The sequence below is a fragment of the Halpernia sp. genome (genome assembly GCF_048269545.1).
In the GTDB taxonomy this organism is placed as follows: Bacteria; Bacteroidota; Bacteroidia; order Flavobacteriales; family Weeksellaceae; genus Halpernia.
In genome coordinates this window covers 1-57,671 of the sequence record NZ_JBLXIJ010000005.1, presented here as the reverse complement: position 1 = coordinate 57,671, position 57,671 = coordinate 1, and the positions used below count along the sequence as shown (strand labels likewise).

55 protein-coding genes and 1 tRNA gene (1 of these 56 running past the window's edge) are annotated in these 57,671 nt (G+C 30.9%); 39 read left to right on the top strand and 17 right to left on the bottom strand.

Annotated features, from left to right (window positions below; genetic code table 11):
• Positions 1-1,192 carry the 5' portion of a peptide MFS transporter gene (locus tag ACN0WB_RS07805; protein WP_417430531.1) on the bottom strand. 785 nt of this gene lie to the left of the window's left edge, so 1,192 of the gene's 1,977 nt are visible here — the first part of the coding sequence; it begins with the start codon at positions 1,190-1,192; its stop codon lies beyond the left edge, outside the window.
• An 81-nt stretch (positions 1,193-1,273) separates the two neighbouring features.
• Positions 1,274-2,560: a DUF819 domain-containing protein gene (locus tag ACN0WB_RS07800; RefSeq protein ID WP_417430529.1), complete on the bottom strand. Its 1,287-nt coding sequence runs from the start codon at positions 2,558-2,560 to the stop codon at positions 1,274-1,276.
• Between the two features lie 269 nt (positions 2,561-2,829).
• On the opposite strand from ACN0WB_RS07800, the gene ACN0WB_RS07795 reads away from it, so the two are divergent.
• Positions 2,830-3,297 carry a hypothetical protein gene (locus tag ACN0WB_RS07795; RefSeq protein WP_417430528.1) on the top strand — a complete coding sequence of 156 codons (468 nt, stop codon included), beginning with the start codon at positions 2,830-2,832 and terminating at the stop codon, positions 3,295-3,297.
• A 14-nt stretch (positions 3,298-3,311) separates the two neighbouring features.
• Positions 3,312-3,494, top strand: a complete 183-nt coding sequence (locus ACN0WB_RS07790) for a DUF6496 domain-containing protein (RefSeq protein ID WP_417430526.1) — start codon at positions 3,312-3,314, stop codon at positions 3,492-3,494.
• 47 nt (positions 3,495-3,541) lie between these two features.
• On the opposite strand, the gene lipA is transcribed toward ACN0WB_RS07790, so the two are convergent.
• Together lipA and ACN0WB_RS07780 are read right to left on the bottom strand one after the other, a co-directional pair.
• Positions 3,542-4,411 carry a lipoyl synthase gene (gene lipA, locus ACN0WB_RS07785; protein WP_417430524.1) on the bottom strand — a complete coding sequence of 290 codons (870 nt, stop codon included), beginning with the start codon at positions 4,409-4,411 and terminating at the stop codon, positions 3,542-3,544.
• Between the two features lie 212 nt (positions 4,412-4,623).
• The gene (locus ACN0WB_RS07780; protein ID WP_417430522.1) at positions 4,624-5,184 is read right to left on the bottom strand and encodes an RNA polymerase sigma factor; all 561 of its coding nucleotides are present in this window, start codon (positions 5,182-5,184) and stop codon (positions 4,624-4,626) included.
• Between the two features lie 105 nt (positions 5,185-5,289).
• Here ACN0WB_RS07780 and ACN0WB_RS07775 point away from each other — a divergent pair, with 105 nt between their 5' ends.
• Positions 5,290-6,174 (top strand): LysR substrate-binding domain-containing protein, encoded by an 885-nt coding sequence (locus ACN0WB_RS07775; protein WP_417430520.1) that lies wholly within the window; start codon positions 5,290-5,292, stop codon positions 6,172-6,174.
• Between the two features lie 160 nt (positions 6,175-6,334).
• The gene (locus ACN0WB_RS07770; RefSeq protein ID WP_417430518.1) at positions 6,335-7,258 is read left to right on the top strand and encodes a YeiH family protein; all 924 of its coding nucleotides are present in this window, start codon (positions 6,335-6,337) and stop codon (positions 7,256-7,258) included.
• Positions 7,259-7,307: 49 nt separating this feature from the next.
• On the opposite strand, the gene ACN0WB_RS07765 is transcribed toward ACN0WB_RS07770, so the two are convergent.
• The 3 genes from ACN0WB_RS07765 to ACN0WB_RS07755 all read right to left on the bottom strand — a co-directional run bounded on the left by ACN0WB_RS07765 (position 7,308) and on the right by ACN0WB_RS07755 (position 10,777).
• A complete protein-coding gene (locus ACN0WB_RS07765; protein WP_417430516.1) occupies positions 7,308-7,973 on the bottom strand; it encodes a DedA family protein in 666 nt (221 codons plus the stop codon).
• A gap of 131 nt (positions 7,974-8,104) precedes the next feature.
• The gene (prfB, locus tag ACN0WB_RS07760) at positions 8,105-9,217 is read right to left on the bottom strand and encodes a peptide chain release factor 2 (RefSeq protein ID WP_417430514.1); all 1,113 of its coding nucleotides are present in this window, start codon (positions 9,215-9,217) and stop codon (positions 8,105-8,107) included.
• Between the two features lie 216 nt (positions 9,218-9,433).
• Positions 9,434-10,777 (bottom strand): AAA family ATPase, encoded by a 1,344-nt coding sequence (locus ACN0WB_RS07755; RefSeq protein WP_417430513.1) that lies wholly within the window; start codon positions 10,775-10,777, stop codon positions 9,434-9,436.
• Positions 10,778-10,943: 166 nt separating this feature from the next.
• On the opposite strand from ACN0WB_RS07755, the gene alaS reads away from it, so the two are divergent.
• The 4 genes from alaS (at position 10,944) to ACN0WB_RS07735 (ending at position 17,088) form a co-directional block, all read left to right on the top strand.
• Positions 10,944-13,601 (top strand): alanine--tRNA ligase, encoded by a 2,658-nt coding sequence (gene alaS / locus ACN0WB_RS07750; RefSeq protein ID WP_417430511.1) that lies wholly within the window; start codon positions 10,944-10,946, stop codon positions 13,599-13,601.
• A gap of 108 nt (positions 13,602-13,709) precedes the next feature.
• Positions 13,710-16,145, top strand: a complete 2,436-nt coding sequence (locus tag ACN0WB_RS07745) for a DUF5686 family protein (protein WP_417430509.1) — start codon at positions 13,710-13,712, stop codon at positions 16,143-16,145.
• 40 nt (positions 16,146-16,185) lie between these two features.
• The gene (locus tag ACN0WB_RS07740; protein ID WP_417430508.1) at positions 16,186-16,830 is read left to right on the top strand and encodes an alpha/beta hydrolase; all 645 of its coding nucleotides are present in this window, start codon (positions 16,186-16,188) and stop codon (positions 16,828-16,830) included.
• A gap of 21 nt (positions 16,831-16,851) precedes the next feature.
• The gene (locus ACN0WB_RS07735; protein ID WP_417430506.1) at positions 16,852-17,088 is read left to right on the top strand and encodes a hypothetical protein; all 237 of its coding nucleotides are present in this window, start codon (positions 16,852-16,854) and stop codon (positions 17,086-17,088) included.
• A 165-nt stretch (positions 17,089-17,253) separates the two neighbouring features.
• Here ACN0WB_RS07735 and folP read toward each other — a convergent pair whose 3' ends face one another.
• Positions 17,254-18,099, bottom strand: coding sequence for a dihydropteroate synthase (gene folP, locus ACN0WB_RS07730; RefSeq protein ID WP_417430504.1), 846 nt, complete (start codon positions 18,097-18,099; stop codon positions 17,254-17,256).
• A gap of 110 nt (positions 18,100-18,209) precedes the next feature.
• On the opposite strand from folP, the gene ACN0WB_RS07725 reads away from it, so the two are divergent.
• The 19 genes from ACN0WB_RS07725 (at position 18,210) to ACN0WB_RS07635 (ending at position 34,385) form a co-directional block, all read left to right on the top strand.
• Positions 18,210-18,770: a DUF1599 domain-containing protein gene (locus ACN0WB_RS07725; RefSeq protein WP_417430502.1), complete on the top strand. Its 561-nt coding sequence runs from the start codon at positions 18,210-18,212 to the stop codon at positions 18,768-18,770.
• Positions 18,771-18,828: 58 nt separating this feature from the next.
• Positions 18,829-19,185, top strand: a complete 357-nt coding sequence (locus ACN0WB_RS07720) for a four helix bundle protein (protein WP_417430500.1) — start codon at positions 18,829-18,831, stop codon at positions 19,183-19,185.
• A gap of 58 nt (positions 19,186-19,243) precedes the next feature.
• Positions 19,244-20,326, top strand: a complete 1,083-nt coding sequence (locus ACN0WB_RS07715) for a BT_3928 family protein (RefSeq protein ID WP_417430686.1) — start codon at positions 19,244-19,246, stop codon at positions 20,324-20,326.
• A 5-nt stretch (positions 20,327-20,331) separates the two neighbouring features.
• Complete coding sequence (locus ACN0WB_RS07710) at positions 20,332-20,682, top strand: TerB family tellurite resistance protein (RefSeq protein WP_417430498.1); 351 nt, start codon at positions 20,332-20,334, stop codon at positions 20,680-20,682.
• Between the two features lie 4 nt (positions 20,683-20,686).
• A complete protein-coding gene (gene tpiA / locus ACN0WB_RS07705) occupies positions 20,687-21,445 on the top strand; it encodes a triose-phosphate isomerase (RefSeq protein WP_417430496.1) in 759 nt (252 codons plus the stop codon).
• A gap of 1 nt (position 21,446) precedes the next feature.
• Positions 21,447-22,463, top strand: coding sequence for a quinolinate synthase NadA (nadA, locus tag ACN0WB_RS07700; RefSeq protein WP_417430494.1), 1,017 nt, complete (start codon positions 21,447-21,449; stop codon positions 22,461-22,463).
• Positions 22,464-22,523: 60 nt separating this feature from the next.
• Positions 22,524-22,883, top strand: a complete 360-nt coding sequence (folB, locus tag ACN0WB_RS07695) for a dihydroneopterin aldolase (RefSeq protein WP_417430492.1) — start codon at positions 22,524-22,526, stop codon at positions 22,881-22,883.
• A gap of 152 nt (positions 22,884-23,035) precedes the next feature.
• Entirely contained in the window at positions 23,036-24,403 is a 1,368-nt protein-coding gene (locus ACN0WB_RS07690) for a DUF4403 family protein (RefSeq protein ID WP_417430490.1), read from the top strand.
• 74 nt (positions 24,404-24,477) lie between these two features.
• Positions 24,478-24,551: transfer RNA gene (locus tag ACN0WB_RS07685), tRNA-Cys, on the top strand.
• A gap of 131 nt (positions 24,552-24,682) precedes the next feature.
• On the top strand, positions 24,683-25,210 hold the full coding sequence (locus tag ACN0WB_RS07680; RefSeq protein WP_417430488.1) for a glycine zipper domain-containing protein: 528 nt from the start codon (positions 24,683-24,685) through the stop codon (positions 25,208-25,210).
• A gap of 50 nt (positions 25,211-25,260) precedes the next feature.
• Positions 25,261-26,883: an LIC_10190 family membrane protein gene (locus ACN0WB_RS07675; protein ID WP_417430486.1), complete on the top strand. Its 1,623-nt coding sequence runs from the start codon at positions 25,261-25,263 to the stop codon at positions 26,881-26,883.
• A gap of 62 nt (positions 26,884-26,945) precedes the next feature.
• Complete coding sequence (gene aroC, locus ACN0WB_RS07670) at positions 26,946-28,007, top strand: chorismate synthase (RefSeq protein WP_417430484.1); 1,062 nt, start codon at positions 26,946-26,948, stop codon at positions 28,005-28,007.
• Positions 28,007-28,570, top strand: a complete 564-nt coding sequence (locus tag ACN0WB_RS07665; protein ID WP_417430482.1) for a thioredoxin family protein — start codon at positions 28,007-28,009, stop codon at positions 28,568-28,570. Before aroC ends, ACN0WB_RS07665 begins: the two co-directional genes overlap by 1 nt.
• 1 nt (position 28,571) lies before the next feature.
• Positions 28,572-29,129: a TlpA family protein disulfide reductase gene (locus ACN0WB_RS07660; RefSeq protein WP_417430480.1), complete on the top strand. Its 558-nt coding sequence runs from the start codon at positions 28,572-28,574 to the stop codon at positions 29,127-29,129.
• 52 nt (positions 29,130-29,181) lie between these two features.
• Positions 29,182-29,511 (top strand): YkvA family protein, encoded by a 330-nt coding sequence (locus ACN0WB_RS07655; RefSeq protein ID WP_417430478.1) that lies wholly within the window; start codon positions 29,182-29,184, stop codon positions 29,509-29,511.
• A 123-nt stretch (positions 29,512-29,634) separates the two neighbouring features.
• Positions 29,635-30,531, top strand: coding sequence for a DMT family transporter (locus ACN0WB_RS07650; protein ID WP_417430476.1), 897 nt, complete (start codon positions 29,635-29,637; stop codon positions 30,529-30,531).
• A 9-nt stretch (positions 30,532-30,540) separates the two neighbouring features.
• Positions 30,541-31,623 (top strand): PorV/PorQ family protein, encoded by a 1,083-nt coding sequence (locus ACN0WB_RS07645; protein WP_417430474.1) that lies wholly within the window; start codon positions 30,541-30,543, stop codon positions 31,621-31,623.
• 174 nt (positions 31,624-31,797) lie between these two features.
• Positions 31,798-32,985: a homogentisate 1,2-dioxygenase gene (locus ACN0WB_RS07640; protein ID WP_417430472.1), complete on the top strand. Its 1,188-nt coding sequence runs from the start codon at positions 31,798-31,800 to the stop codon at positions 32,983-32,985.
• A gap of 122 nt (positions 32,986-33,107) precedes the next feature.
• A complete protein-coding gene (locus tag ACN0WB_RS07635) occupies positions 33,108-34,385 on the top strand; it encodes an acetyl-CoA hydrolase/transferase family protein (RefSeq protein WP_417430470.1) in 1,278 nt (425 codons plus the stop codon).
• A gap of 81 nt (positions 34,386-34,466) precedes the next feature.
• On the opposite strand, the gene ACN0WB_RS07630 is transcribed toward ACN0WB_RS07635, so the two are convergent.
• On the bottom strand, positions 34,467-35,300 hold the full coding sequence (locus ACN0WB_RS07630) for an arsenite methyltransferase (RefSeq protein WP_417430468.1): 834 nt from the start codon (positions 35,298-35,300) through the stop codon (positions 34,467-34,469).
• Between the two features lie 11 nt (positions 35,301-35,311).
• Positions 35,312-35,641 (bottom strand): ArsR/SmtB family transcription factor, encoded by a 330-nt coding sequence (locus ACN0WB_RS07625; protein WP_417430466.1) that lies wholly within the window; start codon positions 35,639-35,641, stop codon positions 35,312-35,314.
• Positions 35,642-35,827: 186 nt separating this feature from the next.
• Between ACN0WB_RS07625 and hppD the strand changes: the two genes are divergently transcribed.
• The 5 genes from hppD to ACN0WB_RS07600 all read left to right on the top strand — a co-directional run bounded on the left by hppD (position 35,828) and on the right by ACN0WB_RS07600 (position 40,225).
• Positions 35,828-36,958: a 4-hydroxyphenylpyruvate dioxygenase gene (gene hppD, locus ACN0WB_RS07620; RefSeq protein WP_417430464.1), complete on the top strand. Its 1,131-nt coding sequence runs from the start codon at positions 35,828-35,830 to the stop codon at positions 36,956-36,958.
• A gap of 46 nt (positions 36,959-37,004) precedes the next feature.
• Complete coding sequence (locus tag ACN0WB_RS07615; RefSeq protein WP_417430463.1) at positions 37,005-37,466, top strand: hypothetical protein; 462 nt, start codon at positions 37,005-37,007, stop codon at positions 37,464-37,466.
• Between the two features lie 81 nt (positions 37,467-37,547).
• Entirely contained in the window at positions 37,548-38,798 is a 1,251-nt protein-coding gene (fahA, locus tag ACN0WB_RS07610; RefSeq protein WP_417430461.1) for a fumarylacetoacetase, read from the top strand.
• Between the two features lie 87 nt (positions 38,799-38,885).
• Positions 38,886-39,302, top strand: coding sequence for a GxxExxY protein (locus tag ACN0WB_RS07605; RefSeq protein ID WP_417430460.1), 417 nt, complete (start codon positions 38,886-38,888; stop codon positions 39,300-39,302).
• A gap of 101 nt (positions 39,303-39,403) precedes the next feature.
• Positions 39,404-40,225: a flavin reductase family protein gene (locus ACN0WB_RS07600; protein ID WP_417430458.1), complete on the top strand. Its 822-nt coding sequence runs from the start codon at positions 39,404-39,406 to the stop codon at positions 40,223-40,225.
• Positions 40,226-40,227: 2 nt separating this feature from the next.
• Here ACN0WB_RS07600 and ACN0WB_RS07595 read toward each other — a convergent pair whose 3' ends face one another.
• The 4 genes from ACN0WB_RS07595 to ACN0WB_RS07580 form a co-directional block, all read right to left on the bottom strand.
• Complete coding sequence (locus ACN0WB_RS07595; RefSeq protein WP_417430456.1) at positions 40,228-41,073, bottom strand: alpha/beta hydrolase family protein; 846 nt, start codon at positions 41,071-41,073, stop codon at positions 40,228-40,230.
• Between the two features lie 122 nt (positions 41,074-41,195).
• Entirely contained in the window at positions 41,196-43,274 is a 2,079-nt protein-coding gene (locus ACN0WB_RS07590) for a M13 family metallopeptidase (RefSeq protein ID WP_417430454.1), read from the bottom strand.
• Positions 43,275-43,473: 199 nt separating this feature from the next.
• Positions 43,474-45,558, bottom strand: a complete 2,085-nt coding sequence (locus ACN0WB_RS07585) for a M13 family metallopeptidase (protein ID WP_417430452.1) — start codon at positions 45,556-45,558, stop codon at positions 43,474-43,476.
• Between the two features lie 82 nt (positions 45,559-45,640).
• Positions 45,641-46,468: a head GIN domain-containing protein gene (locus ACN0WB_RS07580; protein ID WP_417430450.1), complete on the bottom strand. Its 828-nt coding sequence runs from the start codon at positions 46,466-46,468 to the stop codon at positions 45,641-45,643.
• A 74-nt stretch (positions 46,469-46,542) separates the two neighbouring features.
• Between ACN0WB_RS07580 and ACN0WB_RS07575 the strand changes: the two genes are divergently transcribed.
• The 3 genes from ACN0WB_RS07575 (at position 46,543) to ACN0WB_RS07565 (ending at position 49,496) form a co-directional block, all read left to right on the top strand.
• Positions 46,543-48,693, top strand: coding sequence for a M3 family metallopeptidase (locus tag ACN0WB_RS07575; protein WP_417430448.1), 2,151 nt, complete (start codon positions 46,543-46,545; stop codon positions 48,691-48,693).
• A 69-nt stretch (positions 48,694-48,762) separates the two neighbouring features.
• The gene (locus tag ACN0WB_RS07570) at positions 48,763-48,984 is read left to right on the top strand and encodes a putative signal transducing protein (RefSeq protein WP_417430446.1); all 222 of its coding nucleotides are present in this window, start codon (positions 48,763-48,765) and stop codon (positions 48,982-48,984) included.
• Positions 48,985-49,046: 62 nt separating this feature from the next.
• Positions 49,047-49,496 carry a DUF4442 domain-containing protein gene (locus ACN0WB_RS07565; protein WP_417430444.1) on the top strand — a complete coding sequence of 150 codons (450 nt, stop codon included), beginning with the start codon at positions 49,047-49,049 and terminating at the stop codon, positions 49,494-49,496.
• A gap of 2 nt (positions 49,497-49,498) precedes the next feature.
• On the opposite strand, the gene ACN0WB_RS07560 is transcribed toward ACN0WB_RS07565, so the two are convergent.
• Positions 49,499-50,146 (bottom strand): DUF4919 domain-containing protein, encoded by a 648-nt coding sequence (locus tag ACN0WB_RS07560; protein WP_417430442.1) that lies wholly within the window; start codon positions 50,144-50,146, stop codon positions 49,499-49,501.
• Between the two features lie 109 nt (positions 50,147-50,255).
• Between ACN0WB_RS07560 and ACN0WB_RS07555 the strand changes: the two genes are divergently transcribed.
• On the top strand, positions 50,256-50,792 hold the full coding sequence (locus ACN0WB_RS07555) for a DUF4142 domain-containing protein (RefSeq protein ID WP_417430440.1): 537 nt from the start codon (positions 50,256-50,258) through the stop codon (positions 50,790-50,792).
• A 42-nt stretch (positions 50,793-50,834) separates the two neighbouring features.
• On the top strand, positions 50,835-51,182 hold the full coding sequence (locus ACN0WB_RS07550) for a cupredoxin domain-containing protein (protein WP_417430439.1): 348 nt from the start codon (positions 50,835-50,837) through the stop codon (positions 51,180-51,182).
• 103 nt (positions 51,183-51,285) lie between these two features.
• Here the strand turns inward: ACN0WB_RS07550 and ACN0WB_RS07545 are convergent, their stop codons facing one another.
• Positions 51,286-52,692, bottom strand: a complete 1,407-nt coding sequence (locus ACN0WB_RS07545) for an APC family permease (RefSeq protein ID WP_417430438.1) — start codon at positions 52,690-52,692, stop codon at positions 51,286-51,288.
• A 116-nt stretch (positions 52,693-52,808) separates the two neighbouring features.
• Between ACN0WB_RS07545 and ACN0WB_RS07540 the strand changes: the two genes are divergently transcribed.
• Complete coding sequence (locus ACN0WB_RS07540) at positions 52,809-53,315, top strand: DUF4920 domain-containing protein (protein ID WP_417430436.1); 507 nt, start codon at positions 52,809-52,811, stop codon at positions 53,313-53,315.
• A 79-nt stretch (positions 53,316-53,394) separates the two neighbouring features.
• Here the strand turns inward: ACN0WB_RS07540 and typA are convergent, their stop codons facing one another.
• Entirely contained in the window at positions 53,395-55,200 is a 1,806-nt protein-coding gene (typA, locus tag ACN0WB_RS07535) for a translational GTPase TypA (protein ID WP_417430434.1), read from the bottom strand.
• A gap of 155 nt (positions 55,201-55,355) precedes the next feature.
• Here typA and ACN0WB_RS07530 point away from each other — a divergent pair, with 155 nt between their 5' ends.
• A complete protein-coding gene (locus ACN0WB_RS07530) occupies positions 55,356-57,479 on the top strand; it encodes a Tex family protein (RefSeq protein ID WP_417430432.1) in 2,124 nt (707 codons plus the stop codon).
• The last annotated feature ends 192 nt before the right edge of the window (positions 57,480-57,671 follow it).

Sequence of the window (57,671 nt, the reverse complement as noted above, 5' to 3'; positions counted from 1 at the left end):
CTTTTGCTCTTAATTTATCCCAAAGCATACTAAAAGGAACGGCTAAAATCACAATAAATAAACCGTTAAAAATCTGAACCATTGAAGGTGGCATATTCCAGCCAAAAATATGTCTATCTGTTTGGTTATCCGCAATAAAGGTTAATGACGAACCAGCTTGCTCGAAAGCTGCCCAAAAGAAAATAATAAAAAAGGAAACAATATAAATTACCCAAATTCTATCTCTTTCTACTTTATTTTCCGTTGCAGACATAATTAAATAAGCCAATGCTATTCCCATTGAATAAATAAAAGGATAAATCACGGCTTTTACAAATTGTCCCATTCCAACAGATGTAAATCCAATTTTATCTATAAATAAATATTGAAATCCAAAGAATGTTATCACAAAAATTGCAATTGCAATACCGATAGATTTTCCAGAAAATTTAGCCGTTTGTGCTTCACCTTCTTCAAAATCTGCCGCTGTATGTTCACTTGGTAATCCACCGATTGGTCTTCCTTCAGGTGTTACAACATATCTATTTTTAAGTAAAATAAAAGTTAAAGTTCCTATCACCATTGCGATAGAAGCAGCTAGAAATCCCCATTTAAAAGCGTGAATATCTCTAATTCCTGCTGAATCTTTCACATCACCTAAAATTGGGCAAATCAATTGGCCTAAAAATGCACCCATATTTATTCCCATATAAAATATGGTAAAAGCAGAATCTAATTTCGATTTTTCTTGTTTCGGATAAAGACTTCCAACCATTGAGGAAATATTTGGTTTAAAAAAACCATTTCCAAAGATAATAACGCCTAAAGCTACCCACATTAACATTTGTGCAGAACCCAAATTTGAACCAAATGTAGAAGCACTTGTAAACATTAGGAACTGACCAATCGCCATCAAAGAACCTCCAATAATAATACAATATCTATTTCCTAAAAACCGATCTGCAACAAAACCACCTAACATTGGTGTTAAATAACAAAGAGCTAAGAAACCACCATAAATAATAGTGACATCTCCTTCTTTCATTAATAGCGCATTCACCATGAAAAGCGTAAGTAAAGCACGCATTCCATAAAAGTTGAATCTTTCCCACATTTCTGTGCCAAATAAAACCCATAATCCTTTCGGATGTTTTCCTGTTGATTTTCCTTCTAAAAATTCTTCTGGTGCATTTAATGCTTCAGTATTATCCATATTTTAGTGTTAATTTTTGTTAATCTTAGCAAATATACTTTTTTTTACTTTTTCTACAAGATTTTAATTTTTACTTTCTTCTTACAAAATGAAATTATTTGTGACCCATTCCATCATTAAAGCGGAAAATAAAGCACCTACAGTTCCTACAATATATCCGAGTATTGCTAATAAAGCTCCAACTGGCGCTAAACTTGGATTAAAAGCTCCAGCTACAACTGGCGCCGAAGCAGCTCCACCAATATTTGCTTGACTTCCTACAGCGATAAAAAATAATGGCGCTTTAATTAATTTTGCAACAATAAATAAAATGACTACATGAATAAATATCCAAACAATTCCTAAAAATATCAAAAATGGATTATCAAATATTTGCATTATATCCATCCGCATTCCAATTACAGCAACTAATATATAAATAAAGATACTTCCAATTTTACTCGCTCCGACGCCTTCTAAACTGCGCAATTTTGTTGTGGAAACTAAAACGCCAATCACAGTTGAAAATAAAATGAGCCATAAAAAACTGGACGTAAAAGAATTAAAAAAAGATTTTGGATCTGCAAAAGATGGAATTCCGGAAAGAAATTTTGAGATTAATTCTGCAAAATAAAATGAAATGGCTAAACCACCGAAAGTAATTCCAAACATCACCATATAATCTTTTAAAGCCGGTTGTTTTTGTACACTCAAAGAATAATTTTCTACTCTATCAATTAAATTTTGAACGGAAGAATTATCCGCTTTTAACCAATTATTTATTTTTTCATTTTTAGAAATCATAAATAATAAAATCGCCATCCAAATATTTGCGACTACAATATCTACTAAAATCATTGCGCCGTAGAATCGTTTATCATAACTGAAAATTTCTAGCATTGCGGTTTGATTTGCACCACCTCCTATCCAACTTCCAGCGATTGTAGAAAGTCCACGCCAAATTTCTTGATTTCCAGTTCCAGAAACGGTTGCTGGATGAATTTGACTAAATAAAAAAAGTGCAATTGGACCACCGATTATCACTCCAAAAGTTCCCGCAAAAAACATAGCAATTGGTTTCCAGCCAAGATTTATTAGACCTTTTAAATCGATTCCTAAACACAGTAAAAGCAATGATGCAGGTAAAAGATAGCGTGTTGCAACATAATACAAATCTTCATATTCCTGTGTTTCACTAGAAATTATGTTTGTTGTATTTAAAATTGCCGGAACTATATAACAAAGCAACAAAGCAGGGAAAATTGAGTAAAATTTCTTCCAACTTTTCAGTGATGACGTGTAAAAAATTGCCGCCAAAGAAATCGCTAAAATCCCAAAAACAATGATATTATTTTTAAATAAAGGATTTCCTATTAAAGCTTCTTGCATAAGTTTTTATTAAGGATTATAGTTGCCGAAAATAAGAAAATTTATTTAAAGAAATTTTTGAAAGATTTGAAGATTAAAAACACTGTTCAATTTAATTTTAAGATAAAATATTTTCAAAAAATAATTTATAAAATTAAAAAAGTATTAAATCTAAAAAATTAATTTTAAAAGTTCTTGATGTTAATTTGGCAATATAATTGAATGTTATGAATTACAATATTCCTTTATTGAGCAAGGAAAGTTTTAATCGATAATTTAAAATACATATTATGAATCCAAATTTGAAAGAAAAATTAAATAAATACGAACTTGAAAATCAAATTATTTACACTGGATTTTCAAATTTTGATGAAGCAGAAAACTTTTCTATTGCAGAAAATGGAAAACTTGCAGAGATAGCATTTAAAAATGGAAATGATAATCCAGCAATAAGCGATGAAGCGGGTTTAGTAGAGCATAAAAATCATTTCGCAGCTTATGCAGGACCAGAATATAAATTTATTCATTCCGGCGATCCGCAATTTCAAGAATTTGCATCGCATTTAATGGAAAAAGAATCCGATTTAAAAAGAGAAAGCCCGGAAGAAAAATACTTCGCGCCAGGAAATACACAAATGGAAGAAGATCCTGTAATTGTTTTAAAAAATGGCGAAATAGAGTCTGTAACTTCCAGAGAACGAGCAAAATATTTGAAACACGCCAAAGTTTACCAAATTGGTGTTATTTTAAATAATTAAAATTTTAAACAATCATGTCAGAAAAAAAATATTCCAAAAAAGCCGAAGATAAAATCGGTAAAGTGATGCACGAATTTAAAGAAGGAGATCTAAAATCTTCTTCTGGAAAAAAAGTTACTAATCGTAAACAAGCTATTGCTATTGGTATTTCTGAAGCAAAAGAAAAAGGTTTGAAAGTACCAAAACAAAAGAAATAATTTCTAGAATTCCTCAATCTCACTTGAAAAAGTGAGATTTTTAATATTTAATGAATATGTTTTTCGGCATGATAAGAACTTCTAACTAGCGGCGAACTTTCCACATGACGAAAGCCTAAATCTAAAGCGAACAATCTGTATTCCTCAAATTCTTCTAACGAAATGAAACGTTTTACAGGTAAATGATTTTTTGTTGGTTGTAAATATTGTCCAATTGTAATCACATCAACTTGTGCATTTCTAATGTCTTCAATAGTTTTAAAAACCTCATCTTTTTCTTCACCCAAACCAAGCATTAATCCAGTTTTTGTTCGTTTTTGACCAGAATTTTTCATATAATTTAGAACTTCCAAACTGCGCTCATATTTCGCTTGAATTCTAACTTCTCGCGTCAATCTTTTTACTGTTTCCAAATTATGAGAAATCACTTCCGGCGCAACTTCCAAAATTCTATCAATATGTTTTTCTACACCTTGAAAATCCGGAATTAAAGTTTCCATCGTCGTTCCAGGAGAAATTCTGCGAACTGCATTTACCGTTTCCGCCCACAAAATTGAACCCATATCTTTTAAATCATCTCGATCAACTGAAGTTAAAACGGCGTGCTTAATTTTCATTAATTTAATAGATCTTGCTACTTTTTCTGGTTCGTCCCAGTTTACGTCTAAAGGTTTTCCAGTTTTTACGCCACAAAATCCACAACTTCTGGTGCAAATATTTCCTAAAATCATAAAAGTTGCCGTTCCTTCTCCCCAACATTCGCCCATATTTGGACAAGATCCACTTTGGCAAATGGTATTTAATTTATATTTATCAACTAATGTTCGGAGTTCTCGGTAATTTTTTCCTGTTGGCAATTTTACGCGAATCCATTTTGGTTTCTGTAAAACTTCAGGTTGTATAGTAGATTCTGACATTTCTTATCTTTTTGAAGATTCAAATTTACGGCTAATTTTTTAGAATAAATTTGTTGAAGTATTGAATTTGTCGATGTAAAATATTTTTAAATAAAACTTTTTTTAAAATTAAGAATTAGAAAGGAATAAGGATAATTAAGATTTGCATTTCAAACTTTAAAAAGAAAAAATTTAAACTTTAAACGCTAAAAAACTTTTATCATTTTTGTGGTTTATAATTCACTAAAATCTTCATCTTTCAAAAGCTTTGCCAATAATTTTTTCGCACGCATAATTCTAACTTTCGTATTTGAAACAGAAATCTGCAACTCTTCTGAAATTTCTTTTATACTTCTTTCTTCAAAAAATCGCAACCGAATTATCGCTTGATAATTAGCGTCTAAAGTTTCAATAATTTTTGATATTTTTTTCTGCTCTTCCTCCGAAATCATTAATTCTTCTGGAGATTTTGCGAACTGATTTTTCACCATTTCCAAACCATCAGTTGGTTCTTCTGTTTCGCGGGATTTTTTTCGCCAATAATCAATTATTGTATTTTGTGTAACGGTTAAAAGCCAAGTTTTAAATTGAAAAGCAGGATCATATAAATTTAATTTTGACAACACTTTCGCAAAAACAGTTACCGTAATTTCGTCTGCCATTGTATAATCTCCAACTTTTAGCAACGTAAAAGAAAACACATCGTTCCAATAATAATTAATTAATTGGGTTTGTGCTTTTTGGTTTTTTTCTAAAGCTTTCTGTAAAAGTGGAAGAAGTTGATCTTTAGTCATTTTGAGCAATCTTTAGCAAAGATAAAATATTAGAACTTATAAATTTCAAAATTTTTTAAACTAAATTTATTGCTTAAAAATTCATCATTCTGAAAATTGAATTTAATGAAAAGAAAACTCCAAATATTTAAATCTGTTGCCTTGCAATTAAGTTTTACAAAAACGGCAGAACAATTTTTTATTTCTCAACCTGCAATTTCAAAATTAATCAGAAATCTTGAAGACGAATATAAAACCCAGTTTTTCACCCGTCAAAGAAACTCAATTTCGCTCACAGCCGATGGAGAAATTTTCTTAAAATACGTCAACAAAATTCTATCTATTTACGAAGAAATGGAAACTGAATTTGTAAGTGCTAAAAATTCTTTTCCACAAAAAATTCAGTTTGGAGCAAGTAGCACAGTTGCAGCTTATGTTGTTCCTAAGATTATTGCAAAATTTATGAAGAATTTTCCTCAAATTTCATTCGATATTAAAAGTGCAAACTCTGAACAAATTGAAGATTTAATTCTGGATCAAAAATTAGATTTTGGAATTATTGAAGGAAAAAACACCAATCGAAAACTTCAGTATAAAAAATTCATTCGTGATGAAATTGTTTTGGTAACGAATGTGAATAATAAAAATTTTAAACAAGGATTTATCACTCTTGAAAATTTAGCAGAACTTCCGATGATTGTGCGTGAAAACGGTTCTGGAACGAAAGATATTCTTTTTGAAGCTTTGCAAAAAAAAGGCATTTCAAAACTAAATTCTTTGTTAACTTTAAATAGCACAGAAGCAATTAAAAATTATTTGAAATATTCTAATCATTTCGCGTTCATCTCAATTTGTGCAGTTGCAGAAGAATTAAAACTCAATCAGCTGAAAATTATTGATATAAAGGATTTTACAATTGAGCGTTGGTTTTATTTTGTTTCCAGAACGGGATATCAATCGCAGTTTTTAGATTATTTTGAAAAATTAATTCAAGATAACTATAACTTTTAGTTATCCGAAATAGCATTTTACTTTGCTAAAATATTATTCACTTTGCCGACTTTTGTGGTCTAATTTAAAATATGAAATCGCCATCAACAATTTTGCAAATAATCACAAATGAAAATTAAGGCGATAACATATGGCGTTTAAAAATAATAAATATCTACATATGAAAAACAAAGTTTCGCAATTCGTCTTTTTCGCTATCGGAATTTTAGCACTTTTGGGCGTTTTAAATAGTCCAATTGCTTTACTTTTAGGATTTATTTTTGCCTTAATTTTTAGCCATCCTTACAAAAAGGAAAGTCAGAAAACCATTTCTTATTTATTAAAAATTGCAGTCGTAGGTTTGGGTTTTGGAATGTTCATCAAAGAAACTTTAGAAACGGGAAAAGAAGGTTTAACCTTGACTTTTTTCTCAATTTTAATTACCATTTCTTTAGGAATTTTATTGGCGAGATTATTAAAAATTGATTTAAAACTGGGGCATTTAATCACTTCTGGAACTGCAATTTGTGGCGGAAGTGCGATTGCTGCAGTTGCGCCCGTGATAAAAGCAGAACCAAAAACCATAAGTATTGCTTTAGGAATTGTTTTTCTACTCAATTCTATTGCTCTTTTTATTTTTCCACCACTCGGACATTTTTTTAATTTGAGCCAAAACGAATTTGGTTTGTGGTGCGCTGTTGCAATTCACGATACAAGTTCTGTGGTAGGCGCAGCTTTAGGTTATGGCGATGAAGCTTTGAGAATTGCAACAACTGTAAAATTATCTAGAACTTTATGGATTATTCCGCTTTCAATTTTGTCTATGTTTTTATTTAAAACAAAAGGCGAAAAAATAAAGATTCCTTATTTTATTGGGCTATTTATTTTGGCAATTTTAATTAATTCCGCGGATATTTTACCAACAATAATTACAGATAATATTGTTTTAATTTCAAAAAGACTTTTGGTTTTAACCTTATTTTTAGTGGGAACAACAATTAGTTTTGCAGATTTAAAAGTAACGGGTTACAAACCGATTTTAATGGCGGTTATTCTTTGGGTGACAATTTCAGTTTTTGCCTTGGTTTATATTACACATTTTTAATAGAAGAAATGATGCAATTTTAATTCAACATTAAAAAAAGTAAAGGATTTTACACCTCTTTCTTCCCACCAAAAAATTTAATAATTATAGGTAAAGTTGTAATTAAAACGATTATTAAAATAATAATTTCTAAATGTGTTTTAAGATCTATTCCAAATTGTTTTGTGAAAAGTTCATCTAAATAATGGCCTGCAAAAATTAAGATAAAAGACCACAAAACTGCACCAATAACATTATCAAAGAAAAATTTCTTTTTATCCATTTTTACAATTCCTGCAACTATAGGAGCAAATGTTCTTACAATTGGGAGAAAACGCGCCATAATTACAGCTAATCTTCCATGTTCTTCAAAAAAATCATGTGCTTTAAAAAGGTATTTTTTCTTGAATAAAAAAGTGTCTTTTTTCTCATACAAAATAGGCCCAGTTTTATAACCAAACCAATATCCAACTTCGTTTCCAACAATTGCCGCAATTGAAACGCAAGTTGCTAAAATTGTGGTATCTAAAAAATCACTTCCTGTATTTCCTACAGAATGGTTTACGATTTCTACCGCGTAAATTCCCGAAACAAAAAGAAGACTATCTCCTGGAAGAAAAAAGCCAATAAACAAACCAGTTTCCGCAAAAATAATAAATAAGACAAGCCAAAAACCGCCTATTTTAATATAAAATTCTGGATTTAGTAAATCTTTCCAGCTTTCAAAGTGATCCATTAATATATGTTATTTCACAAAAATAGTTTAATTAATGGGGTTTAAAAAATAATTTTGAATTTTTTAACAAATCCTTACTTTTTGAACTTCATTGATTATAATAAATACGAATTTTTTTTGGATGAGATAAACTAAAAAACATCTTCTTCGTCCGCAATTGAAGTTCCATCTGCCATTAAAAATGCTTTTAAAAATGGTGTAATATTACCATTTAAAACTCCTTCAACATCAGAAGTTTCGTGTCCAGAACGAACGTCTTTTACCAATTTATAAGGTTGCATTACATAATTTCTAATTTGACTTCCCCACTCTATTTTCATCTTATTGGCTTCAATTTCATTACGTGCTTTAAGTTTTTCCGCGAGTTCCATTTCGTATAATCTGGACTTCAAAAGCTGCATCGCTTTTTCCTTATTTTGAAGTTGAGAACGACTTTCTGAGTTTTCAATAATTATTCCTGTTGGTGCGTGGCGCAATCGAACCGCAGTTTCTACTTTATTTACATTTTGTCCACCTGCTCCAGAACTTCGCATCGTTTCAAAAGAAATATCTGCGGGATTAATATTAATTTCGATAGAATCATCTACCAACGGATAAACATAAACTGAAACGAAACTAGTATGTCGTTTTGCATTACTATCAAATGGAGAAATTCTCACCAATCGATGAACACCATTTTCACCTTTAAGATAACCAAAAGCAAATTCTCCCTCTATTTCGATAGTCACAGTTTTCACACCTGCAACATCACCTGCTTGAAAATTTAATTCTCTTAATTTATAACCTTGCTTTTCCGCCCACATTGTGTACATTCTCATTAACATTTGCGCCCAATCACAAGATTCTGTTCCACCTGCTCCGGCTGTAATTTGCAAAACCGCGGACAATTCATCGCCTTCATTTGAAAGCATATTTTTAAATTCCAAATTTTCAATTTTTTCCACTAATATTGGAATATTTTTATCCAATTCTTTTTCAGATTCTGCGTCTTCTTTGGCAAATTCCACTAAAACTTGTAAATCTTCAAAATCTGTGAAAATGGTTTCATAATCTTCTACCCACTTTTTTTTAGAGCGCAATGCACGTAGAAAAACTTCTGCATCTTTCGGATTATCCCAAAAATCAGGCGCAAGTGTTTTCTCGTCATCATTAAAAATTTCGAGTTTCTTTTTTTCTATCTGCAGGTATTTATGAAGATCTTCAATTCTAGTTTGAAGGTCTTTTAGTTGGTCATTATTAATCATAGCAATTGCAAAAATAGTTTTTTAACAGCAAAATTAAACCAAGTTATGTGGATTTAAAGTTTAAAATATTGCATTTAAAACCAAAAATTGTTTGAAACTCATATTAAAAATGATTTTTATTGAAACCTGTTAAACACTTTAAAACTTTCAACATTAAAATATTTTCTATAAAAAAATCTCAAATTTTTAAATGCTGTTCAATTTAATTATTTCAAATTAAAAATTTTCTGCATTGTGTTGAAAACCAATCGGATTATCTATAATCGGTTGAATTTTATAAGTTTCTAATTCTTGAGAAAGAGTAGATATTCTCACCGGAAAATCATCATAATTATTCTTTTTCATATCCTGTAAAAACTGGTCTACTTTTTCTAAATAATCTGGCGTTAGTTTTGCTGATGCTTCTCGCAATGCGTTGTTTAACAAATCTTCACTCATTTTTTTGTCAGATTTATTTTTATTGAATTGTTTGCGGATTTTCTTTTTTAAACTCTGTGTAAAATCGATAAGCATTGTATTTGAAAATGCTTTCATTTTCCCAGAAATTTCTAACCAAAAAGGAACAAAGTCAGCTTTATTTTCTTTTAAAATTTCTAAAAGTATAGAGTCATCTTTCAAACCTTTCGTCATGTGATACAATAATAATTCTGCGCGTTCTTCAGCATTTGGCGGAAATACAGGAATCAAAATATCAAACCTTCCAGGCGCTAAAATTTCAGAGTCTATCCCTTCTAGAAAATTAGCAGAACCAACCATCAAAACTCCTTCTTGTTCAAATTTATTTATATAATGCAGAACAATTTCTTTGGTTTCTTCATCTTCACAATTCATTGCATCTGCAGAAGTTCTAGTTTCCATTATTTCATTAAAATTTTCTAAAAATAGAAGCGTGTGATCTTGCTTCATTATAGAAATTAAAAATTGATTAAAACTTTCTCTACTTCCATCTACAAAAGTAGCTCCTAAATAATGTTGTTTTAATTCTTTAAAATGATAATCTGTAATCTCTGCAATTTTTTTTGCCCAAAAAATTTTACCACAACCGGGAGGTCCATATAAAATAATTCCGGCTGGTTTTTGAATACCCCAGTTTTCGGTTTCTACTTTATTAATAAAAGTTTCTAACGCATCAGAAATATAAAAAAACAAATCTCTGTAACCAATAAAATCTCTGTGACATAATTTGTTGGATTGGTCAAAATATTTATATACAAACTGATAATTTCCTCCTAACTGATTATCAATACTAAAACTTGAAACAGATGATTTATAAATTCCATTATCATAAATTTTTGCTTGGTTATTTTCTAATATTTCACTAATCTTTTCTGTCGGCTTATTTATTTTTTCAGAAATTTCTTGTGCCGATTTTTTTATATTTAAATCTTCCTCATATTTCTTTAGAAACTCTTTATTTTCTATAATAAATTTTTCAAATTCGGGTTGTAGTTGGAAATCATTAGTAAAACATTCATCAATATTAAGACGGAAATCTTCTATAAATTTTTTTATTGCTTGTACGGATATTGATAATTTTTGTGCTATTTCAGTGAGATTCATTCTATATATTTAGTTAATCAAATTTAAAGAATATAATCTATAAAGTATTAAACTTCTGCAGAAGTAAATTAAGTTTACCACTCAACTGAGTTTCATTCAATGTTCAATAAAATGAATTGAAATGATTATTTTTGCATTCTAAAGAAAAGCAAAACCGAAAAACCCAATGACTTCACAAGAAATTCGCCAACAATTTTTAAATTATTTTAAAAGCAAACAGCATCAGATTGTTCCTTCTGCACCCATTGTTTTAAAAGATGATCCAACTTTGATGTTTTCCAATTCTGGAATGACGCAGTTTAAAGATTACTTTTTAGGCTACAAAACACCCAGTTCGCCGCGAATTGCGGATACTCAAAAATGTTTGCGAGTTTCGGGAAAACACAATGATTTGGATGATGTTGGAAGAGATACTTATCATCACACGATGTTTGAAATGCTTGGAAATTGGTCTTTCGGAGATTATTTTAAAAAAGAAGCCATCGATTTTGCATGGGAATTATTGACAGAAGTTTATAAAATCCCAAAAGAAAATTTATATGTAACCATTTTTGAAGGCGACAAAAAAGAAAATTTAGAAAGAGACAATGAAGCTTTTGGTTTTTGGAAAACGCACATTTCTGAAGACCGAATTATCAACGGAAATAAAAAAGATAATTTCTGGGAAATGGGCGAATCTGGACCTTGCGGTCCGTGTTCAGAAATACATATTGATTTAAGAACTGCAGAAGAAAAATCTAAAATCTCCGGATTAGAATTAGTAAATAATGATCATCCGCAAGTGGTAGAAGTTTGGAATTTGGTTTTCATGGAATTTAATAGAAAAGCCGACGGAAGTTTAGAAAAATTACCCAATAAACATGTCGATACAGGAATGGGTTTTGAACGTTTGTGTATGGCTTTGCAAGGAAAATCTTCAAATTATGACACCGATGTTTTCACGCCTTTAATTTCAAAAGTTGAACAACTTTCCGGAGCAAAATACACTGGAATTTTAGAAAATGAAAAAGATATTGCAATTAGAGTTTTAGTTGATCACATTCGAGCAGTTTCTTTTGCGATTGCAGACGGACAATTGCCCTCAAATAATGGCGCAGGTTATGTAATTAGAAGAATTTTACGTCGTGCAATTTCTTATTCTTACCGTTTTCTAAATATGAAAGAAGCCTTTCTTTTTGAATTGGTTGCAGTTTTAAAAAATGAAATGGGCGACTTTTTCCCAGAGTTGGTAAAACAAGAAAAATTAATAACTGAAGTCATTAAAGAAGAAGAAAATTCTTTCTTAAAAACCATTGAACATGGTCTTGTTCGTTTGGAAATTATTATTAATGAAACGCTTAAAAATAATCAAACCATTTTACCCGGAAATCAAGTTTTTGAGTTGTACGATACGTTTGGTTTTCCAGCAGATTTATCCAGAATTATTGCCGAAGAAAAAGGATTAAGTATTGATGAAAAAGCATTTGACGAAGAAATGCTCAATCAAAAAACACGTTCAAAAAAATCTTCAACACAAAAAATTTATGATTGGGAAATTTTAGAAGAAAAAGAGCAGGAATTTGTAGGTTATGATAAATCTGAAAGTGAAACTTTCATTAATAGATTTAGAAAAATTGAAAATAAAGACGGTATTTTTTACCAAATCGTTTTAGCAAAAACGCCATTTTATCCAGAAGGTGGCGGACAAATTGGTGATAAAGGTTTTTTAATTCCATCTTATGCAGCGGATTTTGATATTTCAAATCCAGATTTATTTAATATTAAAAATAATTCTGAAGTCATAGAAATTTTAGAAACTAAGAAAGAAAATAATTTAAATATATCTTTAATAAAAGATTTACCAAAAGATCCGGGTGCACTTTTTTACGGAAAAATCAAAAATAAAGACAGACAGAATTCAGAAGCCAATCACACTGCAACGCATCTTTTACATGAAGCTTTGCGAGAAGTTTTGGGAACACATGTTGAACAAAAAGGAAGTTTTGTAGGGCCTGATTATTTGCGTTTTGATTTTTCACATTTCGGAAAAATTAGCGATGAAGATTTAGAATTGGTTGAAAATAAAGTGAATCAAAAAATTAAGGAAAATATTGCGCTTCAAGAATTTAGAAATATTCCGATTGCAGAAGCGATGGAAAAAGGAGCAATGGCACTTTTTGGAGAAAAATACGGCGAAAATGTTCGTCTAATTCAATTTGGTTCTTCCAAAGAACTTTGCGGTGGAACTCATGTGAAAAACACGGGTAAAATCGGTCATTTTAAAATTCAGCAGGAAACTTCTGCAGCTGCAGGAATAAGAAGAATTGAAGCTATTTCCGGAGAGAAAAGCAGTGATTATTTTAAAAATTTGGAATATGAGATTAAAGAGATTTCACATTTATTAAAATCAAAAGATTTAGCGAAATCTGTAGAAAAATTATTAGAAGAAAACACAACTTTAAAATCTGAAATCGAATCTTTGAAAAAGGAAAAAGCAAAAAGCGAAACCGCCAATTGGAAAAATGATTTTAGAGAAAAAGAAGGTAAAAAACTCTTAGTGAAAAAAGTAAATTTAGACGCAGGAAGTGTTAAAGACATTGTATTTCAACTGAAAAAAGAAATGAAAAATTCAGTGATAATTATTCTTTCTGACTATGATGAAAAACCCATGATTACCGTAGGAATTTCTGCAGATTTAGAAACAAAATATAATGCAGGAAATATTGTGAAAGAACTCGCCAAGGGAATTCAAGGTGGCGGCGGTGGAAATCCAGGTTTTGCTACTGCAGGTGGAAAAAATTTAGCAGGATTAGAAAATGCCTATCAAAAAGCATTAGAAATTTAATAAGATTTTTTTATATAGAAAAGGGAGCAATTATTGCTACCCTTTTTTTTTATTAATTTTAAAATCTAAATAAACTTAATTTTAATCTAAATTTGTTTAAAATCTTTTATGAAAAAGTTCTACTTTATAATATTTCTCACAATCTTTACTTTTGGAAATTCACAATCAAAAATAACTGTATTAAATGCTGAAAATCAACTTCCAATTTCTGGCGCAAAAGTAAGTTGTAACAACAAAATTTTAGGCTTCACAAACGATTCTGGGATTTTAAATTTCAAAACTAAATGTGAAAAAGTAACTGTTTTTGTAAAAGGTTTTTATGAAGATGATGCAATTACAGAAAAAATTATGAAAGTAGTTTTAAGCAAAGAAGATTCTTCAGTGAAAAATATTGAAGGTGTTATTTTAAGTGACAAAAGCGATCCACGTGCTTTAAAAATTTTGGATAATGTAAATGAAAAGTACAAAGAAAATTCACCCCAAAGTTTAGATTCTTACAGTTATAAATCTTACGACAAAATCTCTTTCGATATTAATGAAGACAGCCTTTCTACTTATCGCAATTATGTAAATAAAAGAAGTGATTCTTTAGAAAGTTTACCACAAAATAACCTTTCAAAAGAAAAAAAGAAAGATTCTTTGGAAAGCAAAAATGTGATAAAATTAATAAAAAGCAGCAAGTTTTTTCTATGGGAACGCGTGCAAGAACATCTTTTCTCGCAAAAATATGGTGAGAAAATTAATGTTTTGGATAACCGCGTTTCTGGTTTGAAAGAACCTATTTATGAAATGATGACTTTGCGCTCCAATCGTCTCAAAATACCGAAAGAAATTAGCAAACAAAACAGAGATTTGTACCGATTTTTTTTGACCGATACCATTGAAATTGATGGAAGAAAAAATTTTGTCATTCGTTTCCGACAAGTAGATTATAAGCAGATTCGAAAAAATCGTAAATTTAATGGCTATATTTATATTGATATGGATTCTTATGCTATTAAAAAAATTGAAAGTAATAGCAAAATAAAAAGTGATGGAAGTATTATTTCTATTTGGAAACCTATTAATAATAAGTGGTTTTTAGAAAAAGAAAATTTAAAAATAAGAGCTGGGAATATTACATTTGATGAAAATAATAAAAAAGATAAGAAAGATAAAATCCAGAAAAAATTTGGAAATTATGTGTATGTAAAATCCGATTATTTTGATTTTAAATCGCCAATAAATGTTACTTCAAAAGAGTTCAAAGGCTACACAATGGATGTTGAAAAAGCAGACGGAACTTCTTTATCAAAATACAGAACAGAACCACTTACTGAAAGAGAAAAAAACACTTATGTAAAAATTGATAGCGTTGGAAAAAAATATAAAATTGATCAGAAATTAGGGATTTTTACAAATTTATTAAAAGGAAGATTACGCTTAGGAAATGTAGATATTTTAGTTCCAAAATTATTTGATTATGATCAATATCAAGGAATTAGATTAGGTCTTGGTTTAAAATTAAATGAAAAATTTAATCCTTATATTTCTCCGGATGCTTATGTTGGTTATGGTTTCAAAGATCACGCTTGGAAATACGGCGTTGGTTTGGACGTAAAAACTACTTTAGAAAAAAATTCCTTTTTCCGCGCAGAATATTATAACGATGTCACAGCAGCTGGGAAATTTAACCAAAACCAATGGAATCTGCGAATGAGATTAATGAATTCCGGAGTCAACGTAAAAAACGATCATTTTTATCATTTTGAAGGTTTTAAATTATCTTATGAAAATGATTTAACCAACGGAATTACACTAAATGTTTCTGCGAAAAAAGACAAAGAAGAAGCGAAATTTGCTTATAATTTCAGAAATCAAGGCGCACAATTTGAAAATTTCAGCACTTTGATGACTTTAAAATTCTCTCCAAAATCTAAAAATATAATGACGCCTTCTGGGAAATATATGTACGAACATAATTATCCTGAACTTTATTTAAATTACGAACAAGGCATGAAAACTTTAGGCGGAGATTTTAATTTCAGCAGAATAGACGCACTTTATATCGATACTTTTAAATCCAGTCTAGGAGAAACTGGTGTGAGATTATTTGGTGGAATTTCTACAGGAAATGCTCCAATTTGGCATCAATTTCAGATGAATGGACTTGCTCCGCATGAAATTACTGGATTATTATCCAACTTTAATTTAACCACTTATCTCGGTTTTGCAACGATGGAAGCTGGAAAATATTATAATGATAAATTTTTTGGATATTATTTTACCCACAGAATTCCATGGTATTTTAAAAGTTTTGGGAAAAATATTTCAAGTTTTGATGTTGTTTATAAAGGCGCTATTGGAAATATGAAAAATCCAGAATACCATCAATTTGATTTTAAACCATTAAATCACCTTTACCAAGAAGTGGGTTTAGAATGGAATAATTTTTTGTCTTCACAATTTAATTTGGGCATTTTTTACCGCGTCGGTTATTATAAAACTTCAGTATTTAAAGAGAATTTTGCAATACAATTAAAGCTGAAAGCTTTGGGATTCTAAATTAATTTAATTAACTTTAATGTCTTAAAAGTTTCAAAAATTGCCAAAAACACTTTTCATAATCAGCGGTCTTGGTGCAGATGAACGGATGTTTCAAAGATTGGATTTTTCAGGATTTAATCCCATTTATTTAAAGTGGATTAAACCAAAAAAAAATGAAACTATAGCAAATTATGCCACAAGATTAAAAGAACAAATCACCGAAGAAAAACCCATTATTTTTGGACTTTCACTTGGTGGAATGATGGCTGTAGAAATTGCAAAACAAATCCCGACAGGAAAAATAATTTTACTTTCTTCCATTATTAATATGAAAGAACTTCCACTTTTATACAGACTTTCTGCTTTTTTGAGTTGGCATAAATTAATACCAAAGCAACTTTACAAACAAACAAATCCATTTATTCATTGGCTTTTTGGTGCAAAAACTTTGCAAGATAAAAAGTTATTAAAAGAAGTTTTGCGAGACACAGATTTGGATTTTGTAGTTTGGGCAATAGATGAAATTATAAATTGGAAAAACCAGTTTGTTCCCAAAAATCTACACAGAATCCACGGAACTAAAGATTTTCTTTTGCCAATTAAAGTTTCACCTCCCGATTTTAGAATAGAAAACGGAAGTCATTTGATGGTTTTAAACAGAGCTGAAGAAGTTTCTCTTGCATTAAAATCAATATTAAATTAATTTTGCGGAAACTCAATTTTGATGAAAATTATAGAAATAAAAGCGACACCATTTTTTGAATTGATAAAGTTAAAAGGCCAATCAATGTGGGATATTTTTGCGCAAATGATTGATGGCGAAGAAAAAGAATTGGTGTTTTTAGATGATGAAAATAAACCACTTTTTCATTTTATTTTACCAAAAAAATTAGAAGAATTAAAGGAAATTCAGAAAGAATTCGCAAAAGAATACTCAGATAAAATCGCTGGATTCAACTAATTTTTCAATTTCTATTCTCGCGCGAATTTGGCATATTTTATTTCCAACTTTGTCATTCCGAAGGAATCTAAGCAGCCTAGATTCCTACGGAATGATAAAAACTATTCTTAAAAATAGATTTAAATCTCGTCATCAGCAAAATCTGCGAGAGCAATTTTTAAGAATTTATTTACTGAAAATCTCAATCGTTTTTCTTGCTTCTGCAACATCATGAACTCTCAAAATTTTAGCCCCTTTTTCCAAACATTTTAAATGTAATTTCTGAGTTTCTTCATTAATTTCCAACGGCGATTTATTTAAAGATTTATAAATAAAAGATTTCCGTGAAATTCCAATTAATAAAGGATTTAAAGCAAAATTGAGATATTCTAATTCATCAATTAATTGAAATTGTTGTTCCGCTGTTTTTCCAAAACCAAAACCTGGATCTAATATATAATCTGTAATTCCATAAGATTGCAATTCTAAAATCTTTTCAGAAAAGAAATAATTTAAAGTCAAAACCAAATCTTGATGCTCGATTTTTTCGTGCATTTTAGAATATTCCGAATGATTGTGCATCAAAACATATGGCAATTTTAATTTCCCTACAGTTGCTAAAAGTTGTGAATCATAATTTCCAGCAGAAATATCATTAACCAAATCTATTCCTTCATTAAAACCAAATTCTACAACTTCAGAATAAAAAGTATCCAAAGAAAGTAAGATTTCCGGAAATTCTTTTTTAGTTTTTGAAATTAAATTCCCTATTCTTTCAATTTCTATTTTAGCAGAAATAAATTCAGCATTTGGACGTGTAGATTGCCCTCCAATGTCAATAAAATCTGCACCTTCAGAAATCATTTTTTCGACTTGTTTTAAAGCCGATTTTTCATCAAAAAATTCTCCTCCGTCAGAAAAAGAATCTGGTGTAAGATTTAAAATTCCCATTATTTTGGGTTGATTTAAATCGACTAATTTACCGTTGCAATTAACAGAATGAAACGGTTTTTGAACTACTGAAATCATCATTCAAATTTAGGAATTAAATTATAATTTTTTCATATTTAACTTTACAACTAAACGATTTTACAACTTTAAAATTTTAAATTTTCACTATATTTGAAGCACCAAGAAATTTTATGCAAAATACCCAGTTACAATTTTCGCAAATCATCAATAATTGCCGCGAACTTTTTGAAAAAAAATTGAAGGATTACGGAGCAGCGTGGCGCGTTTTGCGACCAAGTTCAATTACCGATCAAATCTATATAAAAGTCAATAGAATTAGAACTTTGCAGATGACAGATATTCAAATGATTGAAGAAACTGAAGAAAGTGAATTTATTGCGATTGTGAATTATTCCATTATTGGTTTAATCCAATTAGAGAAAGGTTTTAGTGAAAATTTGGATGAATCTCCCAAAGAAATTCTGAAGTTGTATGATTTCTACGCAAAAGAAGCAACCGAATTAATGCAGAAAAAAAACCACGATTACGGCGAAGCGTGGCGCGAAATGCGGATTTCTTCGATTACAGATTTGATATATCAAAAAGTTTTGCGAACAAAACAAATCGAAGACAACAACGGAAAAACTTTAGTTTCAGAAGGATTAGATGCTAATTATTTTGATATTTTAAACTACGCTGTTTTTTGTTTGATAAAAAAGATGGAGGTTGGAAGTGAGAAGATTGAAGAATGAGAATGGAAGTTTGCAGTTGGAGATTTAAAAAGAATAATTAATTTTAATGTAATATCGAATGAGTTTTAAATTCGAAAAACTAATAATTTGGCAAAAATCAATGGATTTTGGAGAAGAGATTTATGAAATTTCTAATATTTTTCCAAAAGATGAAATGTTTAATTTGGTTTCTCAAATCAGAAGAGCGGTAGATTCTATTGCATTAAATATTTCGGAAGGTTCTATTTTACAGTCAACATTAGAGTTTAAAAAATTTTTAGGTTATTCCATTCGGTCATTAGCCGAAGTTGTAACATGTTTGTATAAAGCAAAAAATAGAAATTATATTTCAGAAGAAAAATTTAATAAATTATATAACGAATCCTTTCATTTAATGAATCAAATAATCGGTTTTAGAAATCAATTAAAAGACTAAAATATGCGCAATTTTGTATACTTCCTACATCTATCTTCCAACTTCCATCTATAAAATTATGTTTAAAAATATTTTACGCATAATTGTCGGATTAATTTTCATTGCTTCTGGATTTGTAAAAGCAGTTGATGTGGTTGGTTTTTCTTTTAAATTAGAAGAATATTTTGCACCATCGGTTTTTAATATTCCTTTTTTAGAAAAATTTTCTTTGGCTCTTGCAATTTTTGTTGTGGTTTTAGAGTTAATTTTAGGCTTATTATTAGTCTTGAAAATTAGTTTGAAATGGACGCTTAATTTTCTAATTCTATTATGTATTTTCTTTGCATTTCTCACTTTTTATTCGGCTTATTTTAAAGTTGTAACAGACTGTGGTTGCTTTGGTGATGCGATTAAATTCACGCCTTGGCAAAGTTTCGGGAAAGACATTATTCTATTATGTGCGCTCTTAGTTTTGTATTTTCTCTATAGAAAAAATTTTAATGACACAACAATTAAAACTTTAAAATGGACAAGTTTTGGCTCTTTAAGTTTTCTCTTTGCAGTAATTATTTATTTCGGCGTAAAACACGAACCAATTATCGATTTTCGCGATTACAAAATAGGAACGGATTTAAAAGCTGAAAAAGCAAAAATCGTCGCAGATCCTGCAGAATTTAAAACCTTTTATTCTTTAAAAAATAAAAAAACTGGTGAAATTTTAAAAGTGAATCAAGACGATTATATTTCAAAGAATTATTGGCAAAATCCAGATTGGGAAATAGAAAAAGAAAAAACAAGTTCTGAAATTGTAAAGCAAGGTTACGATTCAGAAATTGCAAAATTTAAAATTGAAAATGAAACTGGAAATGACATTTCAGACGAAATTTTGAATGCTCCAAAAGCAATTTTAATTTTTTCTTACAATCCAGATGAAATGAAAACCTCAAATTTAGAAGCAGCAATTCAAAAAATATCGTTAAATAAAGACGCGCTAATTTATGGTATTTCTACAAAACCAAATACTTTTAAAAATATCAAAAACGGATTAATGGACGGAACCGCAATCAAAACAATTGCGAGAAGTAATCCATTTATATTAACTTTACAAAACGGAAAAATTATAGGAAAATCTTCTGTGGAAGATTACTTAAATAAAAATTAAAAAAAATGAATAAATCAAATAAATCCATCGCTGGATATCATCTCTTAATGATTTTGTCTTCTGTAGATTTTGAATTTGCACCTGAAGAAGGACTTTTAATTCAAGAATATTTAGCAGAAGAATTTCCCTTTAAAATGAATTTGGACAATGAATTAGACGTTATTGCAACGTTACAACCAGAAGAATGGAAAGATCATTTTGAATTTCACGCGCGGTGTTTTTACGATGATTCCACAGAAAAAGAAAGAAAAGATTTTTTAAAGTTTGCGAAAAATCTAATTAAAATTGATGATGAAGTGACGGAAAGAGAACATCAATTTTATATGTTGATGAAAACCATTTGGAAATTAAATTAAAATTATGAGAAAAAATATTGTCGCCGGAAACTGGAAAATGAATTTAAATTATTCAGATGCACAACGTTTGATGTATCAACTTTTAGAATACAAAAAAAATAATAAAACCAACTGTGAAGTTTTTATTGCGCCGCCAAGTTTGTATCTCACAATGGCAAAAGACCTTTTTGAAAATGGTGAAATTGCAATATTCGCACAAGACGTTTCTGAGCACAATTCTGGCGCTTTTACAGGAGAAATTTCTGTAGATATGATTCATTCAATTGGTATTAATGGAAGTTTAGTTTCCCACTCTGAACGCAGATTATACCACGGCGAAACCGATTCTAATGCAAATATTAAAATCAAAAATTTATTAAATAAAAATTTGACACCGATTTATTGCAATGGTGAAAATCTAGAACAAAGAAAAAACGGCGATTACTTAGAAGTCGTTGGAAATCAAACAAAAACAGCCTTATTCACACTTTCTGCGGAAGAGATTAAAAAAGTAATAATTGCTTATGAACCAGTTTGGGCAATCGGAACTGGCGAAACCGCGACTGCAGATCAAGCGCAAGAAGTTCACGCTTTTATTAGAGATTTAATTGCGAGCAAATACGGAAAAGAAACAGCCGATGAAATTTCAATTTTATACGGCGGTTCTGTGAAACCAGATAATGCCAAAGAAATTTTCTCAAAACCCGATGTTGATGGCGGATTAATTGGAGGCGCTGCTTTAAAAATAGACGATTTTTCTAAAATTATTGAAGGATTTAATTAAGATGAAAAACACATTAGAAGACGCAAAAGCAACACTTCCTGTTCATGGATTTTTGAAATTTAAAGATTTTGATATTCCAAAAGGAGAAGATTTGGTGAAAGCCATTTTGGATTTAAAAAAAGAAAAAAACGCCATTATTTTGGCGCATTATTACCAAACTGCGGATATTCAAGATATTGCAGATTTCCTTGGAGATTCTTTGCAATTGGCGCGAGAAGCAAAAAATACAAATGCAGATATGATTGCTTTTTGTGGCGTTCATTTTATGGCTGAAGCGGCGAAAATTTTAAATCCTACGAAAAAAGTAGTTTTACCAGATTTACAAGCCGGTTGTTCACTTGCAGATGGTTGTAGCGGCGAAGGTTTGCGGGAAATGCGCGCAAAACATCCGAATGCGTTAATCGCAACTTACATTAATTGTAATGCGGAAACTAAAGCGGAATCCGATATTATTGTGACGAGTTCAAACGCCGAACATATCATAGAATCTTTGCCAAAAGACCGTCCTTTAATTTTCGCGCCAGATAAGAATTTAGGGAAATATCTAATGAAAAAAACCGGCAGAGAAATGATTTTGTGGGACGGAAGTTGCATCGTTCACGAAGCATTTTCTATGGAAAGAATTGCAAAACAATTGGCGGAAAATCCCGGCGTAAAATTGATTGCGCATCCTGAATCTGAAACGCCAGTTTTAGAATTAGCTCATTTTATTGGTTCCACTTCTGCACTATTAAATTATGTTGAAAAAGATGATTGTCAAAAATTTATTGTCGCCACAGAAGAAGGAATTTTACACGAAATGAGAAAACGTGCACCGCACAAAGAACTCATTCCTGCGCTTATTTTTGACGAAAGTTGCAACTGTTCTGAATGTTTTTATATGAAGCGCAACACTTTAGAAAAACTCTATTTGTGTATGAAATATGAATTGCCAGAAATCACGATGGACGAAGAATTGCGTTTGAAAGCCTTGAAACCGATTGAAGCGATGTTGGAAATGAGTAAAAGTATTAAATAAATTTACATTTAACCTTGTTAAAATTTAAAATCTTGACGTGGAATTTAACAATTATGTTTAATGACTTCCAAAATCCTCTTTGAAAACCTAAAAATCTACGCTTATCACGGCGTTTTACCAGAAGAAAAAATTCTAGGGACTTACTATATTTTAAATGTAGAAATTCATGCAGATTTATCAAAAGCCAAAGAATCTGATGATTTAAAAGACACCATTAATTATGCCGAAGTTAATGATATTCTTCATTCTGAAATGGCAATTCCTTCCCAACTTCTAGAACACGTTTGCGGTAGAATTATTAAAAAAATAAAAAATAATTTTCCGCAGATTACGTTTATAAAAGTGAAATTAACCAAAACCAATCCACCAATGAAAGGCGAAATGGGCGGCGTAAGTGTGGAAATGGAAAATAGATTTTAGATTTTAGATTTTAGATTTTAGATTTTAGATTTTAGAAAAATAAAATTTTTACATTAAAATTTGGGTCATTTGTGTTTAAATCATAAAATATTCGTGTTATTTGTGTTAAAAATTTCAAGAACAGTAATTCCATTTGTGTTTAAATCCAACCAATGAAGAAATCATTTTCAATTATTTTCCTCGTTTTCAGTATTTTAAGTTTTGCGCAAACAGCAGAAATATTTCCAACTTACACTTTCCCGAAAATAAAATCCAGCATTACGATGCCGGTTAAAATTCCATTAAGTGAAATAAGTTCAATGGTAAATTCTTCGGTGAAAGATTTAATTTATGAAGATAATTCTTACGATGACAACAACAATGACCAATTTAAAGTAAAAGTCTGGAAAACAAAAGACATCAGAATTGTCGGTGGAACAAATAATAATTTATTAATTGCCGTTCCATTAAAAATTTGGGCAGAAAAAGGCATCGGAACTTTGGGCGTTTACACTTATCAAAACACCACTTTTGAAACCGTGATGTTTTTCAACACACAATTGACGGCAAATAACAACTGGACCATTTCCACAAAAACAACTGCAAATGGTTTTCAATGGGTTACGAAACCAGTTTTAGATTATGGCAGAATAAAAATCCCGATTACTTCTTTAGTGGAAAATAGTTTGAAAGAACAGCAAACGAAATTTTGCTCTACAATCGATGAACAAATGACAACTCAACTCAATTTTCAGCAACTCGCAATTACCGCGTGGAACTTGTTTTCAGAGCCATTTGAAATTTCTCAAGATTATAAAACTTGGTTGAAAATTACGCCTTTAAGTGTCAATTTAACACCATTAAAATTCTATGGAAATGAAATTCAAACGAACATTGGTTTGGATGTTTATTCAGAAACTTTCACTGGTTTAAAACCCGAAAACTCACCAAATGTAGGTGCAATTGCTAATTTTAATTTCGTTCCAAGATTGCAGAATCATTTTAATTTAAATACCACCGCAAATATTCCGTACGACGAAGCCACAAAAATTGCAGAGCAAACTTTTTTAAATAAAAAATACGATTTTAGAGAAGGAAAATCTTCAATTACAATTACTGGAATTAAAGTTTATGAAAGTGATGAAAGATTAATGATAGAAGCAGAAACCACAGGAACTGTGAACGGAACTTCCTTTATTTCTGGAATACCGATTTATAATGAAGTGAAACATAAAATAGTTTTAAGCGACACAAAATTTAAATTAAAAACCAGCAATATTTTCCAAAAAACTTTGACATTTTTATTTCAAAAAAAAATTACTAAAATGATTGAAGACGAATACGGAATCCCAACTTCAGACTTAGAATTAAGTTCAAAAAGCAGTATCGAAGAGGCTTTTAATAAAGAGTATTATAAAGGTTTGAAAATCAGCGGTAAAGTTTTTAAATTAAAACCAACCCAAATTCTTCTAACACCAAATGGAATTACAGCCGTTATTTTAACCGAAGCCACATTGCAATTAAAAGTGCAGGGAATGTAATTTTTTTTATAAAATTTTTATAAAATTTTCTTTCAGAAAAATATTATGTTATATTTGCACTCCTTTAAAAAAATGGTTTCGTGGCCGAGTGGTTAGGCAGTGGTCTGCAACACCATCTACAGCGGTTCGAATCCGCTCGAAACCTCCAAAACAAGTTATTGATTTTCAATAGCTTGTTTTTTATTAAAAATCAAAAATTTCAACTTTAACTTTTCTTTAACACTACTTTGGTTTCAGTATTGAAAGTAACTATATATTATTAATTGAAATCTCAAAATTATGAAAAAGATAATGTTAGTTGGTTTAGTTTCTTTATTAAGTTTTACAGCTTGTAAGAAAGAAAATACAGAAACCACAAAAAGTTTAGCTGATCAAAAAATAGAATTTCAAACGCGACAATTAGAAATTGAACGTCAAAAATTAGGAATCCAAAAAGAACAACTGGTTTACGAACAACAGAAAAAAGCAGATAGTATTAAAGCTTTAGAAACAAAAAAAGCTGCTGTTGCAAGATCTTATCCACAACCTGTGAGAACAAGAACAGTTTATGTTGATAATACGCCGCGAAATAATTCAAATTCAGGGAATTCTACTGCAAATGCGCCCGTTGCGCAGAAAAAAGGATGGAGTTCTGCTGCAAAAGGAACCGTAATTGGAACCGTTGGTGGAGCTGCAGCTGGAGCCATAATTGCTAAAAAAAATAGAGCTTTAGGAGCGGTAATTGGTGGCGTTGTTGGAGGAGCAACTGGTTATACAATTGGTAGAGCAAATGACAGAAAAACTGGAAGAGTTCAACCGAAAAAATAAATTTATAAAATATTTATAAAAAGATTGCTTATTTTTAAGCAATCTTTTTTATGCTTTATATTTTCTTTTCATTATTAATTTTATTACCTGCACTCTCTGGAATTGGGAAATTATTTAATTATAATTTTGGTGAATTATTGAGTGGTTTTTCGGGTTATTTATTTTCTGGGATTTTAGTTTCTACCTTTTATTTTTGCATTATTTCCTTCTTCTTTCCTCTAAATATTTTTTTAGAAATTTCAACAATTTTAATAGGTTTAACTTCTTTTTTCTACTTTAAATTATGGAAAGAATTATGGATTTTTCTTAAATTAAATTATCGTATTTTTTCAATAGTCACAGCAATAATCTTACTTTTCGGAAGTTTTTATCCTTTTATTTTAGACCATTTTGGGTATTATGTTCCAACAATAAAATGGCTTTCAGAAATTGGTTTATCAAAAGGAATTTCAAATTTAGATTTACTTCTGGGGCAAATGTCTTTTTGGCATTTTTTAGAAGCTGGATTTTCCCATTTTACAGATCTTTATTTGAGGTTAAATACTGTTTTAATGGTATTTTATTTAATTTTTATTTTAGAAAAAAAATCTTGGTTTCATTTTCTATTTTTTCCCGTTTTACTTTTATTTACACAATCTCCCAGTCCAGATTTGCCCGTAATTATTTTATCCTTAATTATTTTAAATGAAATATTAATCGGTAATAAAAACTCAAAATTATTATTCGCACTTTCCATTTTTGTTTTTGCTATAAAACCAACCATGATTTGGGTACCAATTTTCACTTTACTCTACTCTATTTTCTTTTTAAAATCAAAATTAAAATTTATCTTTTTAGGTTCAATTATTTTTCTACTTTTTATTATTAAAAACCTTTACACATTTGGTTTTCCAGTTTTTCCCATTTCTATTTTAGATTTTAATTTAAGTTGGAAACCGAACGCAGAATTATTAAAAATTTCTTCAGAAACTGCGATTCAAAAAACTTATGACATGCAATATTCTGTGGTGCAAATAAGTCAATTTTCAACTTCGGATTATGTGAAAAATTGGTTATTTTTAAATGGAATAAAGTCTGTAATTCATTGGAGCTTTCTTATTTTAATTTTAATTTTTACCCTATTTGCATTTAAGAAAAATAAAAAAATAATTTATTTTCTTTGGATTTCTATTTTACTTAAAAGCATTCTAGTTATTTTATTTTCAGCGCAATACCGTTTTTTTATTGATGTTTTTTTTGTAATATTTTTCATTTTATTTTATCAAATATTCACTAAAAATTTTATTTTAATAACATCCGCAATCTTAACTTCAATTTCATTCACGGTTTTAAGTTTTCCACAACTATTACAAAAATATATTCCAAGTTTTAAATTAGGTTATTTTATGTCGGGAATTTCTAAAGATCAATTTTTAAAACCTGCACAATTTAAATTAAATAATTTCTCAACTCATCAAATTGGAAATCTAAAATTTAATGTGGTAAAAGATTATCCTTTCTCTTTTGACACGCCAATTCCTGCGATTTCTCCCGAATTTTTAAAAGAAGATTTCGATGCCGGAATTTTCCCACAAATGATTTCTAATGATTTAAAAGATGGTTTTGTTTGGAAAAAATTAACTATTCAACAACATCAACAATTAAAATTAATTCTGAAAGATTTAGGCTATTAAAAATCAGGTTTTTATCTTTTTTAAAGAATTAATTATGCAAAAAATTATCTTAAATTTGTACTATGTTCAATTTAGGAAACTTTCTTACACTTTCTACTTTCGGTGAAAGTCACGGCGAAGCTTATGGCGGAATTTTAAACAATTTTCCAGCAGGTTTAGAAATCAATTTTGATGAGATTCAAAAACAATTAGACCGTAGAAAACCAGGTCAATCTTCGATTGTTACCCAAAGAAAAGAAAGTGATACCGTAAAATTTTTATCGGGAATTTTTGAAGGAAAATCAACTGGAACACCGATTGGTTTTTTAGTGCCTAATGAAAATCAAAAATCAAAAGATTACGATCATATTTCACAATATTACAGACCGTCACACGCAGATTTTACTTATGATAAAAAATTTGGAATTAGAGATTTCCGCGGAGGCGGAAAATCTTCTGCGCGAGAAACTTTAAATTGGGTAATTGCCGGAAGTTTAGCCAAACAACTTTTGCCAAAAGAGATTAAAATAAACGCTTACGTTTCATCAGTTGGCGATATTTTTTGTGAAAAATCATATCAAGAATTAGATTTTTCTAAAATTGATTCTAATGATGTTCGTTGTCCAGATGCGGAAACTGCAGAAAAAATGATTTCCAAAATTAAAGAAATAAAAAAAGAAGGAAATACAATTGGTGGAACAATTACCTGTGTTTTACAAAATGTTCCAGTTGGAATTGGCGAACCCGTTTTTGGAAAATTACAAGCTGAATTAGCAAAGGGAATGATGAACATTAATGCTGCAAAAGGTTTTGAATACGGAAGCGGATTTTGTGGCGCAAGAATGACCGGCGCAGAACACAACGACCAATTCAGCGAAGACGGAACTACAAAAACAAATCTTTCCGGTGGAATTCAAGGTGGAATTTCTAATGGAATGGACATTTATTTCCGTGTGGCTTTTAAACCCGTTGCGACAATTTTACGACCACAAGAAAGTATCGATAAAGAAGGAAATAAAGTAACTGTGGAAGGAAAAGGAAGACATGATCCTTGTGTTTTACCAAGAGCAGTTCCAATTGTAGAAAATTTAGCCGCTTTTATTATAGCAGATTTATATTTAATAAATAAAATAAGAAAATTTTAATGAAAAATTATTGGCAAAACGCCCTAAGTTTTGAAGAATATCTCAAAGTTGCGGAAGAAAGATTCCTTAGTAATCCGGATAAAAATGATGAACATCAAGCATATTATGAATTGGGACTTCAACGGATTAACCGAACTTTAAAAACTTTTAAAGTTGATGAAGAACAACTTTCTGAACTAAAAAATAAAAGTTTTAAAGGAAAAGTTTTAATCATTTCCGAACCGTGGTGTGGCGATGCAAGTGCGACAGTTCCTGCAGTTTCTGAATTTTTTGAAGCAGCCGGAAATGAAGTTAGAATATTTTTAAGAGATTCTGACACATCATTAATCGACCAATTTTTAACCAATGGTGGAAGAGCAATTCCAATTGTGCTTTTATTAAATGAAGATTTATCAGTGAAAAATGTTTGGGGACCAAGACCAAAATACGGCACAGAATTATTAAAAAAATATAAGCAAAATCCAGAAACTTATACTGTAGAGGAATTTCACAATGACTTGCAAGTTTACTATGCAAAAAACCGTGGAAAAGATACAATCGACGAGATTTTAAATCTATTATAAAATGAAATTTTTGAAGAAAAATATTTTTTATTTATTGTTAACTGCTTTTATGATTGCGGTTTTCACTATTCCTAAATTTGGTGATTTTGTTCGTGGACAAATTTTAATGAGTCCATCTATCAGCAAAGTTGAAAGTGAAATTACTTTTTCTGACGCCGATTATAATCTTGCGTTAAAAGGAATAAATGTTCCAGATGCGAATTTAAAAGACTTCAAAAACGAAACAGTTTTTCTAAATTTTTGGGGAACTTGGTGTCCTCCGTGTCGCGCGGAATGGCCGTCAATTCAGAAATTGCATGATGCAAAAAATGGAAAAATGAAATTCGTGCTTATTGCGATGCAAGATAAAGAAGAGGATATTCGGAAATTTTTAAAAGAAAATAATTACAACGTTCCGGTTTATGTGGCGCAAAGTCCTTTAACTGAAAAATTATTACCAAGCGTTTTTCCGACAACTTATATTTTAGGAAAAGGAGGAAGAATTTTACAAAAGGAGGATGGCTCAAAAGATTGGAATTCCAAAAACGTTTCAGAGTTTATTGATAATGTAACAAAATAAATTTTAGATTTATTGGAATAGATTTTGCAAATAAGTTAAAAATTTATATAAAATGTCATCAAAAATAAACTTAGCAATCGAAGCTTTTAAGCATAAAGGTTTCATTAGTAAATTACCAACTATTGCGAGAATGTTAAATTCAATTCGCAAAAGACAATACAAACCGGAAATCAAGAATCTAATTATTCCAGGCGCTGTTTTGTTATACATTCTTTCGCCCATCGATATTATTCCAGATTGGATTCCTGTAATTGGTGTGATGGACGATTTGGCTTTGGTTGCACTTGCAATTCCTTTGCTGATAAAAGAAACTGAACGTTTTTTAGCGTGGGAAAATGAGAAATCAAATAATAAAGTGATAGATGCGAAAATAGTATCGTAAATAATTTATAACTTTTTAACTTTAAACATTCTGATAAAATTGGAATGTTTTTTTTGTTTAATTTTTCACTTAATTAAATTTAAAGTTGCTAATTAAAAGAGAAATTTTGAATAGTTTTGCAAAGTGAAAAATCAACTTTATAAATCCTCGATTTTTAGGCTCCATTTAATTGTATTTTTATGGGGTTTTACGGCTATTTTAGGTAAACTAATTCACACGGAAGCAATGGCTTTGGTTTTTTTTAGAATGCTTTTCGCTGCCATTTTTCTTTATGTATATATCAGATTTATTAAAAAAAGAAGTTTGCATGTTTCAAAGAAAATTTTATTTCAACTCTTCGGAATTGGCGGTTTGATGGCTTTTCATTGGTTATGCTTTTTTTATTCCATCAAAGTTTCTAATGTTTCCATCGCACTTTCTTGTCTCGCACTTTCTACTTTATTTGCATCTATTTTAGAACCAATTATATTTCGTCGGAAAATTGACATCGCCGAAGTCATCATTGGTATAATCATCGTAGTTTGTATTTCAGTTATTTTTCAAGCAGAACTCCATTATAAACTGGGAATTATTGCAGGAATTTTGTGCGCTTTCTTTGGAACTTTATTTTCAGTTTTAAACGGAAGAATGTTTGGCAAAACCAATTCTGGAAATATTATTTTTTACGAAATTTTTGGCGGTTGGTTATTAATTTCTTTAGTCTTTTTAGCAACTGGAACAATTTTCACTTTTCACGAAATAAGTTATAGAGATTTAGCGTTATTAACTTTATTGGCAAGCGTTTTTACAGCTTTTCCGATGTTTGAATCAGTAAATTTAATGAAGTACATTTCTCCATTTACCTTAATTTTAACGGTAAATATGGAGCCAGTTTATGGGATTATTTTTGCTTATTTTATTTTTGGAGAATCAGAACATATGAGTCCGATTTTTTATATTGCTTCTTTAATTATGATCTTATCAATTGTTGCAAATGGAATTATCAAAGCCAGAAAGAAAAAATTAGAAACTGCGGTTTAATAACAGTTAATGAAGAAAAATTTACTTTTAACTCTTTTCTTTTGTGGATGTATTTTGCAGGCACAAATTATCCGTAAATATTCCAATGAATTTCTAAATATCGGAGCAGGCGCAAGAGGTTTAGGAATGGGCGGTGCGGTAATTTCTAATCAAAATGATGTTTATTCTCCAATGTGGAATCCTGCAGGTTTAATGACGATCGACAGAGATTACCAAGTTGCAGCGATGCATGCAGAATATTTTGAAAGTATTGCAAAATATGATTACATCGCTTATGCAAAACCTTTAGATAGTAAAAATGGTGTTTTTGCCGTTTCAATTATTCGTTTGGGAGTTGATAACATTTTAAATACCACACAATTAATTGACAGCGAAGGAAATATTGATTACGATAAAATCACTAGTTTTTCCGCGTCAGATTACGCCGCGCTAGTTTCTTTCGCATTTCATCCAGGAGGAAATCAGAGGTTAGATTTGGGAGTCAATGCAAAATTAGTTTATCGGAATATTGGAAAATTTGCTTCTGGTTATGGTTTTGGTTTTGACATTGGTGCAATTTATCACGCAGAAAATGGAATTAATTTTGGCGGAATGTTGCGAGATGCAACAACTACAGTTAATTTTTGGACAGTTAATCAAAATGAATTATCCACCGTTGTAAATGGGCAAGAATTTAATCCTGCGCCAAAGGATAAATTGGAAATTACAATGCCAAAATTAAATATCGGTGCAAGTAAAAACTTCGATCTCAACCGTGATTTATCTTTATTGCCTGAAGTTGGAATTAATGTAGATTTTGCAAAAACTGCTGCTTTAATTTCCACAGATTTCGCAAGTATTACGCCTTACGCAGGTGCAGAATTAAAATTTCAGGATTTAATTTTTGTGAGAGTTGGTGTAAATCGTTTTCAAAGTATTACAGATATCGAAAGTTTAAAACGAAAAGTTTCCTTTCAACCGAGCGCAGGAATTGGCATCAAATACCGCGGTTTAACTTTAGATTACGCCATCACAAATTCTGGAATTGGCGGTAGTAATTTTTATTCTAATTTCTTTTCTTTGAAATTGGATATGGGAGATTTCCGGAATTAAAAGTTTTTAAATAATCTATTTACAATTTTTTATCATTCCGAAGGAATCTATATTGTTTAGATTCCTTCGGAATGACAAAGACTCTTTTTAAAACTTATTACTCTTTAATATTATTGAATATTTTCTTTAAATTTTTAATTTTTCGTAACTTTACCTAAATCAAAAAGTAAAGTTATGAGTTACGTTCATCAAGGTAAAATTCCACCAAAAAGACATACCATTTTCAAATCTGAAGAAGGCAATTTCTATTACGAACAACTTTTTGGAACAGAAGGTTTTCACGGGATTTCCTCTTTGCTTTACCATTTAGAAAGACCAACGCAAATAAAATCCATCGGCGAACCAAAAGATGTTTCACCAAAAATTGCCGTGGCAAAAAACGTAACTCCGCGAATGTTTAAAGGAATGAATGTTTCACCAGAATCCGATTTTCTCGACAGCCGAAAAGTACTTTTGGTAAATAATGATTTAAAAATGGGTTTGGCAAAACCACAAAATTCCACAGAATATTTCTATAAAAATGCAGAATGTGATGAGTTACTTTTCGTGCATGAAGGAACTGGTATTTTAAAAACTTTTATCGGAAATCTTACTTTTTCAAAAGGTGATTATTTAATAATTCCAAGAGGAACGATTTACAAAATACATTTTGATACCAAAGAAAATGTCTTTTTTTTCTTAGAAAGTCACTCTCCAATTGTTACTCCCAAACGCTATAGAAATGAGTCTGGACAATTATTAGAACATTCTCCATTTTGCGAAAGAGATATTGAAACCCCAATTTTACAAGAACCAATAAAAGAAAAAGGCGATTTTTTAATTAAAGTAAAAAAACAAAATCAGATTACTGATTTTATTTACACAACGCATCCTTTTGACGTTGTCGGTTGGGACGGTTATTTTTACCCCTATAAATTTAATATTAAAAATTTCGAACCAATTACGGGAAGAATTCATCAACCGCCGCCTGTTCATCAGAATTTTGAAGGACATAATTTTGTCGTTTGTTCTTTTGTGGCAAGAATGTATGATTATCATCCGCAGTCAATTCCGGCGCCGTATAATCACTCAAACATAGATTCTGACGAAGTTTTGTTTTACACGGAAGGCGATTTTATGAGCAGAAATCACATTGATTTAATGGATTTCACTTTGCATCCAGGAGGAATTGTTCACGGACCGCATCCAGGAGCGATGGAACGAAGTATTGGTAAAAAATTTACTGACGAATTTGCAGTGATGGTTGATCCTTTTAGACCGTTTCAAATTACTGAAGAAGCGATGAAAGTGGAAGATCCAACTTATAAAATCTCTTGGTTAGACGAACCGGAAAATGATATCAAAGATAGATTGATGGAGTAATTCCCTATTTTAAATTAAAAAAACATACTTTTTTTTAATGGAGATTGACATAAATCACACCTCGTAATTTCTTTTCGATTTTTTTAAATTGTACTTTTACTTTACAATAAAAATTGATACAGATGTTAAATTATGTAAGTGCAGAAGAAGCCGTTTCAGTTATAAAAAGTGGCGACAGAATATTTTCTCATGGAAGTGCGTGTACACCTAATTTATTAATCGACGAATTGGCAAAACAATCATCTCGATTAAAGAAAGTGGAGTTCGTTTCCATTACGCAACAAGGAAATGTAGAAATCGCTAAACCGCAATACAAAGATTCTTTTTTCATCAATTCACTTTTTGTTTCAACACCGGTTCGTGAAGCTGTAAATTCTGAACGAGGCGATTTTGTTCCCGTTTTTTTGAGTGAAATTCCAACATTATTTAAAAATGGAATTTTACCTTTAGATGTCGCAATGATTACAGTTTCACCGCCAGATAAACACGGTTATTGCACTTTGGGAACTTCTGTAGATGTTGCGCGAGGTGCGATTGATACAGCGAAATTAATTATTGCACAAGTCAATCCAAAAATGCCAAGAACTCACGGTGAAGGAATGATTCACATTTCTAGAATCCACAAAATGGTATGGCATGAAGAAGAACTTTTAACTATAGATTATGGCGCAAAAGTAACTGAAACAGAAATGGTAATCGGTAAAAATATTGCAGAATTAATTGATGATAAAAGCACTTTGCAAATGGGAATCGGAACGATTCCAGATGCGGTTTTACGTTGTTTAAATAATCATAAAGATTTAGGTGTTCATACCGAAATGATTAGTGACGGAATTGTAGATTTAGTTGCAAACGATGTAATAAATAATAAATTTAAAGGCACTCATCTAAACCGAACAATTACAAGTTTTGCGTTTGGAACAAAAAAATTATACGATTATATTAATGACAATCCCTCATTTGAATTTATGGATGTAGAACACGTGAATTATCCCATTAATATTATGAAAAATAAGAAAATGGTCGCTATAAATTCTGCTATTGAAATAGATTTAACAGGACAAGTTTGCGCAGATTCTATCGGTACTTTTCAGTTTAGCGGCATTGGCGGACAAATGGATTTCATGCGTGGTGCGGCTTTAAGTCCAGGTGGAAAACCAATTATTGCAATTTCTTCTCGCACTAAAAAAGGTATTCCGAGAATTGTTCCATTTTTGAAACAAGGAGCAGGAGTTGTTACAACGCGCGGTCACATGCATTATGTGGTGACAGAATTTGGAGTTGCTTATTTATACGGGAAAAATTTATTGCAAAGAGCAAAAGCTTTAATTGAAATTTCTCATCCAGACGACAGAGAAATGTTGGAAAAAGCAACTTTTGAACGTTTTAAATTGTCATAATTAAATTAAATTTAAAAGTAAAAGAACCTCTCCTCATTTAGAAGAGAGATTCTTTTTTAATAAAAATATTGAAACATATTTTTAACAACAATTTGTTCCGCAACAATCTCCAACTTTTTCTGCAAAAACGGTGATGCTGAAAATAATATTTTTATTAGAATTGTAAATCTCTATATCTTCCGCAGAAAGATAATTTTTTAAAATATCATCCGGAATTACAATTGGTTTTTCTTTCTGAATAATCATATTTTTAAAACCTGCTTCTCTAATTATTTTTAAATAATCATCTTTTTGGATCGCACTCGCAACGCAACCTGCATACATTTCTGCAGCGTTTTTTATACTTTCTGGTAAATCTCCTGTCAAAACAATATCCGAAATACTGAAATGTCCCCCATTTTTTAAAATTCTAAAAACTTCTGCAAAAGCTTTTGGCTTATCTGGAACCAAATTCATTACACAATTACTCACAACTACATCTGCAATATTGGATGTCATTGGGATTTTCTCAATATCACCTAAACGAAATTCAACATTATTAAATCCTAATTTTTCCGCATTATTTCTGGCTTTTTCTACCATTGCTTCCGTAAAATCTATTCCAATCACTTTTCCATTTTCGCCCGTTTCATGTCTGGCTACGAAACAATCATTTCCAGCGCCACTTCCCAAATCTACAACAGTATTTCCTTTTTTTATTTTGGCAAATTCTGTCGGCAAACCGCAACCTAATTTTAAATCTGCGTCTGCATTATAACCTTCAAGATTATCATAATCATCGGTCATAATGTTATAAACTTCTGTGCTACAACCGCCGCTTCCACAGCAAGAACTTGCATTTGTATCTTGGTTTTGCAAAGCAATTTCACTGTATTTTTGCTTTACCATTTCTTTTATTTCTTCGTTATTTGTCATAATTATTTATTTTAACAGCAATTGCTGGTTTTTAAGATTTGAGCGGAAATTCCATTAATAAAATTTTTAATTTTCTCTAATGTATTTTCATTAATGCAGTAACAAATGGAGTTTCCTTCAATATTTCCTTTAATTAATTTTGCATTTTTTAGTTCCTTTAAATGTTGAGAAACTGTAGGTTGTGATAATGGCAATTCATTTACAATATCGCCACAGATACAAGTATTAACTGTTGCAAGATAATCTAAAATCGCAATTCTCGCCGGATGTCCTAAAGCTTTTGCAAGTATCGATATTTCGTTCTGTCTTTCTGTGTAATGTTCTGTTTTAGTTGCTCCCATTTTAATTAATAATTTAATATTGCAATATTACGATAATAAATTTAATTAATTTAAAAAAAATTCTAAAATTTTAGAAAAAAGAACAATTTCAGAAACTTATTAAATCTTAAATATTGAAATCAAGTTCTAAGCGAAAGATTCTGTTTTAATTGAATTTTTGTAAATTGCATTTCAAAATATAGAAAAATGTCCACACTTACTTTTGCCGAAAAAATAGCGCAAGCCGAAAATTTTTTACCAATTAATGGTACAGATTATTTAGAATTTTATGTCGGAAATGCGAAACAAGCCGCACATTATTACAAAACAGCATTTGGTTTTCAATCTTTGGCTTATTCCGGTCCAGAAACTGGAGTTCGTGATAGAGTTTCATATGTTTTACAACAAGGAAAAATAAAATTAGTTTTAACTTCAGGTTTAAATTCTGATTCACCAATTGTAGAACATCAAAGAAAACACGGAGATGGTGTGAAAATTTTAGCGCTTTGGGTAGATGACGCGTACAAAGCTTTTGAAGAAACTACCAAACGTGGTGGCAAAGTTTATATGGAACCGAAAACGATTTCAGATGAAAATGGCGAAGTGAAAATGGCGGGAATTTACACTTATGGCGAAACAGTTCACATGTTTATTGAAAGAAAAAATTATTCTGGTGAATTTATGCCCGGTTTTGTAAAATGGGAAAGTGATTATAATCCTTCTGAAACAGGACTTTTATATGTGGATCACTGCGTTGGAAATGTGGGTTGGAACAGAATGCTTCCTGTTGTAAAATGGTATGAAGATGTAATGGGATTTGTGAATATTTTATCATTTGACGATAAACAAATCAACACAGAATATTCTGCTTTAATGTCTAAAGTAATGAGCAATGGAAATGGATTTTCTAAATTTCCCATCAACGAACCTGCAGAAGGAAAAAGAAAATCACAAGTTGAAGAATATTTAGATTTTTACGAAGGAGAAGGCGTTCAACATATTGCAGTTGCAACAAAAGATATTATAAAAACGGTAACAGAATTAAAATCCCGCGGTGTAGAATTTCTTGGCGCTCCTCCCGAAGCTTATTATGACATGGTTCCAGAACGAGTGGGAAATATTGATGAAGACATCAAAAAATTACAAGATCTGGGAATTTTAATTGATCACGATGAAGAAGGTTATTTACTTCAAATTTTCACAAAACCAGTAGAAGATCGCCCTACTCTTTTTTATGAAATTATAGAAAGGCACGGTGCACAAAGCTTTGGAGCGGGAAATTTCAAGGCTTTATTTGAGGCTTTAGAAAAAGAACAAGAAAAAAGAGGTAATTTATAAACCAATTTCTAGCTGCATTTTTACTTCAATATTTAAAAGACTATTTATGAGAAAAATATTAGTAAGTGCATTTATATTATTTTCTTTTTGTCTGTTTTCTGCGCAGAATTTTAAATTGATAAATAAAATTCTAGATAAATTAGAAACGAATAATAAAAGTCAAAAAGAGTATGACAATTATAATTTAGAAGGAAAAAAGTTTTTCGTTTTAGTAGATGCTCCAGATCACTCAGAACGTCACATCATAGAGTTTTTAGCAGATAATAAAGTTCAAATTATTGAACTTATAGACGATAAAAAAATGGGAGATAATTTCTCTAATATTTTTAATGGTGATATTTTAAGAAAGCATAACAGTATTTCTGTTCGCGGAGATATTTTAGAAGGCAAAAAAATCCCAATTCCAAAAGTTTATAATTTACTTTTAAATTATTACAAAGGTTATTGGTATTTATTAGATATTAATACCGGCGAAAAATGGCTGGAAACGCATTATTTGGAAAAATAAATTATTAAAACTTTGCTTCAAATATGGAGCAAAGTTTTTTATTTTCGTAACTTTTAAAATTTAAATTTAACAAACATTTTTATGAAATCTTTTATACAATATTCTTCAGATTCAGATTTTTCAATTCATAATATTCCTTTTGGAGTAGCGGTTTTTAACAAAGAATATATCGCATGTTGCACAAGAATTGGTGATATGGTTGTAGATCTTGCAACTCTTTATGATTACGGTTTTTTAGATGAAATTGAAGGTTTAACAGAAAATTATTTTGAAGCTTATACTTTAAATGCCTTTATTGAATTGGGAAAACCAATTACAAACGCAGTTCGGATAAAATTACAAGAATTGTTTTCGGAAGGTTCTTCTTTGTCAAAAGATGAAAAAAGCATTTCCGATTGTTTTTTTGATTTAGATCAAGTACAAATGATGATGCCGGTTCACGTTCCAAATTACACTGATTTTTATTCAAGTATTGAACACGCGACAAATGTGGGCGCCATGTTTCGAGATCCAGAAAATGCACTTTTACCAAATTGGCGACATCTTCCAGTTGGATATCACGGAAGAGCTTCTTCCATCGTAATTTCTGGTGTAGAAATTTACCGTCCAAAAGGACAAACAAAACCGAAAGATGCGGTTTCACCAATTTTCGGTCCTTCTCAACAATTAGATTTTGAATTGGAAATGGGATTTATTGTCAATGAAAACACAGAAATGGGTGATTCAATTTCTGTAGAAAAAGCAGAAAATTCCATTTTCGGTTTGGTTTTATTTAATGATTGGAGCGCGCGAGATATTCAATCTTGGGAGTATGTGCCGCTCGGACCATTTTTAGGGAAAAATTTCGGTTCTTCTGTTTCACCTTGGATTGTAACTTTAGAAGCACTTGAACCTTTCAGAACATCTTCTCCAAAACAAGAACCAGAAGTTTTAGATTATTTAAAATTTAATGGTGACAAAAATTTTGATATTAATTTAGAAGTTTATTTAAAACCAGAAAACGGCGAAGAAAATCTAATTTCAGAAAGTAATTTCAAATATATGTATTGGAATATGGCGCAACAATTGGCGCATCACACCGTAAATGGTTGTAATGTGGAAGTTGGAGATTTATACGCTTCGGGAACAATTTCCGGGAAAGATAAAAATTCTTACGGTTCAATGTTGGAACTCACTTGGCGCGGAACAAATCCAATTAAATTAAAAGACGGAACAGAACGAAAATTCATCAATGATAATGATACGATTATTATGAAAGGTTGGGCGGAAAAAGATGGAATTCGTGTTGGTTTTGGTGAAGTTTTTGGACAGATTTTGGCGGCTAAAATTTAATTTTTTCAACACATTAGTTTTTCTCTTTTTTATTCTTTATTTTAGTAAACATAAGTACACATTAGTTTTAATTAAAATATTCTATAAATGGAAATTACACAGAAATATATTAATGAACTAACTTATAAGATTACAGGAGCTTGTATTGAAGTTCACAAAATTCTGGGACCTGGACTTTTTGAAAATGTTTATCATCAATGTTTGAAAAAGGAATTCGATTTATTAAATTTAAAAGCCAAATCAGAATTGGAAATTCCATTTAATTATAAAGGTGAAATTATTGATTGTAAAGTGAAATGTGATTTTTTAGTAGAAGATTTAATTGTTATTGAATTAAAATCTATTGTTGAATTTCATAATATTCATCGTGCTCAAACAATGAATTATATGAATCTATTAAAAGTTCCAAAAGCAATTCTTGTTAATTTCAATGTTAAAAATTTATATCATGATGGTCACGAAACTTTTGTAAACCAATACTTTAGTAAACTCCCGAAAAATTAAAAAATAAGAAATAAAAAATTAAAGATTTTTAAAAACTTATGTGCACTTATGTTGACTAAAATTATGCGCAAATAAAAAGAACTTATGTGATAAAAAATAATATGAAATCAATCAACCTAAAAGATCTCAATAATTTCGAACTTCAAACTTTGCTACAAACTGCAATCGCGCCGCGACCGATTGCTTTGGCTTCTACTATTGGAAAAAATGGAAATATCAATCTTTCTCCTTTTAGTTTTTTTAATATCTTTTCTTCAAATCCACCGGTTGTGATTTTTTCTCCCGCTAGAAGAGTTCGCGACAATACAACAAAACATACATTAGAAAATCTCCTGGAAGTTCCGGAAGTAGTGATTGGAAATGTAAATTTTGATATGGTACAACAAGTTTCTCTAGCTTCTACAGAATATGAAGAAAATGTTAACGAATTCATCAAAGCTGGTTTAACAATGAAAAAAGCAGATTTGGTAAAACCACCATTAATTGTTGAAAGTCCTGTAAATATGGAATGTAAAGTTTTAGAAATAAAACATTTAGGAAAAAAAGGTGGCGCAGGCAATTTAATTATTTGTGAGGTTTTGAAAGTTCATGTTCGTGAAGAATTTTTAGATGAAAATGAAAAATTAGACCAAACAAAACTTAATTTAGTTTCCAGATTGGGCGGAAATTGGTACGGAAAAACTTCACCAGAAACTTTGTTTCAAGTTCCTAAACCTTTGGTAACAAAAGGAATTGGTTATGATCAATTACCAAATGAAATTAAAAATTCTACAATTTTCACAGGAAATGATTTAGGAATGCTTGCAAATATTGAAGAACTTCCAAAAGGAAATTTTAGTTCAGATTTAGAAATTCATAAAAACGCGAGAACTTTACTTTTAGAAAGTAAAATTAATGAGGCTTGGGAAATTTTAAAAAAGTAATTTTAAAGAACGTAATGTAATTTATTTAAAAATTCTATCGCCGATTTAACCGCCAAATTCATTGGAACAGGAAGTTTAAAATCCGTCCACGGTTCTTTGGAATTAAAAGTGTGACCTGTGTTTTCAATTAATATTAAATCTGAATGTGTAATCCATTTTCTTAAATTTTCAGCGTTTGAAACCTCAACACTTTCATCATTTTTTCCATGGATAATTAATGTCGGAATCTTCAAAGATTTCGCCGCTTTTTGAACATTTAACCGTTCTTTAAATTCTAAATAATTATCTAAAAATTGAATTTTATGCGGCATTTGTTGTTTCGTTCTGCTATTATAAGTTTCGTAGATACCAGAATTTCTCCAATCTTCTAATTTTTTTCCCGTTACAAAACGATTCATAGAATCAACACTTGCGAATGTAATTAATGAAGTAATTCTATCATCTTCTGCTGCTTTCAAAATACAAATTCCACCGCCGCGACTGTGTCCAAGTAAAGTAATTTTAGAAGAATCCGCAGTTTGTAATTTAGAAACATAATCAATCACAATTTCTAAATCATCCAATTCTTGAATATAATTATTCTCTGAAAAAGCTTCAATATCAGTAAATTCTGAAGTATTTTCTAAACCAATACCGTTCATAGAAAAATTAAAACTCACAAATAAATAACCCGCTTTTGCAAATTTTTCTGCCATTAAATTCCACGCGCCCCAATCTTTAAAACCTTTATAGCCATGAGCAAAAATAACAATTGGTATCGCTTTGGAAGATTTTTTATAGAACTGTGTCGCTAAAAATTTTCTTCCTTTTTTATTGCTTAATTGATGTGTTTCTTTCAGAATTTCCATTGTATAAATTTACGATTTTGAAACGGATTTTAGTTTTAAAATTGATTTTTACTTTTCTTTTAATAAATCAAAACCCTTTCAAAGAATTATTGAAAGGGTTTTAAAAATATTAAAATTTAATTTTACCAAATTTTAATTCTATCTTCTGGTGCTTTATAAAGTTTATCACCTGGTTTCAAATTAAACGCTTTTTGGAATGCATCCAAATTAATAATGGGTCCAAATGAACGATAATATCCTGGAGAATGTGGATCCGTTTTTACTTGATTACTAAGCGCTTTATCAGTTGCTTTAGTTCTCCAAACAGTTGCCCAACTCATAAAAAATCTTTGATCTTGTGTTAAACCACTAATTTTTCCTGGATTTCCATGATCTTTAAGATACATTTGAAGCGCATCATACGCAACTGAAGAACCGCCTAAATCCCCAATATTTTCTCCCATTGTGAATTTTCCGTTCACAAAACTTCCTTTTACGGGTTCGTAAGCGCTGTATTGCTCTCCAAGTTTTGTAGTAGCTTTTTCAAAATTTGCTCTATCTGCGTCGGTCCACCAATTATTTAGATTTCCATCACCATCAAATTTAGAACCACTGTCATCAAAACCGTGAGAAATTTCGTGACCAATTACGGCTCCAATTCCACCAAAATTTACTGCAGGATCTGCTTTAAAATTAAAAAAGGGCGGTTGTAAAATGGCGGCTGGGAAAACAATCTCATTATTAGATGAGCTGTAATAAGCATTTACAGTTTGTGGCGTCATTCCCCATTCTGATTTATCAACAGGTTTTCCTACTTTGTCTAATTTTTTATGATAAGACCAATCTGAAACATTTTGGAGATTTGAATATAAAGTTCCTCCTTCAGCTGGAGATTTCAAAGTTAATTTAGAGTAATCTTTCCATTTGTCCGGATAAGCAACTTTCACTGTAAATTTTGATAATTTTTCTTGCGCTTTTGCTTTTGTTGTAGGTGACATCCATTCTAGATTTGCAATATGCTCTTTGAAACCTTTTTTGATATAATCTATCATTGTTAACATTTGCGCTTTTGCTTCTGGCGGGAAATATTTTTCTACATACAATTTACCAAAAGCTTCACCCAGAACTCCATTTACTAAATTTAAACCACGTTTATTCATAGGTTGTTGTTCTTGTTGACCGCGTAAATATTTAGAATAAAAATCAAATTTCATTTGGTCTAAATTCTGAGACAAACTTCCGGCATTTCCAGAAATCATATGAAATTTCATATACTCTTTGAGCAACGGTAAATTTTCTTCAGTAAGAATATTATCTAAATTTTTATAATAATTAAGTTCGCCAATAATTACTTTATCTGTATTTACACCCACAGAAGTAAGATAATTTGGTAAGTCTATGTTTGTAACCAAAGTTTTTAATTGTGCCGTAGTTTCTGGATTGTATCTTAAATCTGCATCTCTTCCTTGTTCTAAAGTTAATAGATAAGATGCTAATTTATCTTCAAAATTTACAATTTTGGAGGCTTCTTGTTCAGAATTATTTTCACCAATAATATTCAACATTGAAGCAACATATTTTTGATATTCTGTTAAAATCTTTGAGTTGGCTTCATTTTTTTTCTGATAATAATCTTTTCCTAAACCTAAAGTTGGACCGCCTAAATAAACTGCATTCATTTTAGAATTTTTCATATCTGCAGAAGCGTACCAATTGTAAAAAGGATTGTCTCCGGTTTTTGTGGCATCTATTAAATATTTTTGCAAATCTGAAATAGAATTTATGGCGTCAATTTTTGCTAAATCTCCTTTAATAGGATTTATCCCGTCTGCATTTCTTTTTGCTACATCTGTAAAAGTAGCATACAAATCTTGAATTTTTTTTCCTTCTGAATTTGCTGCATATTTTTCATCTAAAATTTTGTTTAATATTTGTAATGAAGAATTATCCGTTTCTTCTCGAAGTTCATCAAAAGAACCCCATCGGGAACGGTCTGAAGGGATTTTTGCAGTTTTCATCCAACCGCCATTTACATAATTATAAAAATCATCTTGTGGACGTACAGAAGAATCTCCGTAAGATAAATTTAAACCGACGTCTTTCTTTTCTACAGATTTTGTGGTTTTTGGTTTCATATTTTTGTCAGATTTTTTCTGTGCATTTGAAACATTAAAAAAAACAAGTGTGGAAAGCGTTAAAACACTTATTGTAAGTTTTTTCATTATAAAAAATAAATTAAAAAATTAATGATTGAGTATCTATCAAAGATAATTAAAATAAATAATATTCTGCAAAAAATGTAAGCGCCCCAACTTGAATCGAGCTGCGGCGGAAACGTGAGTGGAAAGCGGTAAAAGAAGTCCAAATAAAAACCATTCTCAAACAGATGAGAATGGTTTTGGAAAAATATAATTTAAAATATTACCAGATTTTGATTCTTTGGTCTGGTGTTTTGTAAAGTTTATCGCCGGGTTTTAAATTAAATGCTTTGTAGAAAGCTTCGGTGTTTACCAAAGGTCCGAAAGATCTAAAATAACCGGGAGAATGCGGATCTGTTTTCACTGCATTTTCTTTACTTTTGTCTGTCGCCATGGTTCTCCAAACCGTTGCCCAAGAAAGAAAAAATCTTTGATTTTGTGTATAACCGCTAATTTTACCAGGAGTTCCGTGGTCTTTAAGGTACATTTGAAGTGCGTCAAAAGCGATATTTACACCACCTAAATCTGCAATATTTTCACCGTTGGTAAAAGTTCCATTTACGAAACTTCCTTTTACAGGTTCGTATTTGTCATACTGTGAAGCTAAAGCTTTGGTAACTTTCGTGAAATTTGCTTTATCGGCAGGAGTCCACCAATCTTTAAGATTTCCATCACCGTCAAATTGTGCACCTTGATCATCAAAACCATGTGTCATTTCGTGACCTATTACTGCGCCAATTCCACCAAAATTAATTGCAGGATCTGCTTTGAAATTAAAAAATGGCGGTTGTAAAATTGCAGCTGGAAAAACGATTTCGTTATTAATAGGATTGTAATATGCGTTTACCGTTTGTGGCGTCATTCCCCATTCTGATTTATCAACTGGTTTACCAATTTTATCTAAATTTCTTTGGTTTTCCCACATTGCAACGCTTTCTAAATTACTGTAAAGTGAACCACCTTGCGCTTCTGATTTAATATCTAATTTAGAATAATCTTTCCATTTATCTGGATAAGCGACTTTTACTGTAAATTTATTTAATTTGTCTAAAGCTTTTGCTTTGGTTGTAGAAGACATCCATTTTAAATCATTGATGTGCATTGCAAAACTTTTTTTCAAGTAACCAATTAATTCTACCATTTCAGTTTTGGCTTCTGCAGGAAAATATTTATCTACATATAATTTACCAAAAGCCTCCCCTAAAACGCCATTAATTAATTGATAACCTCTCTTGTTTAAAGCTCGTTGTTCTTTTTGTCCTCTCAAATATTTGCTATAGAAATCAAATTTTGCATTATCCAAATCTTCAGATAAATATTGTGCACTTCCAGATAATAAATGAAATTTCATATAATCTTTAATGAGCGGTAAATCTTCTGCATTAAGAAATTTATCTAAATTTTGATAATATTTTAATTCACCAATAATAACTCTATCCGTATTTACACCAATACTTTTTAAATAAGCAGGAAGATCTACATTCTTAACCAAAGTTTTTAGTTCAGGTAAATTTTTTGGATTGTACATTAAATTTGTATCGCGCATTTGCTCATTTGTAAGAAGTGTCATTGCCATTTCTTTTTCAAAAGCTACAATTTTTGCTGCTGTTTCGGAAGGATTTGCATAACCCAATTTACCCAACATTGTTGCTACATATTTTGTGTATTCTGCAATTACTTCAGTATTTTTTGGACTGCTTTTTTGGTAATAATCTCTCCCAAGTCCTAAAGATGCATCACCTAAATAAACCGCATTCATTTTAGAATTTTTCAAATCACCATCTATTCCCCATCCGTAAAAAGGATTATTTCCTTCTGCTGTAGCTTGAGCGATATATTTTTGTAAATCTTCAAGATTTTGAATGGCATCTATTTTCGCCAAATCTCCTTTGATAGGATTCATTCCATCTGCATTTCTTTTTGCAGTATCCATATAAGTTTGGTACAAATCCTGAATTTTTTGACCTTCACTATTTGGAGCAAATTTCTCGGTAAGTAAGGAATTCAAAATCGTCATTGAATGATTATCTGTGTCTTCCGCCAATTTATTGAAACTTCCCCAACTGGTTTTATCTGAAGGAATTTTCGCAGTTTTCATCCAAGTTCCATTTACATAATTATAAAAATCATCTTGCGGACGTACAGATTTGTCCATATCAACAAGCGTTAATCCGTTTTCTGTGGTTTTTACCATAGTTTTTACGGGTTTTGTTAAAGTTTTATTCTTTGTCGCATTCTGTTGCGCCATAGATAAATTAAAAGAAAGTACTCCCATAAATGCAAGAACACCGATATTAAGATTTTTCATAAGAAAGAATTTATTTCTAAAATAGTCGGAAATGTTTTTAATATGTTACGAATTAATTTAAATAATTATGCAAAAGTTATATTTATCTAATAGAAATATCTCCACCACTACTTTTTTGAATATTTTGAGTTTTCAAAGAACCAGTTTTTTCAATATTAATATCACCACTTGAACTTGCAGAACCACTCAAATTTTCTGAAACCTGCATAGAAATATCTCCAGAACTAGAAGCTTGCAAATCTGCATTTTTTGTATTAAATCTTGTCGCATCTAATTTCCCTGAAGATGAAGCGTGAAAAGTAGTATTTGTGGCGGAACCAGAAATTTCGGCATCACCGGAAGAGGAAACAGAACCAGAAAAATCTATCGCCCAAATTTTTCCTGTAAATGAACCACTGCTTGAAACTTGAAGACTGAATTTATTAGCTTCTAAATTTCCTGTAATATCTGCCGAACTAGAAGCTTTTACATCTATTTTATCTTGGGTAAATTTATCTTTGACTACAATTTTAGCACTCGAACTTGCAGTTAATCCACTAAAATCTTTTGCAAAAATGGTTGCTTTTACTGATGAAGAATTTCTAATATTTAAATTTGGTTTAAAATGTATTTTTAATTCTCCACCGCTTTTTTCTACCAAAACTTCATTTAATAAATCTGAGGGTGCAGAAATCACAATTTTTTCTACATCAGATTTTATAACTTCGGCGTGAATTCCGCTGGAAACTCTTATGGCATCAAAATCCATATTATATGTTTTATGTTGAAACTCTCCAGTTCCATTAATGGTTTTTGAACTAGAAAAAAGATTACTAAAACTGTCACCGTCAGAATCTTTATCATTAACTTTTATACTACAAGAAGTGATTAAAGCTAAAGGAATTAAGAAAAAAAATGAGGATGTTTTCATAGTTGATTATTTTAAGTTAATAAATTTAGATAAAAATAGTATATTTAGACCTATAAAAATATAACAATTTAACAATGAAAAATATTACATCGGTAGTTTTACTTTCATCATTAGGACTTGGAATTTCTTGTTCTACTATGAAACCAACTGCTTCTACACCTATGAAAGATTCTACAACAATGGCAGATGCTTCCATTAAAAGCAATCCATTTTACAAAAAAAGTTCACTTCAATATCAAGCGCCAGAATTTGATAAAATTAAAGATTCAGATTTTAAACCCGCTTTCGATTATGGTTTAAAAGTAAACGAAGCAGAAATAGAAGCAATAGCAAATAACAAAGCTGCACCAACTTTTGAAAACACAATTCTTGCGTTAGAAAATAGCGGTAAAGTTTTAGGACGAGCAACGATGGTTTTTTATAATCTTACAAGTTCAAACACCAATCCAACTTTACAAAAAATTGAAGCAGATTATGCGCCGATTTTTGCTGCACATAACGACAAAATTTATTTAAATTCTTCCATTTTTAACAGAATTAAAGCCATAAAAACTGAAGGTTTAGATGCAGAAGATTTGCGTTTAATAGAAGTTTATAAAGAGCGTTTTGAACTTGCAGGTGCAGATCTTACTGATGCACAGAAAGTGAAAATGAAAAAGATAAATGCAGAATTGGCAACACTTTCTACAGTTTTTGCCAGTAAATTATTAGAAGCACGTAAAAATGGTGCAGTTCTAATTTCTGATGTTAAAGAATTAGATGGTCTTTCTCCAGATGAATTAGCCGCGGCAAAAAAAGACGCGACAGATTCTGGTCACGACGGAATGTACCAATTGACTTTATTAAATACGACGCAACAACCTTTACTTCAAAATTTAAAAAACAGAGCTACGCGTGAAAAATTATTTAAAGCTTCGTGGTACAGAGCTGAAAAAGGTGACGCAAATGACACAAGAGCAACTTTAGAAAAAATTGCTTTACTCAGAATGGAAAAAGCACATTTGATGGGTAAAAAATCTTATGCAGAACTCAATCTTTTAGATCAAATGGCGAAAACGCCAGAAAATGCTTTACATCTTTTATCACAATTGGCAACTCCAGCTGTGGCGCAAGCAAAAGTAGAAGAAGCAGATATTCAAGCTTTAATTGATTCTCAAAATGGTGGTTTCAAAGTTGAACCATGGGATTGGAATTTCTATGCAGAACAAGTGAGAAAAGCAAAATATGATTTAGATGAAAATGAAATTAAACCTTATTTTGAAGTGAATACGGTTTTAGAAAAAGGTGTTTTTTACGCTGCAAAAGAATTTTACGGAATTACTTTTAAAGAAAGACCAGATTTACCAGTTTATCAACCGGACGTAAAAGCGTATGAAGTTTTCGACAGAGATGGAAAATCTATCGCGATTTATTATTTGGATTTTTTCACCAGAAGTAACAAAAGCGGTGGAGCTTGGATGAATAATTTTGTAAACCAATCTTATTTAGACGGAACAAAACCGGTGATTGTGAATGTTTTTAATTTCCAAAAACCAGCACCAGGAAAACCTTCATTAATTTCTTTCGATGATGTTACAACTATGTTTCATGAGTTTGGTCACAGTTTACACGGAATGTTTGCAAGCCAAAAATATGCAACAATTTCCGGAACTTCGGTTCCAAGAGATTTTGTAGAATTCCCTTCTCAAATTAATGAATTTTTCGCTCTTGAACCTTCTGTTTTAAAAAATTATGCTTTACAATATCAAACCAAAGAACCAATTCCACAAACTTTAGTAGATAAAATTAAAAAAGCTTCTAAATTTAATGAAGGTTATTCTACCACAGAATTGGTTTCTGCTGCAACTTTAGATATGATGTGGCATTCTGTAACGGATAAATCTCAATTTAAACCCACTTTAGAATTTGAAAAAGATGTTTTAAAAAAATACGGTTTCACTTTAGAAGCAGTTCCACCAAGATATCACACTCCTTATTTTGCACACATTTGGGGAGGAGGTTATGCAGCGGGATATTACGCTTATATGTGGAGCGATTTATTAAAATCTGACGCATGGGATTATATCACAAAACACGGCGGAATGACACGTGAAAACGGCGATAGATTTAGAAAATATATTTTATCTGTTGGTAATTCTAAAGATTTAAATGTCGCATATAAAGAATTTGCGGAAAGAAATCCGAGTATTGCACCTTTATTAAAAGACAAAGGATTTACAAAATAATTCTAAAGTTTAATTAATTAAAACCGTTTCAATTAAATTTGGGACGGTTTTTACTTGAAAGAATAAATTATGAAAACAATTATGCAATCTTCTTTTCTCTACGAAATTGAAGTTATGAAATCTAAACTCGCGTCTAGAAATATCGATTCTTATATTAAGAACGAATATGTAAATAACGTCGCAGTTTTTCCTATTTCGCAAAATTATGAATTGCTCATAAATGAAGATGATTTTGAAAAAGCAGTTGAAATCTTAAATGAAGAAGTTGATTTAGATGAGTCTGAAGAATAAAATTATTATTCATTAAATAGAGAATTTTTGTGAAAACCTTCAATAATTAAGTATTTTTGAAAATGAGTAAATTTCAATTTCACCTTTATCTATTCGCAAAAATCCCAATTTCCTTTTTGGCAGGAGTTAGATTAAAATCTTTAACTGAAACAGAATGCGTCACAAAAGTTAGATTGGCTTGGTTTAATCAAAATCCTTTTAATTCTATGTTTTGGGCAGTTCAAGGGATGGCGGCGGAATTTTCTACAGGAATTATGTGTGCAGAAAAAATTAGAAAATCTGGACTCAAAATTTCAATGTTAGTGACGGAACAATCTGCAGAATTTACAAAAAAAGCGACAGGGAAAATTACATTTACTTGCAACCAAGGTTCAGAAATAGATGCCGTTTTGAAAAAAGCAATTGAAACAAATGAAGGTGTAGAAATAAATTTATTTTCTGAAGGAATTAATGAACTCGGTGAAATCGTTTCAAAATTTCAATTTAAATGGAGTTTTAAAGTGAAGAAATAAAATTAGTCTTTTGCTAAACTTTCATCTTTCATTATTCTAAAAATCAACATTTTTTTTCCATCTTTCCATCGGTCAAAAGTGGCGTCTTTTGTCATTTTAGAAGCACGTTTAAAGGTGTGTAAATTTATTTTTAAAAATCCTGCCAAAACAAATTCATCAGAAACTGACATTACCGTGAAAGCAGAATTTTCATCTTCGCCAGATCCAGATTTCAAAATCGTTTCCAGCAAGCGCCGAAGTTGCATCGCACGTAAACCAAATTCTCTATTATCACTATTTTCTTTAGAAAAAACTTGTAATACAATTGCTAAAACTTCTAAATCTGTAGGATCTTTATATAAAAGTTGATCTGCTTTTTTTATATTTTCCTCAGAATCTCTGCTTCTAAAATTTTTTACAAAATCGAATTTGTCAAAATTAAAACCATCTCTCTTATATTTAGAATAAAATTTTCCATAATACAAATGTTTCATTTCCAAAGAATCAAGCAAAGTTGGATCATATTGAAATCTGAAAACTATTCTTTCATAAAAATATTTAGAAGTAGAATCTTGCACATTGGTTTTGATTTCTTCAAAATTTATTTTGTCTTTTTGAGCTTTGAAAGCAAGTGAAAAGAAACAGAATAATAATAAGTAAAAATTCTTCATTGGAGCCATTTATTTATTTGTCTAAAATATGAAATTTTTTGTATCCTAAATTTAGTTTCTGTATCTAATTACTGTACAAATAATTCTTAACCTATAAAATTTCATAATTATGAAACCAATCAAAAATTTAATTTTAGCAGCCGGCGCATTTGCAGGTGCTATTTTATTAAGCTCAAATGCAAATGCACAATCTACAAAACTTAATGATGCGCAAATTGCACATGTTGCAGTAACCGCGAATCAAATAGACATTAATTATGCGAAGATTGCAGAATCTAAAACCAAAAACCCTCAAGTTTTAAAATTTGCAAAAACGATGGCAACAGATCACTCTGCAATAATTGGTATGGCTACAAAATTAGTAACAAAACTAAAAGTTACGCCAGAAGATAATGCAGTAAGTAAATCATTAAATGCACAAGCTGAAAAAACAAAAAAAGATTTAAAATCTAAAAAAGGCAAAGCTTTTGATAAGGCTTATGTAGATAATGAAGTTGCATATCATACTGCAGTAATTTCTGCCGTAGAAACCGTTTTAATTCCACAAGCACAAAATGCAGAATTAAAAGCCTTATTGCAAAGTGCAGTTCCACTTTTCAAAGAACATTTAGAACATGCAAAAATGTTACAAAAAAGTCTTAAATAAAAGAAAATGAACCAGTTATTTAAATTTAGAAACTTCTGGTTTGTGTGTATTGCGCTCACTTTTGCGAGCTGTAATAAAACAGAACCAGCCAATATAGAACCGGAAGCTACAACAACACAAACTGAGGAAACACTTAAACCATCAGAAACACAAAAGATTTCGATTGTGGGGATGAAATTTACACCAAATGTTATTGAAGCAAAATCGGGCGACACACTAATTTTTACGAATAATGATATTGTTGCTCATAATGTGACGCAGTTACCCGGTAAAAAATGGGCATCACCTCTTCTTCAACCAGGCGAATCTTGGACATTTGTTCCAACACAAAGTGATTCTCTATTTTGCAGTATCCATCCAACAATGAAAGGTTATATAAACTTGCAATAAGTTATATTTTCATGGTTTAGAAGAAAGCTTATCAGATTATTTTGATAAGCTTTTTTCTTTTGATTTATTTTGAAAAATTGATTTTTAATAGAACTTTATAAAATTAAATTTCTTCAATTTCATTAATATTCTTTTTATTTCTATTTATGAAAAGATAAACTGGAACTCCAAGAAGAATTAAAATAAATCCGGGCCATGTATATTGTGGTTTGTAGAAAATTAAAAGAACACAAAACGTAGTTCCAATTAATAAATAAATTAATGGTGTAATTGGATAAAGCCACGTTTTATAAGGACGTTCCAATTCCGGACTTTTAAATCTTAAATAAATAACGCCAAAAACGGTAATCATATAAAAGAGTACAATTACAAATGAAATCATATCTAGTAAATCACCATATTGTCCACTCAATGCTAAAACGCACGCCCAAAAACATTGCATCCAAAGTGATTTTCCCGGAACTCCATTTTTATTATTTTCTATTGCTGCTTTAAAAAACAAACCATCTTTTGCCATAGTTTGAAACACACGAGAACCAGCGAAAACCATCCCATTAATACAACCAAAAGTAGAAATCATAACTAAAACTGCAATGATAATTGTTCCCACCTCACCGAAAATTTGTTGTGACGCAGCAACTGCAGTTCTATCTTTTAAGGCAAAAGCAATTCCGTCACGATCTAAAACATTCAAATAAACTAAATTGATTAATAAATACAAAACCATTACAACGGAAGTTCCCAAAACCATTGATTTTACAACATTCTTTTTAGGATTTTCTATTTCCCCCGACATAAAAGTTACATTTTCCCAAGCCACAGAACTAAAAACGGAACCAACCATCGCAGCTGCAATTCCGCCCATTAAAGCCAAACCAGAAATGGGTTGCCATGACGTATTTTTTAAATTTTGAAAAACTTGAGTTCCAAAACTCATGTTTTCTGACCAATGTGAATTTTTAACTAAAATAAAACCGAGAAAAATAATTCCCAAAAGAGCGATTATCTTTGCTGCTGTAAAAATATCTTGAACAATTTTTCCATTTTTAATTCCTCGGGTATTAATGTATGTAAGAAAAATAATAACAAAAATTGAGAGAATTTGAATCCAAGTGATTTGAAATTCTCCTTGTTGAAAAATGGGTGCCGCTTCGTTTAAACTTGGAATTAAATAAGCGGTAAACTTACTGAAAGCCATTGCAACAGCGGCAATTGTTCCAGTTTGAATGACGGTAAAAAGTCCCCATCCGTAAAGGAAACCTGACATTTTTCCAAATATTTTTGTGATATAAGTATATTGTCCGCCAGCTTTTGGAAATAAAGCGGAAAGTTCTCCATAACTAATTGCAGCGGCAATTGTCATTACTCCGGTAATAATCCAAACGACGATGAGCCAAAATCCAGAACCTAAATTTCGCATCATATCTGCACTCACAATAAAGATTCCAGAGCCAATCATAGAACCCATTACAAGCATAACGGCATCCCAAAGTTTCAGTTTTCTATTCATTAGTTTTTATTTTGAATTATCAAATATAATTTTTTTCAAGATAATTTAATACGTATTTCTGAATTCCTTTAATAAAAATTAAAAAGAAAGTTCTATTTTTACCAAAATTAAGAAAAATGAAAAAAATATTTTTAGCTTTAATATTATCTTTTAGCACTTTGACTTTTGCACAAACCGAAAAGGCAAAAAAGAGCGGGCCGCCCGAAGGAAAAGCATTAACTGGAGAAATCTATGGAGCTGCGGTCACAGAAACGTCTGTAAAAAATGCAATAAGTGCAACCCAATTAGAAAAAAAATTATTAAAAAACAATAAGATAGAAAATGTTTCCATCAAAGGAAGAGTGACGCAAGTTTGCGAAGAAGAAGGTTGTTGGTTAACAATAAAAACAGACAGCAAAAATCGATTTTTTGTAAAAACAAAAGATCATGCTTTCTTAGTTCCTTTAGCTTTAAATGGTAAAAACGTAGTATTAACCGGAAACGCAGAATTGAAAATGACTTCTGTAGAAGAGTTAAAACACTACGCAGAAGATGCGAAAAAATCCAAAGAAGAAATTGCGATGATTACAAAACCAAAACAAGAAGTAAGATTTATGGCAAGTGGAATAAAAGTAGTAGATTAAATTATATCATTTCATAAATAAACCCAAAAAAGAATCCGTTCCGAATTGTTCGGGACGGATTTTTTATATTTAATGAGAATTACGATTTCGCCATTCTGTCATTTCTTTTTCTTTCTTCTTCAGATAAGATTTTTTTACGCATTCTGATGAAGTTCGGCGTAATTTCTATCGCTTCATCTTCCTGAATATACTCCATACATTCTTCTAAAGAGAATAATGTTTTCGGTGCAATATTTCCATCTTTATCTTTCCCAGCTGCACGGATGTTGTTTAATTGTTTTGCTTCTACAATATTTACAACCAAATCTCCCGGTTTATTTTGCTCACCGATAATCATACCTCCATAAATTTCTTCGCCTGGATCCACATAAAAACGACCTCTATCTTGTAATTTTGCAATAGAATATTCAGTTGCAGGACCTTGTGATTTACTTACCAAAACACCATTACTTCTTCCTGGAATTGCACCTTTGAAAGGTTTATATTCTAAGAAACGGTGTGCCATAATTGCTTCTCCTGCAGTTGCAGTTAACATTTGAGAACGCAAACCGATTAATCCACGAGATGGAATTTCAAATTCCAAATGCTGCATTTCACCTTTTGTTTCCATAATATGAAGATCACCTTTTCTTTGCGTTGCTAAATCAATAACTCTAGAAGCAAATTCTGCAGGAACATCTACCACCATACTTTCATAAGGTTCACATTTTACACCATCTATTTCTTTTATAATTACTTGCGGTTGTCCAATGGTCATTTCATAGCCTTCTCTTCGCATAGTTTCAATTAAAACAGATAAGTGTAAAATACCACGTCCGAAAACTAAAAATGTATTTGCATCATCAGTTGGTTCTACTCTTAAAGCTAAATTTTTCTCTAACTCACGCATCAATCTCTCTTTCAAATGATTTGATGTAACGTATTTTCCGTCTTTTCCAAAGAAAGGGGAATTATTTATTGAGAACGTCATGTTTAAAGTGGGCTCATCAATTGCCGTTCTTGGTAATGGATCCGGATTTTCAAGATCTACAAATGAATCACCAATTTGGAATTTATCAAAACCTACAATTGCACAAATATCACCTGCTTTTACTTCCTGCACTTTTTTCTTTCCAAGACCTTCAAAAACGTATAATTCTTTTACTTTTCCTTTTACAATTTTGCCATCTTCTTGCGCCAAACCAATCCATTGAGATTCTTTTACAGAACCTTGAATGATTTTACCAATCGCAATTCTTCCTAAAAATGAAGAGAAATCCAAAGAAACAATTTGCATTCTAAGTGGACCTTCTTTAGCTTCTGGAGCGGGAACATATTGCAGAATACCATCTAATAATGGGAAAATATTTTCTGTTTGTTCTGTAGTGGTATTAAACCAACCTTGTTTAGAAGAACCATAAAAAGCTGGAAAATCCAATTGTTCTTCTGTTGCATCAAGATTAAAAAATAAGTCGAAAACTTGATCGTGAACTTCTTCTGGTCTGCAGTTGGGTTTATCCACTTTATTAATTACCACAACTGGTCTTAAACCTAATTCTAAAGCTTTTTGCAAAACGAAACGCGTTTGCGGCATCGGACCTTCAAACGCATCTACTAATAATAAAACACCATCTGCCATTTTCAAAACACGCTCTACTTCTCCACCGAAATCGGCGTGACCGGGCGTATCAATTACATTAATTTTTGTACCGTGATACATCACAGAAATATTTTTAGACAAAATGGTAATTCCACGTTCTCTTTCAAGATCGTTATTATCCATTATTAATTCACCAGTTTCCTGATTATCTCTAAAAACACTTGTGGCATGGATTATTTTATCAACCAAAGTTGTTTTTCCGTGGTCAACGTGGGCAATAATTGCGATATTTCTAATATTTTGCATACTTATTTTTTACGAGTGCAAAAGTAATCATTTTTCGTGAATTATTATTAATGTAATTATTATTATAATTCTTTGTTTAAAATTGAATATTTACTAAATTAAATAATTGCCTACAAATCCTTTAAACATTACATTTGTTACTTTAAATTTCTAAAATGACCAATATAAACTTCATCCAAGAAAGAATTAATATTTCTTCTAAGAGTATTGAAAACACTTTAAAACTTTTTTCCGAAGATTGCACGATTCCCTTTATCGCGCGCTACCGAAAAGATACTACAGGAAATTTAAACGAAGTGCAAATTGAAGATATTTATAAACTTAATCACCAGTTTTTTGAAATTTTAAAACGTAAAGAAAATATTTTAAAATCTATGGAAGAGCAAGATGCTTTGACAGCAGATTTAAAACAAAGAATTGAAAGCAGTTTCGACTTACAGGAACTTGAAGATTATTATCTACCCTTTAAAAAGAAACGCAAAACCAAAGCCGATTCTGCGCGGGAAAATGGTTTAGAACCTTTCGCAAAGATCATTATGGCGCAAAATTCTTCCAATTTAAATTCATTAGCACAAAAATATTTAAACGACAATATTCAGACTGTTGATGAAGCTTTCCAAGGCGCGCGCGATATTATGGCAGAATGGATTAATGAAAATATTTATGTCCGAAAAAACTTGCGTAGATTATTTCAAAAAACGGCTTTAATAACTTCAAAAGTGATTAAAACAAAATTAGAAGAAGATGCTGCACAAAAATTCAAGCAATATTTCGACTGGCAGGAAAGTTTAAATAGAATTCCTTCACACCGTTTGTTGGCAATTCTTCGCGCTGAAACTGAAGGTTTTGTCCGGACGAAAATTGAGGTCGATAAAAATGAAGCTTTAAATTTTATCGACAAATCCATCGTAAAAAATAATTCAGAAAGTGCCGAACAGATTTATTTAGCCATTGAAGATTCTTATAAAAGACTACTCGAACCTTCCCTTTCCACCGAAGTTTTAGCCGAAGCCAAAGCCAAAGCCGATGAAAAATCAATCCAGGTTTTTGCGGAAAATTTAAGCCAGTTATTGCTCGCGCCACCTTTAGGCGAAAAAAGAATTCTCGCGATTGATCCCGGTTTCAGAACGGGATGCAAAGTGGTTTGTCTGGATGAAAAAGGTGATTTATTGCACAATGAAACTATTTTCCCACATCCACCACAAAACGAAACGGCGATGGCGGTGAAAAAAATTAAATCTTTAATATCCGCTTATAATATAGAAGCGATTTCTATTGGCAACGGAACGGCGGGGCGGGAAACCGAGTTTTTCATTAAAAAGATCCGCTTTGACAGAGATTTACAGGTTTTCGTGGTTTCCGAAGCGGGCGCGTCTATTTATTCGGCGAGTAAAATTGCTAGAGAAGAATTTGGAAATTATGACGTCACCGTTCGGGGCGCGGTTTCCATTGGCAGAAGATTGTCGGATCCTTTGGCGGAATTGGTGAAAATTGATGCAAAATCAATCGGAGTCGGACAATACCAACACGATGTGGATCAATTAAAATTAAAAAACGAACTGGATTCTGTAGTGATGCGATGCGTGAATTCTGTCGGAATTAATCTAAACACGGCAAGTAAATCTCTATTAAGCTACGTTTCTGGAATCGGTGAAAAAATGGCAGAAAATATTGTGAATTTCCGCACAGAAAATGGTGCTTTCCAAAGCCGAAAGGAATTGAAAAAAGTACCGCGTTTGGGTGAAAAAGCCTTTCAGCAATCTTCTGCGTTTTTGCGTATTCACAATGCAAAAAACCCTTTGGATAATTCTTCCGTTCATCCCGAAACTTATGATTTGGTAGAAAAAATGGCAAAAAATTTAAAATTAAAATCTGAAGAACTGATTGGCAATAAAGAGAAAATTAAGTTAATAAATCCCGAAAACTATATTTCTGAAAACATCGGGGTTTTAGGCATAAAGGATATTTTAAAGGAACTCGAAAAACCCGGTTTAGACCCGAGAAAATCTGCAAAAGTCTTTGAGTTTGACCCCAATTTAAAATCCATAAAAAATCTAAAAGCAGGAATGACCGTTCCTGGAATTGTGAACAACATCACGGCTTTTGGCTGCTTCGTTGATTTGGGAATCAAAGAAAGCGGCCTTGTGCATATTTCCCAATTAAAAGAAGGTTTTGTGTCAGACGTCAATGAAGTCGTAAAATTGCAGCAGCAAGTAATGGTGAAGGTTTTGGAAGTAGATGAAGACCGGAAACGCGTGCAGTTAACGATGGTTTTATAAATGAGAGTTTGAAATTATTATTCACTTTTTTGTTATTAATATTATGATTTAAAGAAATAATTTTTTTACATTTACTATATAATAAAGTATCACGGAAGTGATACATATCCCACCTAATTTGGGTGGATATGTATCATTTTATGATACATATAAACAAGTTATGTGCCATTTTTGAATGACAATGCGAATAGA

Coding starts and splice junctions, on each gene's coding strand:
- ACN0WB_RS07800 (WP_417430529.1), bottom strand. CDS start 2,560: ATGCAAGAAGCTTTAATAGGAAATCCTTTATTTAAAAATAATATCATT.
- ACN0WB_RS07795 (WP_417430528.1), top strand. CDS start 2,830: ATGAATCCAAATTTGAAAGAAAAATTAAATAAATACGAACTTGAAAAT.
- ACN0WB_RS07790 (WP_417430526.1), top strand. CDS start 3,312: ATGTCAGAAAAAAAATATTCCAAAAAAGCCGAAGATAAAATCGGTAAA.
- lipA (WP_417430524.1), bottom strand. CDS start 4,411: ATGTCAGAATCTACTATACAACCTGAAGTTTTACAGAAACCAAAATGG.
- ACN0WB_RS07780 (WP_417430522.1), bottom strand. CDS start 5,184: ATGACTAAAGATCAACTTCTTCCACTTTTACAGAAAGCTTTAGAAAAA.
- ACN0WB_RS07775 (WP_417430520.1), top strand. CDS start 5,290: ATGAAAAGAAAACTCCAAATATTTAAATCTGTTGCCTTGCAATTAAGT.
- ACN0WB_RS07770 (WP_417430518.1), top strand. CDS start 6,335: ATGAAAAACAAAGTTTCGCAATTCGTCTTTTTCGCTATCGGAATTTTA.
- ACN0WB_RS07765 (WP_417430516.1), bottom strand. CDS start 7,973: ATGGATCACTTTGAAAGCTGGAAAGATTTACTAAATCCAGAATTTTAT.
- prfB (WP_417430514.1), bottom strand. CDS start 9,217: ATGATTAATAATGACCAACTAAAAGACCTTCAAACTAGAATTGAAGAT.
- ACN0WB_RS07755 (WP_417430513.1), bottom strand. CDS start 10,777: ATGAATCTCACTGAAATAGCACAAAAATTATCAATATCCGTACAAGCA.
- alaS (WP_417430511.1), top strand. CDS start 10,944: ATGACTTCACAAGAAATTCGCCAACAATTTTTAAATTATTTTAAAAGC.
- ACN0WB_RS07745 (WP_417430509.1), top strand. CDS start 13,710: ATGAAAAAGTTCTACTTTATAATATTTCTCACAATCTTTACTTTTGGA.
- ACN0WB_RS07735 (WP_417430506.1), top strand. CDS start 16,852: ATGAAAATTATAGAAATAAAAGCGACACCATTTTTTGAATTGATAAAG.
- folP (WP_417430504.1), bottom strand. CDS start 18,099: ATGATGATTTCAGTAGTTCAAAAACCGTTTCATTCTGTTAATTGCAAC.
- ACN0WB_RS07725 (WP_417430502.1), top strand. CDS start 18,210: ATGCAAAATACCCAGTTACAATTTTCGCAAATCATCAATAATTGCCGC.
- ACN0WB_RS07720 (WP_417430500.1), top strand. CDS start 18,829: ATGAGTTTTAAATTCGAAAAACTAATAATTTGGCAAAAATCAATGGAT.
- ACN0WB_RS07715 (WP_417430686.1), top strand. CDS start 19,244: ATGTTTAAAAATATTTTACGCATAATTGTCGGATTAATTTTCATTGCT.
- ACN0WB_RS07710 (WP_417430498.1), top strand. CDS start 20,332: ATGAATAAATCAAATAAATCCATCGCTGGATATCATCTCTTAATGATT.
- tpiA (WP_417430496.1), top strand. CDS start 20,687: ATGAGAAAAAATATTGTCGCCGGAAACTGGAAAATGAATTTAAATTAT.
- nadA (WP_417430494.1), top strand. CDS start 21,447: ATGAAAAACACATTAGAAGACGCAAAAGCAACACTTCCTGTTCATGGA.
- folB (WP_417430492.1), top strand. CDS start 22,524: ATGACTTCCAAAATCCTCTTTGAAAACCTAAAAATCTACGCTTATCAC.
- ACN0WB_RS07690 (WP_417430490.1), top strand. CDS start 23,036: ATGAAGAAATCATTTTCAATTATTTTCCTCGTTTTCAGTATTTTAAGT.
- ACN0WB_RS07680 (WP_417430488.1), top strand. CDS start 24,683: ATGAAAAAGATAATGTTAGTTGGTTTAGTTTCTTTATTAAGTTTTACA.
- ACN0WB_RS07675 (WP_417430486.1), top strand. CDS start 25,261: ATGCTTTATATTTTCTTTTCATTATTAATTTTATTACCTGCACTCTCT.
- aroC (WP_417430484.1), top strand. CDS start 26,946: ATGTTCAATTTAGGAAACTTTCTTACACTTTCTACTTTCGGTGAAAGT.
- ACN0WB_RS07665 (WP_417430482.1), top strand. CDS start 28,007: ATGAAAAATTATTGGCAAAACGCCCTAAGTTTTGAAGAATATCTCAAA.
- ACN0WB_RS07660 (WP_417430480.1), top strand. CDS start 28,572: ATGAAATTTTTGAAGAAAAATATTTTTTATTTATTGTTAACTGCTTTT.
- ACN0WB_RS07655 (WP_417430478.1), top strand. CDS start 29,182: ATGTCATCAAAAATAAACTTAGCAATCGAAGCTTTTAAGCATAAAGGT.
- ACN0WB_RS07645 (WP_417430474.1), top strand. CDS start 30,541: ATGAAGAAAAATTTACTTTTAACTCTTTTCTTTTGTGGATGTATTTTG.
- ACN0WB_RS07640 (WP_417430472.1), top strand. CDS start 31,798: ATGAGTTACGTTCATCAAGGTAAAATTCCACCAAAAAGACATACCATT.
- ACN0WB_RS07635 (WP_417430470.1), top strand. CDS start 33,108: ATGTTAAATTATGTAAGTGCAGAAGAAGCCGTTTCAGTTATAAAAAGT.
- ACN0WB_RS07630 (WP_417430468.1), bottom strand. CDS start 35,300: ATGACAAATAACGAAGAAATAAAAGAAATGGTAAAGCAAAAATACAGT.
- ACN0WB_RS07625 (WP_417430466.1), bottom strand. CDS start 35,641: ATGGGAGCAACTAAAACAGAACATTACACAGAAAGACAGAACGAAATA.
- hppD (WP_417430464.1), top strand. CDS start 35,828: ATGTCCACACTTACTTTTGCCGAAAAAATAGCGCAAGCCGAAAATTTT.
- ACN0WB_RS07615 (WP_417430463.1), top strand. CDS start 37,005: ATGAGAAAAATATTAGTAAGTGCATTTATATTATTTTCTTTTTGTCTG.
- fahA (WP_417430461.1), top strand. CDS start 37,548: ATGAAATCTTTTATACAATATTCTTCAGATTCAGATTTTTCAATTCAT.
- ACN0WB_RS07605 (WP_417430460.1), top strand. CDS start 38,886: ATGGAAATTACACAGAAATATATTAATGAACTAACTTATAAGATTACA.
- ACN0WB_RS07600 (WP_417430458.1), top strand. CDS start 39,404: ATGAAATCAATCAACCTAAAAGATCTCAATAATTTCGAACTTCAAACT.
- ACN0WB_RS07595 (WP_417430456.1), bottom strand. CDS start 41,073: ATGGAAATTCTGAAAGAAACACATCAATTAAGCAATAAAAAAGGAAGA.
- ACN0WB_RS07590 (WP_417430454.1), bottom strand. CDS start 43,274: ATGAAAAAACTTACAATAAGTGTTTTAACGCTTTCCACACTTGTTTTT.
- ACN0WB_RS07585 (WP_417430452.1), bottom strand. CDS start 45,558: ATGAAAAATCTTAATATCGGTGTTCTTGCATTTATGGGAGTACTTTCT.
- ACN0WB_RS07580 (WP_417430450.1), bottom strand. CDS start 46,468: ATGAAAACATCCTCATTTTTTTTCTTAATTCCTTTAGCTTTAATCACT.
- ACN0WB_RS07575 (WP_417430448.1), top strand. CDS start 46,543: ATGAAAAATATTACATCGGTAGTTTTACTTTCATCATTAGGACTTGGA.
- ACN0WB_RS07570 (WP_417430446.1), top strand. CDS start 48,763: ATGAAAACAATTATGCAATCTTCTTTTCTCTACGAAATTGAAGTTATG.
- ACN0WB_RS07565 (WP_417430444.1), top strand. CDS start 49,047: ATGAGTAAATTTCAATTTCACCTTTATCTATTCGCAAAAATCCCAATT.
- ACN0WB_RS07560 (WP_417430442.1), bottom strand. CDS start 50,146: ATGAAGAATTTTTACTTATTATTATTCTGTTTCTTTTCACTTGCTTTC.
- ACN0WB_RS07555 (WP_417430440.1), top strand. CDS start 50,256: ATGAAACCAATCAAAAATTTAATTTTAGCAGCCGGCGCATTTGCAGGT.
- ACN0WB_RS07545 (WP_417430438.1), bottom strand. CDS start 52,692: ATGAATAGAAAACTGAAACTTTGGGATGCCGTTATGCTTGTAATGGGT.
- ACN0WB_RS07540 (WP_417430436.1), top strand. CDS start 52,809: ATGAAAAAAATATTTTTAGCTTTAATATTATCTTTTAGCACTTTGACT.
- typA (WP_417430434.1), bottom strand. CDS start 55,200: ATGCAAAATATTAGAAATATCGCAATTATTGCCCACGTTGACCACGGA.
- ACN0WB_RS07530 (WP_417430432.1), top strand. CDS start 55,356: ATGACCAATATAAACTTCATCCAAGAAAGAATTAATATTTCTTCTAAG.